Origin of the sequence: Proteus sp. G2675 (genome assembly GCF_963886535.1) — a bacterium.
GTDB lineage: Bacteria > Pseudomonadota > Gammaproteobacteria > Enterobacterales > Enterobacteriaceae > Proteus > Proteus mirabilis.
On the sequence record NZ_CAWPCB010000037.1, the window covers coordinates 173015 to 230685 of the forward strand.

Sequence of the window (57671 nt, forward strand, 5' to 3'; positions counted from 1 at the left end):
CTTTAAGCTTCTGAGCGAATGCTTTTTTATCAAATAGATCACCAACACGTAAACCACGGCGTGCGACTTTATCTTCATAAGCAGGACCAATACCACGACCCGTAGTACCAATCGCTTTCTCACCACGCGCCTTTTCACGGGCGTTATCTAATGCAATGTGATAAGGCAGAATTAATGGGCAAGCTTCTGACAGCAGTAGACGTGAACGAACAGGAATACCACGCTCTTCGAGCTGTGTCATTTCTTTCATCAGTGCTTCTGGCGATAATACGACACCGTTTGCGATGATGCTGACAACATTTTCACGAAGAATGCCTGATGGGATTAAGTGGAGAACGGTTTTTTCACCGTCAATGACTAGGGTGTGACCTGCGTTATGTCCGCCTTGGTAACGAACAACATACTTAGCGCGTTCTGTCAGCAAGTCGACGATCTTGCCTTTGCCTTCGTCACCCCATTGGGTGCCTAATACGACAACGTTATTACTCATTTCAAAATACACTCGGTTGCTTAAAAAAGGATTCTACCATCTCAATTCAAGAGTTACAGTAGATTTTATCTAATTATGCCATCCCCGCTTTTAAGCAATAGATTATCTTGCCATTGTCAATATTTTTGCCCGAAAAAACCACATCACAAGATATTTGTGATTTTTATCAACAGTTTTGATCGCAAAAACAGGAAGCAGAGTGACATAAAAGTGAAAATGGCTAAGAAGACGCCTCGGGATTGCCGAAGGTTTATCTTGAAATGCAATTTTCACTTTATACTATCTCAGCTAAAGGCAATTTGGAAATGGTTGCGAGCGATTTTTCGTTTCATTCAATAATAAAAAATGATTTTCTTTATTCGTTTTAATTCTATCTGCTTGATTAAAAGCTAAAAAAATCCCCTAAGTTTTATCTTAGGGGATGATTATTTATTTTCTTGAACGATGACGATTACTCTTCAATCGCTCTCGCTTTAGTTGGTGCTTTCATATAGCGTAAGAAATCGCTATCTGGACTTAACACCATGACGTCATTACCGTCTTTATTAAAGCTATTCTCATAAGCACGTAAGCTACGGATAAACGCATAGAAGTCAGGATCTTGACTGAATGCATCAGCAAATAGTTTAGTTGCTTGCGCATCCCCTTCACCTCGAATACGTAACGATTCACGCTCCGATTCAGCTAAGGTTTCTGTCACTGTTTTATCTGCTGCAGCACGGATTTTCACCGCTTCTTCTTGACCTTGTGAACGGTGACGACGAGCAACCGCTTCACGCTCTGCACGCATACGTTGATAAATGGCTTCAGAAACTTCCATTGGTAAGTTGATTTGTTTGATACGAACATCAATCACTTCAATACCTAATGCCGCCATACTGTTCATATTGATAGCAGGGGCTTTACCTTTGGTCTCTTCTGCCACTTTCTTCGCAGCAATAGCAATAGCATCATCTGCATCACTTTTATCGCGAGAAGGTGTACCTTCATTCAACGCATTACGTACATCAATGGTTAAACGACCACGTGAATCAGTGATAATTTGGTTTACACTCATACGACCAATTTCAGAGCGTAAACGGTCACTAAATTTACGACGCAATAAGGTTTCTGCTTGCATCGTATTACCACCACCAGTAGCTAGGTAGTAAGTACTAAAATCACTGATACGCCATTTCAGATAAGAGTCAACTAACAAGTCTTTGTTCTCACCTGATAAGAAGCGATCTTGCTGGATATTCATCGTTTGGATACGCGCATCCAGTTTTTTCACATTCTCAATAAATGGAATTTTAAAGTGAATACCCGGTTCATAAACGACCGGTTTATTTTCACCATCACGTACCACTTTCGAGAAACGTAAAATAATACCGCGTTCATATTGTTGCACGACAAATACTGAGGAGTACAACAACGCTAAAATAATAACTGCAACAACAGCGATAACTTTACGCATGATTATTGTCCTCCTTGATTAGAGCCATAAGGCTGACCATAACCACCACTATTATTGCTACCATATCCACCGTTACCATAAGTTGTTGCTGGTTTCTGAGTAGGTGTTGTGTTGGTACTTGGCGTAGGGGTTGAAATACGCGCAGGTGCCTCTGTGACACTATTAAATGACGTTGGCGCTTTTGGTTGCTGGCGTAACATTTGCTCTAAAGGCAGAACCAACATACTGTTACCTTTGTCATTGGCAATGACTTTACGTGTTTTCGACAACACTTTTTCCATTGTTTCAATATACAGACGCTCACGAGTAATTTCCGGTGCTGCGCGATATTCAGGTAAGATTTTGGCGAAACTCGCCACCTCACCTTCTGCTTTCATCACCACACTCGTTTTATAAGCGGTTGCTTCTTCAATCATACGTTGTGCGTTACCTTTCGCTAATGGTAACACTTCGTTTTTATAAGCCTCAGCCTGACGAATGGTTTTCTGCTCTTCTTCTCGTGCCGCAATTACGTCATCGAATGCCGCTTTTACCGCTTCTGGTGGGCGAGCAACTTGGAAGTTGACGTCCACAATGGAGATCCCCATTTTATAAGGGCGGATCGTCTCTTCTAATTCTTGACGGGTTTGATCACGAATTTCTGAACGGTTCGATGTCAGGATCTTTTCCATTTCTGAACGACCAATTACACCACGGACGGCACTGTCTGTCGCTTGTCCTAGGCTATTCATTGGCGTTGTGACATTAAAGAGAAATGCTTCTGGATCTGAGACAACATATTGAACGTTTATCTCAACTTGAACCATGTTTTCATCTGATGTCAACATCATGCCACCCGTAGTTAAATCACGGATGGTTTTTACGTTGACAGGCTGAACTTCATCAATGAAAGTCGGTTTCCAGTTTAAACCAGGCTCGACGATTTGGTAAAATTTACCGAAACGAGTCACAACACCTTGTTCGGCTTCTTTAATGGTATAAAAACCACTGGCAGCCCAAACGACAACCACTGCACCTAATGCAAGAGAAACTAATACGTTTCCAGCATTACCACGAGGTCCGCCATTTTGCCCAGAAGAGGAGTTTCCTCCTTTTTTACCACCGAAACCGCCAAGTTTTGCACTCAGTTTCCGGAACAAATCATCGAGATCTGATGCTTTACGATCCCGACCTCCTTGATTACCGTTAGAGTTCCCGTCGCCGTTATTATTACCGCCGTTTCGGTTCCCCCACGGGTCGCGGTCTTGTCCGTTGTTACCGGGCTGATTCCACGCCATGTTCTAGCTCCATTATTATGATTAGATTTATCAGGCTTAAGAGCCGATTTCATCGCCAGCTCTCAGTTAATGTTCTTTAGTATGGCCAATTATCAGACCACGTAATCCAATAAAGTAGGCTCCTGCTTGCAAAGTCGATGCCAGTCTACCATAGGCATTCGGGTGATTAGCCCAACTTTACCGTCTTTTTCAATCCATTCACGCTCAATAGCCTGTAATTGATAAAAACGGCTACGTAATCGCCCTGCTTCTTCTGGCGGTAAACGCAATTCAACGTGTGCGATCTCACCTGAAAGGCGCTCTGTCAACGCCTGATATAACAGAGGAATACCTTCACCTGTTTGTGCAGAAACCCAAACCCTAACAGGTAAATTATCTTCATTTCGATCAATTCTTGGGGTGAAGTCCTCAAGAAGATCAATTTTATTCATCACATACAGTGTCGGTATCTCGTGAGCATCAATCTCTTCTAATACATTTTCAACTGCATGAATGTTCTCTTCAAAACGGCTATCAGCGGCATCAATAACATGAAGAAGCAATGTCGCTTCACGTGTTTCTTGTAGCGTTGCCTTAAATGCCGCCACCAGATCATGAGGTAGATGTCGGATAAAACCAACCGTATCAGCTAACACCACGGTACCAACATCATCGACCTGAATTCGTCTTAAGGTAGGATCCAGTGTCGCAAACAACTGATCAGCAGCATACACATCAGCACAGGTTATACGATTGAATAAACTCGACTTACCCGCATTGGTGTAACCCACCAGAGATAACGTTGGAATATCAGCTTTACTTCGCGCTTGTCGTCCTTGTTCACGCTGACGTTCAACTTTGCCTAGACGCATTAGAATTTGACTAATTTTGCCTCTGAGCAAACGTCGGTCCGTTTCAAGCTGTGTTTCGCCAGGGCCACGTAATCCAATCCCCCCTTTTTGTCGTTCTAAGTGTGTCCACCCTCGAACTAAACGGGTTGATAAATGACGTAACTGAGCGAGTTCTACCTGTAGCTTTCCTTCGTGAGTTCTTGCTCGTTGAGCAAAAATATCGAGGATAACTCCCGTGCGATCAACTACACGACATTCACAAAGTCTTTCCAGATTTCGTTCTTGTGCCGGTGAGAGTGCGTGATTAAATAACACCACATCTGCACCACTCGCTTTTACTGCTTCTGCGATTTCTTCCGCTTTACCTTCTCCCACATAATATTTGGAGTGAGGCGCTCTACGGCTCCCTGTAATAATTTGAACTGGTTTTACACCGGCAGATGTCACCAAAGATTCAAACTCTTGCAAGTCATCAATATCCTTTTCTTGCGAAAAGAAAACGTGCACTAAAACGGCTAATTCGCCACCTTCATAACGATCAAACAAAGGCGAAACCTCATGGACTTTATAAAAACAGGAAAAACATAGGTAAAGTCTCCCTACCTATGTTTTTATTATATTAAGAATAATATTTGATAATTATTCTGCAACATCATCCTGCTGAGTCGCGTTACCGCCACTGTAGTTTGTACCCGCTTGGTTGGTACCTGTATTGCTATGATGAGAAACAGGACGAGAAGGTACTACGGTAGAGATAGCATGTTTGTATACCATCTGACTAACAGTGTTTTTCAGCAGAATAACAAATTGGTCAAAAGATTCGATCTGACCCTGTAATTTAATGCCGTTTACCAAATAGATTGAAACAGGGACCCTTTCACGACGTAATGCGTTCAGAAAAGGATCTTGCAAAGATTGCCCCTTAGCCATTCTATGTTTTCCTTATTTTGTTGTTTTATACTAGAACCTAATGGTTCGAAAAAATGAACTACTCAAAAATTGCACTTTAGCAACTATCAATTTTACACAAACCTACCATCTATGCACTAACTACCTGCAAAACAGTGTTAAGAGACTGTTCAAAATCTTCACTATCTAACCAATGAACATCATGCCAACCTCTTAACCAAGTGATTTGTCGCTTCGCTAATTGCCGGGTAGCGCAGATCCCTCGATAAACCATCTCATCATAGTCGATTTCGCCGGATAAATATGACCACATCTGGCGATAGCCGACACAACGTATAGAAGGTAAATCTTCATGCAGATCGCCCCGTTGGTATAATGATTTTACTTCATCTTCAAAGCCACACGTTAACATCTGTTTAAAACGTGCTTCAATGCGTTGATGAAGTACATTTCTATCTTTCGGAGCAATCGCAAACTGATAAACATCATAAGGCAATGCTTCGCCTGATATTTGAGTTAATTCTGTCATCGATTTACCTGAAATCAGGTAAACTTCCAGTGCACGAGAAAGGCGTTGAGGATCATTAGGATGGATCCGTTTGGCCGCAACGGGATCGACGGATGCTAGCTCTTGATGAATTGCCTCCCACCCTTGTTCGGCTGCTTTTTTTTCGATTTCAGCACGAATTTCTGGATTAGCACTGGGCAAAGGCGATAAGCCTTCTAATAACGCTTTAAAATATAGCATAGTCCCGCCCACTAATAGTGGAATTCGTCCTGCAGCCGTAATTTCTTCCATTGCTTTTAACGCATCTTTACGAAAGTCTGCGGCAGAATAAGGTAATGCGGGATCTAGAATATCAATTAAACGATGTGGTGCAAGCGACTGCTCTGTCTCATCCGGTTTCGCAGTACCAATATCCATACCACGATAAATAAGAGCAGAATCAACACTAATAAGATCAACGGGCAGTTTTTGTCTTAGCGCAATGGCTAATGCGGTTTTACCAGAGGCTGTTGGCCCCATCAGAAAGATTGCTTTAGGTTTTATTTGCGTTTTTACTTCGCTCATTATTCAGTGCCGCTACCACAGGTTGTAATTCTATTAATTGTAATAAGTTTTTGGACGGCTGTCTGACATATTGTGGACATAATCGTTCAATATCAGCCAATAATCCTACTGCCTGAGCCTGTGACCAAACACCCGACTCATGACTTAACTGTTTTGCTAACCAATGCCCAATTTGTTGTTTAGAGCATAATTTTTCTGTTGCCAAATAAGCTAATAGCTTTGTCAGTAATACAGGTAAATTTTGCTGTCGCAAAGGCAACGAGACCGCGTGGATCGTCGCTTTACCATGAGAGATGTCGATAACAATCCCAAAATCACTGATTAACGCCTGAAACTGCTTAAATGTATTAATTTCATCTTTACTGAGTGTGACTTTTAAAGGCACTAGCAAAGGTTGGGGTTTCAGATTTTCATTTTCTGGCAATAACTGGGCACATTTTAACAGAAAATCAGCTTCTTCCAATGCTAACAGCCCTAGACCTTGCGAAGATTCAATTAACGCATATTTCTGCTGATAAATCGCCAATACCCGGCCAAAAGTATAATCTGTTTGCGCTGCGCTGGCATTAACAGAACGAGGCACCACTGAAATTACATTTGTTTCATTGTTATTAGTTGTATGACCAACATCAACCAAATTCAATGGGGGACGAGGGGGAAATAGAGGTATTTTTTCTTTATTTTCAACATCGCTCGCACTTTCTTGCATCATTTTTTGATAAAGCATGCCTTGCGTACGTTGATAACTCTCACCAAACTGACGTGTATCTAGCGTTTTTTGGGGACTCTTTTGCGTATCTGTTAACCCTTTTCCTGCACTTCCTTGGTAAGCTCCCGTGCTCTTTTTTTGCGTAGATGAGGTTACTGGTGCTTGATAAGGCTGCGAAAAAACATTTTCTCCCGCAACTTGGCGATTTTCAGGAAATGTTGTGGCAGTTAAAGCCCCATTATCCTCTTCATCTAAAGATAACGTATCTTCTGTAACCTGCCTTAACACACTCAGGACAGCTTGATAGATAAAATCGTGTACTAAGCGCGATTCGTGAAAACGCACTTCATGTTTGGCAGGATGCACATTGACATCCACTTGATGAGGGTCGACGGTTAAATAAAGCACATAAGAGGGTTGCTGTTCACCTTGCAAATAACCTTCATATGCTTGACGAATAGCATGGTTAATCAATCTATCGCGCATCATGCGCCCATTGACATAACAGTACTGTATTTCACTGCTTTGCACTGGAGCTAAAGGATGCTCTACCCAGCCTTTTATTGCCAGATCACCATGCTCCCACGTCAGTTGCATTGCTTGATCAACAAAATGATTACCACAGATAGCACTTAAACGACGATGATGCTGATGAGTTTCTTTCGCAGCGCGATATTGACGCACCCGCTTACCGTTGTGGGTTAAATTAATTGACACATCAAAGCGGGATAAGGCTATACGACGTACTACTTCATCTATATGACCAAACTCTGTTTTTTCGGTACGTAAAAATTTACGTCTTGCAGGAGTGTTATAAAAAAGATCGAGCACTTCAACTGTGCTCCCCACCGGATGTGCTGCTGGCTTGACTGCCACTGTCATATCACGCCCTTCGGCGTAGGCTTGCCAAGCCTCCTCTTGAGATGCGGTACGAGATGTTAAGGTTAAACGTGATACAGAGCTGATACTGGCTAAGGCTTCACCACGAAACCCCATGCTCATAATGGCTTCAAGGTCATCCAGTGTCGATATTTTGCTTGTTGCATGGCGAGCAAGTGCTAACTTCAAATCATCACGAGAAATGCCGCATCCATTATCGCGGATACGAATTAGCTTAGCGCCACCTTTATCGATATCGATATCAATTGTTGTCGCACCCGCATCTAAGCTGTTTTCAAGTAACTCTTTAACAACAGAAGCGGGTCTTTCAACGACTTCCCCTGCTGCAATCTGATTTGCTAACTGAGGAGGTAATAAATTAATCGCCATTACCTTATCCCACGTTTATCTTTATTTTGGCCCATTCTGTAAGGGATGAGCGAGAAAGTAATTTTTTAATCCGGCATAGATTGAAGCGGCTAATTTCTCTTGGTAAGCATCTGAAATCAGCAATTGTTCCTCAGCGGCATGACTAATAAAACCTGTTTCGACCAAAATAGACGGAATATCAGGTGAACGTAAAACCCCTAAGCTGGCGTGCTCTGGTGTTTTTTTATGTAATGATCCTACTTTTCTAAGTTCAGATAACACCGCTACCGCAACGTCATAGCCTACACGCTGTGAATTACCAAATTGTAAATCTAATACTGCTTGGCTTAAATAGGGATCAACCCCTTCTGCGAGTGCATCACCAGCGCCACCGAGAAGCTCTGATTGTTTTTCGCTTTGTTCAAGCCATTTACCTAATTCACTATTCGCGCGACGATTTGACAATACCCAAACAGATGCCCCGCGCGCACTACGATTAGGTGCAGAGTCGGCATGAATAGACACTAACATATTGGCACCTTGCTTACGGGCCACTTCAGAGCGTCCAGCAACAGAAATAAAATAGTCGCCATTGCGGGTTAAAACGGGTTTGAACATAGGATCATTACGCAAAATCGCTTCTAATTTTTTTGCCACTCTTAAGGTAACATCTTTTTCACGATTACCTTTTTGCCCAATAGCGCCGGGATCTTGACCCCCATGCCCTGCGTCAATCGCAATAATTATTTGCCGATCGCTCGATGCGGGCTTATTCGAGGTTGTGCGAGGCTTTACTGGTACTACAGGTGCAACGGGTTGCTTAGGTGTACTCACTAAAGGCGCCATCTGTTGATTAGCCACCGTATTTGTGGCTTTGTTTGCTGATAACGCCACTACACTGACCGTCGTTGATGTATTGTTATTTTGTCGAGCATTAATAGGTTTGATAGTAAGTACTAACTTATATTCACCATTGCTATTTAACAAGCGCTCCGTCACCACCACTGGTTTGGCAAGCTCTACCACCATACTTTGATATTGGCTATCTTTTGATTGTGTCGTGCGAATTTTCTGTGCTAATTGCTGACGATTTAATGTCACAGGTAAACCCGTTATTTGGCTACCTTGCTTAAAATCCATCACTAACCTATCTGGATTTTTCAGTGAGTAATATCTATAGCTTGGTTTCCCACCACTAAACGAAAATGTAAGTGTTGTAGCCACATCCCCATTTTCGGCCTTCACTTCTGTTACCGTAGCGGCTTGTGCTATTTGCACCACAAAAAGTGACAGAACAACCAACAAAAAGGTGGCAATATAACGCTGACATTGGCTCACAATAGTGATGAGACTCGACATAATCAATATTCCTTTATGCAGACTGAATACGGGATAAAACAGCATTCCCTCTCTGTGAAAGGGCAATAAAATGGGCTTTACGACCTTCATTTTCATAGCTTAAATGAAGCTCTAAATCCGCATTAGGTATAAACCCTTCCCCTTGAGAAGGCCATTCAATGAGACACAGTGGATCTTGTGCAAAATAGTCACGTATCCCCATAAATTCTAACTCTTCCGCTGAAGCTAAGCGATAAAGATCGAAATGATAGACTGGGCGTGGTGTCAGCATATAAGGCTCTACCAAGGTATATGTTGGACTTTTAACATGACCTTGATGACCTAAAGCTTGTAAAAATCCGCGGCTAAAGGTGGTTTTCCCGGCCCCTAGATCACCAAATAAATAAATAATAAGCCCTTGGTTATTTGTCGCCATTGCGACTGAATGCCCTAGTTTTACTGTTGCAGCTTCATCTTCTAATGTAACAACCCATTCTTTCATATTCATACAATCTATTGTTAGGTAATAACGACTTAGTTAATAGCATGTTAGAGCACATGCAAACAGACCATTTTTATATTCACTTAAAGTAAATTATTATCAGAATCAATTTCAAATAACCATACCATAAATCTATTTCTTACGAGGATTTTTCCTATCGTTGCACTATGATACACTGCGCACTCTTAGGACTCACCTATTAGCTATTATTTCGGTTGCTCATGTCATCACTCGATCTTCATCACCTTGCTCAAAATATAAAACGTTGGGGAACTGAACTAGGATTCCAACAAACAGGAATTTGCGATACTGATTTATCGCTCGAAGAGCCTCGTTTACAAGCTTGGTTAGATAAACAGTATCATGGTGAAATGGCATGGATGGCTAAATATGGCATGACTCGAGCAAGACCCCATGAATTGGTGCCGGGCACATTGCGTGTGATCAGCGTCAGAATGAACTATTTGCCAACAGATGCCGCTTTTGCTCGTACCCTTAATAATCCAGAGCAAGGCTATATTAGCCGTTATGCATTAGGTAGAGATTATCACAAAGTATTAAGACAACGCCTTAAAAAATTAGGTGAAAAAATTACGCAATATTGCCAACAGTTTGAATATCAAGGTATTGTTAATTTTCGCCCTTTTGTTGATTCAGCGCCGATAATGGAACGACCATTGGCCGTGAAAGCTGGTCTTGGGTGGGTTGGTAAACACTCACTTGTTATCAATAATCAGGCCGGCTCTTGGTTTTTTCTCGGTGAATTATTAATTAATTTACCTTTGCCTATTGATTTTCCCGTTGAAGAGCAATGCGGTAAATGTGTAGCTTGCATGACCACTTGCCCAACAGGCGCCATCGTAGAGCCTTACACCATTGATGCTCGTCGCTGTATTTCTTACCTAACGATTGAACTTGAAGGCGCTATTCCTGAAGAATTTCGCCCTTTGATGGGCAATCGTATCTATGGTTGTGATGATTGCCAATTAATTTGCCCATGGAATCGTTTTTCTTCGCTCACAGAGGAAGATGATTTTTCTCCGCGCCGTGCCTTACATACACCAGAATTGCTGGATCTATTCCAATGGAGTGAAGAAAAATTTCTGCGTATTACAGAAGGTTCACCGATCCGACGAATTGGCTATTTACGTTGGCTAAGAAATATTAGTGTTGCGTTAGGCAATGCCCCTTATCAGGACAAAATTGTACTGGCCTTGCAAGAGCGCTTTGGTTTAGGGGAGGTTTTAGATGAACATTTGCACTGGGCTATCGCCCAACAGAAAGCCAAAAGAGAAGAAAAAACACTAAAAATACAGACTTCACAACAAAAACGTCTAGTAAGGGCAATAACTAAGGGCCTACCTCGTGATGCTTAGTTTTTAACATGATACGCATACTCATAAGATGAGATAATTTCACCTGTGAATAAAATAAAAACTCTTTGTCTATCAATATGAAGAAAAAATTCAAGCGAAGTGTGGCACAAATTAAAAAAAATAAAAATAAACTTACTTATCAATTGGATAGATAAAAGCAATATTTAACTCACTAGCATAATATGCTAATGACTCAATGATAGCAGCCTGTGGATAACTCTGTGCAGTAAAAAAATAAATTAGTGCTAGATGCAAGGATTATGAGCATCTTATTGTGGATAATTTATTTCGATAAGAATATTAAGATAAGTGGAACTCGGGCTCTTTTTTCCAAAGAAAAGTCATAAAAATACTTTTCTTCATAAAAAATACTCTTCAAAGTATATTTAACAGAATAAAAACCTAAACAACAAAAATTGATCTGAGGTTTAGCTCCCCCCTAAACGAGGAAAGGCGCACATTCTAGTGCTGGCTAAATAGAAATGCAAGCAAAGATCAAAGATAGATCACAAAAAAATAGCTTGATCTTTCTTGCTGTTATCGATTTCCCTTTTTCTGCACTGCAATGGGTCACTCGCTTTAAGTGTATTAGCTACAATCGCTGATCTGCACCTACCACAGTGTAGACTCATTTTTAAAAAGTGAGAGAGAAAATAAAGATTTTTTGGTTATATTTTATACAAGCATTGCTATTTCCTGTCCATAGTTATGTCCTTGTGACTTTTAGAATGCAATAGCTTTATTTGGGTGTTATTAAACAAAATAACGCTTTGTATTGTTGCTTATGCGTGACTGCTCCCCGCCCTGTTGAAGTGACCTCATAGAGTTGGACTGTTCATTAAGCGGTTTTCGCTAAAGGTTTTCTATATTGCATTTTAGCTTTTATCTCTTCACACTCAGATTAGACTTTTTTTAGACTTAATTTAGTCTTATTGATTAAGGTAGATATGCGTTACTCAGAACAAATCAAACCAATTAGTTATTTAAAAGCTAATGCCGCCGAAGTGATGACTAAACTCACTGAATCTGGTGCACCGATGATTATTACTCAAAATGGCGAAGCAAAAGCGGTTATTCAGGATATTACCTTTTATGAAGAGACACAGGAAACATTAGCCTTACTTAAAATATTGGCGTTAGGTCAGCAACAAGTTGAAGCAGGTGAAGTAAAAGATATAAAAAGCGTTGTTCAGCGTTTAAAAAGTAAAAGGAAATAATCGTAATGGCGTCCTATAAAGTGGTAATGACGAAAGATGCCGAAACAGACTTAGAGGACATCAATAACTATATTGCCGACCACGACAGCATAGATAATGCAGATTATGTATTAGATGAGCTGCTTAAGGTCACTAATACACAGGCTAACTTTCCTATGAAAGGCAGTATTCCAAAGGAATTACAAAGTTTAGGTATTCGTGAATATCAGCAAATCTTTTTTAAACCTTATCGTGTCATCTATCACACAATAGCAAAACAAGTGGTTATCTTTATTATTGCGGATGGCAGACGAGACATGCAAGCCCTGCTTACTCGGCGACTTTTAGGGTAAAAATATCTTACTGTATATTCTTATCATAGAGAGACAGGCCGACTTCTAAAAACAGCTTAGCTAATGCTATTACGAAAAACGCTTTGATTTATAAGAATTTACTGAGTTTATTGAAGTCTTTGGAAGAAGATTTGGAGCGGGAAACGAGACTCGAACTCGCGACCCCAACCTTGGCAAGGTTGTGCTCTACCAACTGAGCTATTCCCGCATTTGGTAAGTTTTGTGCTGATAATTATCGAAGAAAGATTTGGAGCGGGAAACGAGACTCGAACTCGCGACCCCAACCTTGGCAAGGTTGTGCTCTACCAACTGAGCTATTCCCGCGTCGCTAATACTGATAACTATCGAAGAAAGATTGGAGCGGGAAACGAGACTCGAACTCGCGACCCCAACCTTGGCAAGGTTGTGCTCTACCAACTGAGCTATTCCCGCGTCTTTCTTACACCCGTACAAACGAAATTCTTCATCGGTACGGGAAGCGCATTATACGAGAAAAATGCTTAACCGCAAGCCCTTATCAGTAAAAAAATGCGTTTTTTTGATTGCATGACGATAAAATCGTCACAATGATGCAATATCAGCCATCAATCCGCTAATTTCTACTCTTTAATAAAGGTTTGGCGATAATAGGCTAATTCAGCAATAGATTCTCGAATATCATCCAACGCTTGATGAGTATTTTTTTTCTTAAATCCTTCAAGGATTTCAGGTTTCCAACGACGAGCTAACTCTTTTAGTGTACTGACATCGAGATAACGATAATGAAAATATTTTTCTAATTCAGGCATATAGCGAAATAGAAAACGTCTATCTTGCCCCACACTATTACCACAGATCGGTGATGCACCCTGTGGCACCCATTTTTCAAGGAATTCGATAGTGGCTTGTTGTGCAGCCGCATCATCATACTGACTCTCTTTAACCCGCTGAACTAAACCACTTGCCGTATGTGTTGTAGTATTCCATTCATCCATCGAGGCGAGTAATTTATCCGATTGATGTACAGCAATAACGGGACCTTCAGCTAAAATATTAAGTTGGGGATCGGTGACGATAGTGGCAATTTCAATAATACGATCGCGTTCAGGATCAAGGCCGGTCATTTCCAGATCTATCCAGATAAGATTGTTCTCGCTTTTTGACATAATATATCCTAGCTGTTTCTTAGAGTGAGACATGATATTTTAACCTTTATCATAGCGCGTTTACTCAATAAGCACGACAAAAGAACATCTAACCGAATAACACAAGTGAGGATCGGTGACAAAACGTAAATTATCTAAAGGCCAGCAACGCCGAGTACAAGAAAATCATAAAAAGCGTTTGCAAAGCAAAGAGAAAAAAAATCACGTTGAATTAGACGATACACAATTAGGCGAAGCGACCGAAGGCCTCGTTATCAGTCGCTTTGGGCAACATGCAGATATTGAAGCTGCAGATGGCTCTATTACTCGTTGTAATATTCGCCGTACTATTTCATCCCTAGTCACAGGCGATAGAGTGGTGTGGCGCCCTGCATTACAAACCCAAGAAAATGTGCGCGTCAATGGCATTGTAGAAGCTGTTCATGAGCGTACTTCTGTACTCACTCGCCCAGATTATTATGATGGTATTAAACCTATTGCCGCTAATATCGATCAAATTATTATTGTTTCAGCCATTTTACCTGAGCTTTCACTTAATATTATCGACCGCTACTTAGTGGCTTGTGAAACCTTAAATATCGAACCCCTTATTGTATTGAATAAAGTCGATATGTTAGATGCAGAAAGCCGAGCGATGGTAAGTGAGTGGATGCAAATTTATAAAGATATTGGTTATCGAGTGCTTGAAGTCTCAAGCTATACCAAAGAGGGATTAGAAGCATTAACTCAAGCATTAATTGGCCGCATCTCTATTTTTGCTGGCCAGTCAGGTGTGGGTAAATCGAGCCTTCTCAATACTCTCTTACCACCAATGGAAGAAAGTATTCTGGTCAATCAAGTCTCTGACAACTCAGGGCTTGGACAACATACCACCACCGCATCGCGCCTTTATCATTTCCCTCTAGGAGGCGATGTTATTGATTCACCGGGGGTACGTGAATTTGGTTTGTGGCATTTAACACCTGAGCAAGTGACCAAAGGTTTTATTGAGTTTCGACCTTTCTTAGGAGGCTGTAAATTCCGTGATTGTAAGCATAATGACGATCCGGGTTGCTTGATCACCGAAGCCGTAGATAAAGGTGAAATCGCACCAACCCGATTTGAAAACTATCATCGTATTTTAGAAAGTATGAGTCAGGTGAAAGTGCGTAAAAATATTAATTTAGACTCTTAAGCATAGATTCACTGACAACCCTATTAAGGGTGGGTACAATAGACCCCTTTTGTCGATTTTTTATCGTTCGATCCCAGAGGTTGCCATTTTGGACAAGCTAAAAATTAAACTACAGTATCTATTGCCTAAATTATGGCTAACACAGCTAGCTGGTTGGTTTGCCAATAAAAAAGCAGGTAGCGTTACTCAATTTGCTATCAAAATGTTTGCTCGCGCATATAAAGTTGATATGAATGAAGCGAAAGAGAGCCAATTTCAGGCTTATGCAACATTTAATGAGTTTTTTATTCGTGCATTAAAAGATGGCGCTCGCCCTATTGTTGAAGGAGATAACCAACTGGCTCTCCCCGCAGATGGCGCTGTCAGTCAGCTTGGTCAGATCCAAGACGATCAAATTTTACAAGCCAAAGGGCACTCTTACACCCTTGAAGCGTTGCTAGCAGGTAATTTTACCTTGGCCGACCAGTTCCGCCATGGACAATTTATTACAACCTATCTTTCACCACGGGATTACCACCGTGTTCATATGCCTTGCGATGGGTTATTAAAAGAGATGATTTATGTCCCCGGCGATCTCTTTTCTGTTAATCCTTTAACTGCGGCAAATGTTCCTAACTTATTTGCTCGTAATGAACGTATTATTTGCCTTTTTGACACCCAATTTGGTCCCATGATACAAATTCTTGTTGGAGCGACCATTGTAGGGAGTATTGAAACGGTCTGGTGTGGCATGGTAACACCACCACGTGAAGGTATTATTAAACGTTGGACTTATCCTCAAGCGGATAAAGTTGGCGCTATATTTCTGAAAAAAGGTGAAGAGATGGGACGCTTTAAATTAGGCTCGACCGTTATTAACCTCTTCCCTGAAAATAGTGTTCAATTAAATAAAGATCTGATGAACGGCTCTGTAACATTAATGGGAGAACTACTAGGCTCTATCATTAATGCCACAGGCACTGATCATAAGGCCTGCGATAATAATACCATTAATGAATAATTCGTAATTCGGAGTAAACCTTGTGCGCCTGATAATCAGTCTACTTTTTAGCTTTTTTCTGACTATCTCATTCAATACTTCGGTGTTTGCTGCGGATGTTGATAAATTACGTCAAGATATCAAACAACTTGAAGGCAGTACTAATCCTCAAGATATTGAAACTGTTCAGGCGCTACAAGGCACCATCAATTGGATAAATGATGGTGAAAAAGCTCAAGTTAATGCGGATAATTATCAAAAGACTATTGATGAATATCCGCAGATCACTCAAGAGCTAAGGGCTAAATTACTCGAAGAGAGTCACTCAGTTCCAACAATTCCAGAAAAAATTACCATTCCTGAGCTTGAGCAAAAAATTATTCAAGTGAGTAGCCAACTGATGGAACAAGCTCGGCTACAACAACAAGAGCAAGATAAAAGCCGTGAAATCAGCGAATCACTCAATTTACTCCCTCAGCAACTTTCAGAAGCTCGTCGTTTACTAAGTGATGCAACGGCGCGTTTAGCGGCAATAGGGGCATCAAACACCCCACTAGCAGAAGCACAAAATAAATTAACCCAAGCTGAAGTCACAGCACGAAAAGCGATGGTTAATGAGCTGGAAATGGCGCAACTTTCTGCTAATAATCGTCAAGAAATTACTCGACTGCGCTTGGAGCTATTTAAAAAACGTTATCAACGACTTGATGTACAACTGCAACAATTGCGTAGTTTACTAAATATCAAGCGCCAAGAAGTGGCAGATCTCGCTTTAGAAAAGACAGAAATGCTCGCCGAGCAAGGGGGCGAACTCCCCGAGTTTCTGACTAAGCAAATCGAGACTAACCGTCAACTTTCTCAGATCCTCAATAAACAGACGCAAGAAATGAGTGAGTTAACCGAAAAACAGCGTCTAACAACACAACAAACCCAACAAGTAAGACAGACACTCACAACCATTCGAGAGCAAGCCCAATGGTTAAGTGGCTCTACGGCATTAGGTGAAGCATTAAGAACACAATTGGCTCGCTTACCTGAAATGCCCCGCTCTCAAGAGCTGGATAGAGATATCGTTCAGTTACGTGTTGAGCGATTAGGCTATGAAGAGATGCTAGAAAACCTAGGCAAAATCCAGCCTCCTGAAACTGCCGATGGCTCAAAGCTACCAGAAGCTCAGCAATATATTTTTGACTCTCTCATTCAAGCGCGCCAAGAGTTACTCAATTCTCTTTTATCCGGTTATGACTCCCAAATCTTAGAGTTAACCAAACTCAAAGTAGCCACAACACAACTTGCGGATGCCTTAAAAGAGACAAAAGATGCCACAAACCGCTATATGTTCTGGGTGGCCGATATCAGCCCAATAAAACTCAATTATCCGGTTTTATTAATTAAAGATATTACTCGCCTACTCTCATTAGATACTTTCTCACAATTAGGGCATGCTGCGGTTAACATGCTCAAAAACCAAGATACCTTTATCTATCTACTGGTCACCCTATCTATTGTCGGTTTTAGTCTTCGTACCCGTAAGCATTACAATGCGTTTCTTGAAAGAGTCAGTAATCGCATTGGTAAAGTCACTCAAGATCATTTCTCATTAACGGTGCGTACCGTATTTTGGTCAATATTAATCGCCTTACCACTACCGCTATTATGGTCTGCCGTAGGATATGGTTTACAAAGTGTCGAATGGCGTTATCCCATGGCGGGAGCGATTGGTTATGGTGTGACTGCCGCAGCCCCTGTGCTATGGCTATTTATGATAAGTGCTACCTTTGCTCGCCCTAATGGGTTATTTATCGCGCAATTTAAATGGAAAGAGAGTCGTGTGAAAAAAGCGATGCGCTTTTATCAACTGTCGATTTTCGTCATTGTGCCGTTAATGATGTCGCTTATCACCTTTGAATACTATAGTGACAGAGAATTTGCGCCAACGGTTGGGCGTTTTTGCTTTTTATTATTGTGCATTGCTTTAAGTTTTATTACCTCAAGCCTAAAAAAGGCACATGTGCCGCTTTACTTAGATAAACATGGCTCTGGTGATAATGTGATAAATACCATTTTATGGTGGTTCTTACTTGTTGCCCCTGTTCTTGCTGCCCTCGCGGCTATCTTAGGCTATCTCTCAACCTCCATCGTATTACTGGGTCGCTTAGAGATGTCTGTGGCGATTTGGTTTGCCTTGCTGATTATTTATCATATTATTCAACGATGGATGCTGATCCAACGTCGTAAGCTTGCCTTTGAACGAGCCAAACAAAAACGGGCAGAAATTTTAGCTCAACGAGCCAAAGGGGAAGATGAGAATACCATTGTTGGCAGCAGTGGTGAGAGTACCGCTAACTTAGAGTTGGAAGATCAAGCCATTGACCTTGATGCGATTAGTGCACAATCTATTGGTCTAGTTCGTTCTATTCTGACCATGATTGCACTTGTGTCCATGATTTTACTCTGGTCAGAGCTCAATACAGCCTTCTCTTTTGTCGATAATATCCGACTATGGGATGTGACTTCCTCCGTTAATGGCGTCAATACTATCCAGCCCATTACCATGGGGTCTATCTTAGTCGCTATATTAGTGATTATTATCACGGCACAATTGGTAAGAAACCTGCCAGCACTGCTTGAACTGGCAATTTTACAACACTTAGATCTAACACCTGGTACAGGTTATGCCATTACCACTTTAACGAAATACAGCATCACCCTAATAGGCAGTATTGTTGGTTTCTCATTATTAGGTATTGAGTGGTCAAAACTACAATGGTTAATTGCCGCTATGGGGGTAGGTCTTGGTTTTGGCTTACAAGAAATTTTTGCCAACATTATCTCAGGGTTAATGATCTTGTTTGAAAAGCCAATTCGTATTGGTGATACCGTTACTATCCGTAACTTGACTGGGAATATTTCTAAAATCAATACGCGAGCCACCACGCTCACCGATTGGGATAGAAAAGAGATCATTGTGCCTAATAAAGCATTTATTACAGAGCAATTTATTAACTGGTCATTATCAGACTCTATTACACGTATCGTGATGACCATCCCTGCGCCAGCTGATTGCAATAGTGAACAAGTGACCAATGTTTTATTAGAAGCCTCTAAACGCTCTACCATGATTTTAGACAACCCTGCTCCTGAGGTTTACTTGGTTGACCTACAACAAGGGATCCAAATCTTCGAGTTACGTGTTTATGCCGCAGAAATGGGACATAGAATGCCAGCCAGACATGAGATCCATCAAAATATTCTGCTAGCCTTTGCAGAGCATGGCATTCCATTACCGTTCCCGCCGTTCCAAGCACGGGTAGATATGGTAGGTAATACCATTAGTACTTCAATGCGTGCAACACCGAGAGAAGTAGGCGGATTGTAGTCAATTACATCTATTACTTTGAATAAAAATGCCACTAATTTAAATGAAAAAACCAAAATAGTGGCATTTTTGCTTGTTGTTACCTCTTTTTTTACCACTGTTATGCGCCTAGCATTCAATACAAACAGTCAGTTATAAACAGCTATTCTATTGGTATGACGCATGTCACACCACAATAGGTATGCACACTCCTTTTACCTATCACTATTAATAACTTTTTTTTCATTTTTTTGTTTAATAAAATTGATGATTAATAACATAATGAAACTATTTTATCGATATATAATTATACAATATTGGAATATGAACATCATAAAATGTTACTTAGTTTTCTATTTACTTATAGAGATCTCTTTTATTACCAAAGATCCTTCTTACTAAGTAAAGAATTAAGAAATAATAGCGACCATCTTAGTTGCTTACTGTTTTCTCTTATTTTAATGTTTATCAATTTTTGCAATATAAAAAGCCATATTTGTTCTGTATTCTTCAAAAATTTGTGCAAACACGCCTATCTTTTTTTATTGCTAAAGATCACAAAAATACGTTTTTATACTTAAATTTACTCAATAAATGAGTATTAAAATACTATTTTCGATATTTTATTTTACTTATTTTTATCATATTTAATTTTTGTTTAACTTAAGTCAAATAATTTTAGTTTATTTTTTAACCTATCATTATCCTCTCCTTTTCCTTGCTGCATCAGCGTGACGTAGCAAAAATCATTCAAATTGCTATATGAAACACCAACAAGTAGTCTAAAAAAGATAAGTGTATTAATTTATTATATACGCAGGTTTGTTTTCTCTTCACACGAGGTGAACACTAACTTGGCCAATTTCTTTTTTATCTTTATTTTTAAATATAATAGATAAACATATTTATTAAAAAATAAGCAATTAAGAAATTAATTAATATTTATATTTAATAAAAACAAAATAAAAAAACAAAATGAAAAAAAGAAAAATAAAAAACACAAATAAGAAATATAAAACATCAATTAACAATTTATATTAAAAAAATACTAAAACTTAAGTGGACTATTAATGAAAATAAAAACAATAGTTATAAAAATTACATATAAAAAAATAAAAATTTAAGTGTTATATTCAAAGATAACAATAAAAAATAACTATAAATATTCTTCTCTAATTAAAAAGTAGCATTACAACTTATAATGTTAATATTTTTTTAACTCACAAAAAAAATGCGTATTATTACCTATTAACAATGCTAAGATATATTGCTAGCTTCGTTTAAAATGCATTATTAATAAACAATAATAAGAAGGACTCCATTATGGAAAAATCCCGCACAACATTAGACCAATGGATCACCTTACAAGCTGTTGTTGATTACGGTGGCTTTGCTCAAGCCGCTGATGTGTTACATAGGACTCAATCATCAATTAGCTATACTATCAATAAGTTAGAACAAACCTTGGGTATAGAAATACTTTCTTTAGAAAAAAGACGCGCAGTATTAACTACTGAGGGAGAACTACTGCTAACACTTTCTCGAGAAGTGACAGAAAAAGCATTATCTCTAGAAAAAAAGGCAAAAAACATCAAGATTAACAATAAGTTAAAAATTAACGTACTGATCGACCCAATGTATGTCGCTGATCTTTTTTTAAATAAAATCTCACAATTTATTAAGCAGAATAAACAGTATGATATTAATATTTATAGGAATTCTCTCAGCAAATCAGAAATTTTAGCGCAAAAAGAATATGATTTAATTGTGTCACCTTATTATATTAAATCACTGCAACCTATTGTTTTAGAAAGCATTACAACTACCTTAGTATCACATCCAGATAGCCCATTACAGAAACTACAAGATGAGGAATTATTACAGGAATTACAAAGGCATAGCTGTATTTCTCTTTCTCCTGATTCACCCGATACTGATAATCAGGCCCAAGTCATTCAAGTTGGCTCTGTAGAGACAGCAATTAGCTTAATTCAGCATGGTTTAGGTTATGCACGTCTCCCCCTTATTTTTATTCAAGATGAATTGAATAAAAAAACAATAAAACAATTAATAACGCATAAAAAAGAGAAGGAATATAAATTCTATTTATATTTGAATAAAAATTCATTTATTAATGAAAACTTGCAAAGTTTATTATCAACAATTAGCTATTCAACAAATATCTAAAAACTTTTAATAAAAAATCATTTTAATTAAATTACGACATATTAAATAATTTGATGCAAGAACAAAAAAACTCATGTAAATGTTTATTAACTTAAAAAATTAGCAGTGTTATATTTTATCGGCATACTGTCTATGCAAATAAATTTATACACATATATACTTATAAATAGATTAAAAAGTAAGTTCGCTTACTTTTTATATAGGACCGATCATGAGCAAATTAAATAAATCACTCTGTGCATTAGGAGTGACTCTTTCTATATTCTCAGCACCTGCTGCTTTAGCATCAGGCACAATTAACTTTACGGGAGAAATAACCGATCAAGCATGTACTGTTGATGGCTCTTCTAAAAACTTAACCGTCGACTTAGGCAAAGTTTCTTCTAAAAGCTTAGCAACCAAAGGGGAAGTTGCTGGCCTGAAAGATTTTACCATTAAATTAATCGACTGCCCTGTTGATACCACGGTAGCCGTACGTTTTGGCGGTACTCGTGATGCAAGCGACAGAGATATCTTAGCTATAGAGCAAGTTTCTGGTGGCGCAACTAACGTAGGTATCGCGTTATTTGAGAAAGATGCTGTTTCCCAAATCAAACTGTATGACGATTCACAAGATGTACAGATCACAGGTACGGAAATTAACCTAGACTACGTTGCTCGTTATAAAGCAACTGATGCGGCAACACCAGGCCCTGCCAATGGCTCTGCTGTATATAGCATCCAATATAAATAATAAATGATAAATATGAGGGTAATCACCATTACCCTCTCACCTCTCCTCAAACTTATGGCCACTTATGAAAAAGAATATTTCCCTAATATTATTTTTACTATTTTCCCTCATAACGGCTAGCCAAGCTGCTGGAATAAGTGTGGGAGGAACACGTTTTGTCTATGACGATGATCTACGTGAAATCAGTATTCCAATTATGAATACAGATAAGGAAAAACCCTATTTAATTCAAAGTTGGGTTTCAGCTTATCAAGGTGATGAAAAAACACCTTTTATTGCAACACCTCCACTATTTCGTATTGAGCCAGATAGTTCAGGCACGGCGCGAATTTCATATACCGGAGCACCTTTGGCATCAAACCAAGAAGTGGTTTATTGGCTCAATATCAAATCCATTCCACCGATGGAAAAAAGTCCAGAGAATCAACTCCAATTAGTGATTAACTCTCAATTTAAATTGTTTCTCCGTGCCCATGATATTGAACCACTTGATTTTGATAAGGTGAAATTATCTAAACAAAATAAAGAGTTAGTAATAAATAACGATACGCCGTATCACCTGACAATTAAACATATCTTAGTGGGTGATAAACGCTACCCATTTAATGATTTTGTTAATCCTCACCAAGAAGTGGTCTTGCTAAAAGAAAATCATATTCCGCAGAAAGTTACCGTTCAATTTATCAATGATTACGGTGCGACTGTAGATAAAGTATTAAATTAAGAGTATACGGCGATGACTTTTTCTATGATAGCAGTATCTACAAAACGATTACCCATCAACATGGCAGATAATCTTTATCGTCGTGGAGTGTTAGCTATTGCTATCACGACTGTTTTATTCCCTTATACTGTTCTTGCTGAAGATATTTTTAATCCTGAAGCACTTAATTTAGGTATCGAAAATCACGTTGCAGATATTAACAGTCTGAATTACCTGTCCTATGCAGGAGGACAACTTCCTGGTGTCTATTCTGTCGATATTTATCTTAACGATAAACTTATCGATAATCGTCAAATTCGTTTTATTTTTGATGACGATAAAAAAGTGCTGGCGCCTGAAATCAGTAAACAGGATTTACTCAATTGGGGAGTCAAAGGGTCCGTTACAGACGCGTTTAGCCAACAACCTGATAGTAGTAAAATAACGGATATTGCTCGTGTTATTCCTAATGCTACATATAAATATGATTTTTCACGTGCGCGATTATCATTTTCGATCCCACAAATTGCATTATATAACTATGGGCAAGGTTATATATCCCCCACAGAATGGAATGATGGGATTAATGCAGCCTTTATTAATTACACCTATCGTCAGAATAAATATTGGTATCGAGACCAAAAAGACAGTGACAATATCTTTTTAGGATTACGCAGTGGTATTAATCTAGGCGCTTGGCGTGTACGTAATCACAGCACTTACAACAAAAATAGTGATAACGCCGCAGAATGGAACAGTCTACAAACTTACGTTGAACGCGATATCCGCCGTTTAAAAAGTCGATTAACACTAGGTGAAACCGCATCAAGTAATGATGTGTTAGAAAGTGTTCCTTATCGTGGTATTAAATTAGCCTCAGATGAAAGCATGTTGCCACAAAGTCAGCGTGGCTTTGCTCCTGTTGTAAGAGGAATTGCACAAAGCAACGCAATGGTGACTATTCGCCAAAATAATAGTGTTATTTATCAAACCTCTGTTCCTCCCGGTGAATTTGAAATATCAGATCTCTATCCCACCTCTTATAGTGGTGATTTACAAGTGACTGTTGAAGAAGCTGATGGGAGCAAACGTACATTTTCCCAACCCTTCTCTGCAGTCCCCATGATGCAACGAGCTGGGAACTTAAAATATAGTCTCGACTTGGGGAAATATAATGCTGATAGCGCAGAGCGAAAACCGACCTTTTTACAAGCTTCTGCCATTTACGGCTTACCTTATAATTTTTCCCTTTATGGAGGTACGCTACTTTCAGCAGATTATCAAGCTTATGCGATAGGTGCCGGCGTAAATATGGGTTATTTAGGGGCGATTTCAGCCGATATAACTCATGCAAATACCACGCTTATCGATAACCATAAAGCACAAGGGCAATCTTATCGTGTCCAGTATTCAAAATATTTACCGGATACCAAAACAGGATTTTCATTAGCGTCTTATCGCTACTCAACTAAAGATTATTATGATTTTTCAACCACGAATGAACGCTTTTCACAGCTTTATCGTAAGAAAAAACAGTTTCAGATCTCAGTATCGCAAGCATTAGGAGAGCTTGGTTACCTCTCTTTAAATGGTTATCAGCAATACTATTGGTATCAAGATAGAGTCGATCGCAATATCAACCTAAGCTTTAACTCTAATTATCGCTCACTCAGTTATAGTATTTCTTATGCCTATAATAAACGGCAAGAAAGTGAATTAACCGATCAAATTTTATCGATTAACTTTAACCTGCCGTTCAATATGACCAGCAATAACAATTGGTTAAGTTATCGTTATAACACCAGTAAACAAGGTGATTCGATAAGTTCTGTGAGTTTAAGTGGTACTCGTCTCGAAGATAACAATCTTCAGTATGATATTTCGCAAAACTATAACCATACTCGCCAAGAATATAGCGGTGCTATCAATGGTAGTTATAGTGCTTCAGGTGGCGAAATCAGTGCTGGTTATAACTATGATAAACGTTTCCAGTCAGTGAATTGGGGAGCAACTGGCGCGTTATTAATCCATCAAGATGGAATAACCCCATCTCGCACTATCTATGACTCCGCTATTTTAATCAAAGCGGAAGATATTGATCATTTGAAAATTAGCAGTGCGCAAAGTTTATATACCAATGCTCAAGGCTATGCCGTTATCCCTAACGTTTCCCGTTATGAACGCAATAGAGTAACGGTTGATCCCGCTTCCTTAAAGGGAAACAACGATGTGGAACTCACTTCAACAACAGTGATCCCAACGAAAGGCGCGATTGTTTTAGCCGATTTTAAAGCTCGCAAGGGTGCAAGAGTATTAGTGAACCTCTCTTATAACGGTAAACCTTTACCATTTGGTAGCCAAGTTGAAATTAGCCAAGATGGACAAGTGATTTCCAGTGGGATTGTGGCTAATGATGGTGAGGTTTTCCTAAATGGTGTACCTGCAAGTAGTCAACTACAAGCCAAATGGGGGAATAGTGCTACGGAACAGTGCCAAGCAACATTAAACGCCGATCTATCGCTCGAGAAAATTCAATTTTTACAACTGGACTGCAGATAGGTGATAAATATGAATAAATATATAACTTTGGGTTGTCTGTCTGCACTTTTGTATACATCAACCGCTTTTGCTGAATATCGTGCCGATACAACCACTAGAACGGTGAGTTATAACAATCCAATTTATGTTTCAAGAACCGCGCCTATTTTAACAGAGCTGGCAACGATTGACTTAGGCACTATGTATGGCTGGACTTGGTGGAATATCACAGGCCCAGTACAGGCGGGGATCTACTTGCCCGGCTATATTTCAGCTTCCAGCCCTAAAGTAGGCAGTGCCTATGTGCGTGAATTAGGGACTAGTGGTATCGGTTATACCCTACACGGGACTATTACTGTCGGTTGCACCGGTTCTGCTTATGTCGATGGACTATATAATGTTGATGGCAACTACAGTAATCGCCTTATTTGCACAAGTAACTTAAACCGTAGTAGTTATACCGCTTCTTTAAAAATGACGTTATATAAACTGCGTAACAATATCAAATCACAAACCATTCCAAGCACATGGGTTGCTATGCTGATTTTGTATCACAATGGGGGATTTATCACCAGTGACAATACTGGCCGTACTGAACCAAAGGTTTACCTTAATCCCCTTAATATTGTTTCCAGTGGCTGTGAAGTTATCAATAATAATATTAATGTTCCTTTAGGCTCTGTGGCAAAATCGAGCTTTAATGGTGTTGGCTCTGTTAGCCCTGATAGTCTACAAGATGTGAATATCGATTTAGATTGTGATCCCGTTTCACCCATTAAGATAAAATTCGATGGCACCCCTGATGCTAGCCAAACCGCCGGCACGATTAGCCTTAATAATGCTAATGATAGCAATACAGCCAAAGGCTATGGCATTCAGGTGAAATACCAAAACCAACCCATTGAGTTAGGAAAATTGATAACGGTGAGCGAAAAGAATAACAGTGGTAATTTTTCTATTCCTTTAGAAGCGGGTTATATACAAACTTCTGAGACTACCACCGCAGGCAAAGCTGATGGAACACTGCAATTTACCCTGCAATATCATTAAGTAAATTGCGCTCTTAAACTAAAAGGCGGAAGTATATCCGCCTTTTAATTTATCCCATTGTTTGTGATTAAACCTGATACAACTTACGTAAATAGTGTGCAACAGCATCATCAACATTTGAGCCAATCACTTCCATATCCGGTAATAGATCTTTTAGTAGCTGGTGGGCATTTTGCATAATGCAGCCTTTACCCGCCATCTGTAGCATCTCTTTATCATTCATACCATCACCAAATGCAATGGCGTCTTTTACTGAATGTTGCATCAACTTAGCGACTTTTTGTAGTGCCTCTCCTTTTGATACCCCACCCGCCATAATTTCTAGGCAATTACGCAATGAAAAACTTGCGTTAATTTTATTGCCCCAACGTTGATTAATTTTCTTTTCTAACTCAACTAACAATTCATGATCTTCTGAGGTAAAAAAGACTTTGCACACCTGCGTTGTTGGAAAGCCTGTTTTCTCAAATAGACGGTAATTAAATACCGATTCTTTAAAAAATTCTTTTAATTCAGGCGTTTCTTTATTGATATACCAGTCATCACTGCTATAAATATTCGTTGCAATATCTGGGTGATCAAACACCATTAGGGCTAAGTCATAAACGATTTCAGGTTCAAGATCTTGACTGAAAATAAGAGTGCCTTGCGTATTGTGTACTCGAGCCCCATTTGAAGTGATCATATACGCGTCAATACCAAGCCCATCACGAATTTGTGCCACATCGATATGATGACGTCCTGTGGCAAACACAAAATGGATCCCTTTTTCAATAAGCAGATGTAACGTTTCTTTAGTATAGGGAGTTAATAAGTGGTTAGGTGATAACAAGGTGCCATCAAGATCAGAAGCAACTATCGAATACATACACATTCCTGATTAAAATAAATGCTTATCATAAAACTCACAGATTTCAATTAATGCTTGTGAGCGTAGCTTATCTATTTCGAACAAGATTTCATGGTGCGCACCTTCAATCACAAGTGGCAATTTTTGCTTTTCTTCTCTTGTTCTGGACTGACTATAACCATCACAGAAAGCCCTTACTCCCCGATTATCCACCACTTTATCTAGCTCAGCTTCAAGTACTAGCAAAGGGGTGTTAATCTCTTTTGCATGTTCAATCAGCCAATCCCCCGTTTCTAGGCTCTCTTTCATCCAATGATAGGTCGGCCCACCTAAACGTAATTGAGGGAAATCGGCATAGTAACGTAAGTATCGACGATACCTTTCATGGCTATGAGTCAATACATTCAAGATAAATGGCAAAGGAAACCATTTGCCCGTTGATACCGCGTAATTATTTCGTTCTGAAACACTTTGTTCTGCACGGTTAACTAAAAAATTAGCCACCCAGCGTGGTATTGGTAAATTAATCCCAAACATCGGCGCACACAGTGCGGCGGCTTGGAAAATATCAGGTTTACGTAATAGGTAGCTGGCTAAAATAGCGCCGCCCATCGAATGGGCTAACGCAAAATAGTGCTGATAGTGATAAGGCAAAACGATAGTATCAATAAATGTCGATAAATCATCGACATAATCACTGAATTTTTCTACGTGGCCTTTTTGCGGATCATCTAATAAGCGCCCTGATAATCCTTGCCCCCGATGATCGAGAAGAAAAATATCATAACCAAGATGATAAAAATCGAAGGCCACTTCAGGATATTTTACATAACTTTCACTACGACCAGAGCAGATCACCAACGCTTTTTTGTGTGATGAAGAGCGCCAATGAACATAGCGAATGCTCACGCCATCGACTCCGGTAAATTCGCCTTCCTGTCGTTGGTTCCAAAAGTCCAATAAGATACCATTCGTAAAAGCAGAGAATTGCTTTTCACGAGATAACCACATGTGCTGAAAAAGTGTGGTTGTCATTCGGCTCCTCCTCGTTGGCGCTATTCGAACCCCTCAATATGATCACGGATAAGTGTCATAAATGCTGGCCCAAATCGTTCTAGTTTTCGTTGTCCTACCCCATTGATCAACAACAATTCATCAGGGCAGACAGGGCATTGTTCCGCCATTTCAATCAGTGTGACATCATTAAATACCACAAAGGGTGGAATATTTTCTTCATCAGCAATAGATTTACGTAATTTGCGTAGTTTCGCAAATAATTTCCTATCGTACTGTCGATGACTATTTTTTGTTTGCTGATAACGGCTTTTTGTTGGGCTTAATAGTCGTGGTACTGCCAAGGGTAATGACACCTCACCACGCAATATCGGTCGAGCTATCTCAGTCAATTGTAATGCAGAACGATGAACGATATTTTGCGCAACCATACCTAAATGGATCAATTGGCGGATCACACTCATCCAATATTCATGGCTATGGGCTTTACCAATACCATAAACTGGCAATTTATCATGACCATTATCGCGAATGCGTTGATTATTGGCACCGCGTAAAATTTCAACAATATAACCAATACCAAAACGTTGTCCGGTACGATAGATGCAAGATAACGCTTTTTGTGCATCCACTAACCCATCATATTGTTTAGGTGGATCAAGGCAAATATCGCAGTTACCACAAGCTTGTTGGCGGTGTTCACCAAAGTAATTAAGTAACACTAAACGTCGACAAGTTTGTGCTTCGGCAAAAGCCCCCATGGCATTTAATTTATGGGATTCAATCGCTTTTTGTTCACTTTCTGGCTTCTCATCTAAACAACGACGTAGCCAAGCCATATCCGCGGGATCATAAAACAGTACCGCTTGTGCAGGTAAACCATCGCGTCCTGCGCGTCCCGTTTCTTGATAGTAAGATTCAATATTACGCGGAATATCAAAATGAACCACAAAACGTACATTGGGTTTATTAATTCCCATACCGAAAGCGACCGTTGCGACCACAATCTGCAAATCATCGCGTTGAAAAGCATCTTGCACTTTTGCTCGTGTGGCAATATCCATACCCGCATGATAAGCCGCGATACTTAATCCTCGCTTACCTAGTCGTTCAGCGGTCTCTTCTACTTTGCTGCGACTATTACAATAGATAATGCCTGATTTTCCTTTCTGCCCACGAATAAACAGCCAAAGTTGATCGAGCGGTTTATATTTTTCAACTAAAGTATAACGAATATTTGGGCGGTCAAAACTGCTAATATGAACTAAAGGAGTGCGTAACGCGAGCTGATTAATAATGTCATGACGTGTTGTATTATCAGCTGTCGCCGTTAACGCAATAATAGGGACATCAGGAAGATACTGTCTTAATAAGCCAATTCCTCGGTATTCAGGGCGAAAATCATGACCCCATTGAGAAATACAGTGTGCTTCATCCACCGCTAATAAAGCAGGCTGCCATTGCACTAAATGGTGAAGAAAACTCTCCATCATTAGGCGTTCAGGTGCAATATATAACAGTTTTATTTCACCCCGTTGACAACGCATTTGTACTTGCAGTTGTTCATCTCGGCTTTGAGTTGAGTTAAGAAATGCCGCGTCAATACCATGTAAGCAGAGTTGATCAACTTGATCTTTCATTAGGGAAATCAACGGAGAAACAACTACGGTTAAGCCATCAAGCAAAAGCGCAGGTATTTGATAGCAAAGCGATTTTCCCCCTCCCGTCGGCATGACGACTAAACAGTCGCGCCCGGTGATAATGGTATCAATAATCTCTTGCTGGCCTGGTCGAAATTGCTGATAACCAAAGGTTTCGCGCAAAATAACCTGAGCTGATGGCATTGAATTAAGAACTTCTGCTGTGGACACGCCATTCCTCTGAAAAGCTGGTAAGAACGATAATGAGGAGTAAAAGAAAAGGCACCAGTATAAAGGTGCCATCACCACTTGTCGTGTTATGCTACCCTAGAATGAGGAAAATTACAGCATATCATTGAGCATAACGCCGACACCGATACGAGTTTGACGGAAATTATAATCAATCATCGACTCCCCATACCCACTAAATAGTTGGGTATAAAAGCGTACATGCTTGGTAATAGGATAGCTCCAGCCTAGCTCAGCAGCACCGTATCCGCTACTCCAGTTATAACGCCCTGTTAAAGTAAACGTACTTTCGCCTAAACGATAACCCGCTTTTAAGCGGTAATATCCCATATAGCGATTAATATCGGGATTATCATCATTTTTAGCACTTTCATTAAAACGGTACCAAGGTTTCAGATCGAGTTGGAAATTACCTTTTTGCGCCATAAAACGTGCATAAACACGATTCCAACTTCGTGAAGTAGGCTCTGCGCGGCCATTCGATTCATGGTTAAATCCCGTTTCAATTTCTCTTAATGTCCAACCGGCAAATTGATAATCCGTCGCCCAACCTAAAAACAGTTGTGGTTCATAGTTGGTTTCACGAAACGGCGCAGACTCTTTTTTATTACTTAGCTGCCACCAAGAGCGTTGCGTATAGGAAGCCGCTAATACAGAATTTTCCCCGGCAATGCCACGCCACAGCGGGAATGCAAGACTTATCTGAAATTTAACTTCATCTTTTTTAGCCTTATGACCCCAATCATAACTGGCAATCGCCTCTTTATTCATATCGGAGGTTTTTGTGTAAATAATATAATTAGATTCATAAGGGTAAAGTACAAAGGGTGAATCATACTCTTGTAATAGACCGGAAATAATACTGCCCTGAACCAACGGTGTTGGAGATGATACAGGTGATATCTCCGCCGCCACTCCCCATACAGGGTAGGTTAAAATCACCGTGAGTAAAGAACGGATGTAACGCATAGTTAATTATCCTGTATTATTAGTGAACAATATAAAAGATAGCACTTAATATTTGTCGTGAGCGCTTATAAATCAGCTTTATTCGCGTTAGGCGTCCATATTTTACACGTTATTTCCATTAAATCTCATATATTTTCTCGCCACTCTATTAATCGGATGAATGGGAAATTACCTTTTTGTCATCTATTATTAACAAAACATTAACCTAATAATAAAATGTCGAGGAACTTTAAAATGGAGAAAATATTAACACTGGAAGAAGCACAAGCGTTGATTGGACATGTTTTTGTCTATCAAATGCCTTTTAATCAACTGATAGGTTTAGAATTAATTCGCTTCGAACAAGATTATGCTGAGATCCAATTTCGCTACCAAGACAAACTGGTTGGCAATATCGCACAACGCATTTTACATGGTGGCATGATAGCCTCTGTGTTAGACGTAAGTGCAGGTTTAGTCTGTGTAGGTAATGCCCTAACACGTCTAGCCCCTATATCCCAAGAGCAACTCGAACAAAAACTGGCAAAAATGGGCACTATCGATCTACGTGTTGATTATTTACGCCCAGGGCGAGGGGAGTGTTTTACCGCAAGTAGTCATATACTACGTAGTGGTAATAAAGTTTCTGTGGCAAGGGTTGAATTACACAATGAAAAACAAGTTCATATCGCCAGCGGCACAGCAACTTATATTGTTGGCTGATGCGACTTATCCATTATCTTGGGTAGATTAATATTAATTACTTGTAAAAAAACATGCCTAATGACACATTAGATAATGTCATTGGGTATGATAACCCCGTCACATATTTCATTTCCATCAATACCAGAGATAGCATGAGCCAGAAAAACACTTTAAAAGGCGTTTTATGTGCCCTAGGCGCCTATTTGATCTGGGGTATTGCCCCTGTCTATTTTAAAAGCATTCAAGAAGTGCCCGCAGAAGAGATCTTAACACACCGTATTTTATGGTCATTCTTCTTTATGTTGCTTTTAATGTCGATCACTCGCCATTGGCCCTATTTACGCCAACTTGTTCGTCAGCCCAAAAAAGTACTAATGTTAGCACTTACTGCGGTGATTATTGCCAGTAACTGGCTTATCTATATATGGGCGGTTAACCACGGATTTATGTTAGAAGCCAGCCTTGGTTACTTTATTAATCCATTAGTTAATGTGTTATTCGGTATGATTTTTTTAGGCGAGCGCTTTCGCCGTATGCAATGGTTCGCCGTAAGTTTAGCCTTTACTGGCGTCTTTATCCAATTATGGCAATTCGGCTCTGTACCTGTTATCGGCCTTAGTTTAGCAGTCACATTCGGCCTATATGGACTATTACGTAAAAAACTTGGGGTAGATGCACAAACGGGTATGACAATAGAAACACTGTGGCTGTTTCCTGTTGCTTTAGTTTATATCCTCTTTTTTACCCATTCACCCACCAGCAATATGTTAGAAAATAGCTGGTCGCTAAATACATTACTGATTGCTGCAGGGGTTATCACCACCGTACCCTTACTGCTCTTTACCGAAGCAGCTCAACATTTGCGTCTATCTACCCTAGGATTTTTCCAGTATATAGGACCCACATTGATGTTTATTCTCGCCACTATGGTGTATGGAGAACAAATCGATGCGGAGCGTTTAGTGACCTTTGGGTTTATTTGGGTCGCCCTTATCTTATTTACTTTAGATGCACTCTACACTCAGCAACGTTTAAGACGAAGTTAGCACATACTTACTATTGAGCTAAATTATCAATACTAATGAAAGCGCCAGAAAGATACCCCTTTCTGGCAGGGCTTGAGTGCTCTTCTTTTGTATTACAACCCATTGCTATCGCTTCTATACGGCGTTGTGAGCGTCTAAAGAATGTTGATGTAGAATTAGTTGCAATACGGATAGCACCGATCACCCCACTTAAATAGAGATTCATGCGTGGCACAAAATCACGTTGATGTCGTAATAATCGACAATAGAGATCTTCTTCAAACGGGTTGGCAGGAGCACTAGGATGGTAAGTATCAAAACGCTGCTCATAAATAGGCTCCACGGGAGGCATTTTATCAACAGAGAAATCCTCAGCGATTTTTGTCACAGGCTTAATTGAATAATAAGTATCAAATAATACAGAAGTAATTTTCATCAGCTAACTCCGTTAAAATAATCTGTAACGGAATTATTAATTCGGTTAATTATATGTTCATTAAAAAAAACACCCTTAACTATCTTCTAGATTAGTAAGGGTGTTTTTTTATATTGCTCTCTTTTAAAAAATTAACAGTGTCAATAAATAGCCAATCACTCTAATCGTGCAAAAGCAGCAACCAACCACTTAATACCTTCACCATTAAAGGCTATTTGTAATCGGCAGTGTTCACCGCTACCTTCGATATTAATAATAGTACCTTCACCAAATTTAGGGTGCTTAACCCGTTGACCAAGGGAGTAACCTGTATCATTACTAACAATCGGTGTACCTAAACGATGATGATTCACGGGACGTGAAACCGTCGCCCGTAACCGTACTTCTTCAACACACTCTTTTGGTAACTCGCCAATAAAGCGCGAAGGTCGATGGCTCACTTCTTTACCATATAAACGGCGGTTTTCAGCGTAAGTAAGTGTTAACTTTTTCATGGCACGCGTCACGCCAACATAAGCTAGCCGACGCTCTTCTTCTAAGCGCCCACCTTCATCCAAGGACATCTGGCTTGGGAACATGCCTTCTTCAACCCCGACAATAAACACTTGTGAGAACTCTAGCCCTTTCGCCGAGTGTAGTGTCATCAATTGAACAGCATCTTGATACGCATCAGCCTGTCCTTCTCCTGATTCTAATGCCGCATGAGAGAGAAAAGCTTGCAATGGCATTAAATCTTCGTCTTCATCTTGATAGCTAAATTGACGAGTCGCCGTCACCAGCTCTTCCAAGTTTTCAATCCGCGCTTGTGCTTTTTCACCCTTTTCCTGCTCATACATCGCTTTTAAGCCAGAATCGCGAATAATACGGTCTGTTTGCACATGCAACGGCATATCCGCTGTTTCATTTGCTAACGTCTCAATTAATTCTAAAAAGCGCGCAATTGCCGCAATAGCCCGGCCTGCTAGCATTTTATGCTCAATAACCTGTAATGCACTTTCCCATAATGTGATTTGGTTATCTCTAGCTACTTGGCGAACCACATCTAAGGTTCTATCACCAATTCCACGCGTTGGCGTATTCACAACACGTTCAAAAGAAGCATCATCGTGACGATTCGCTGTTAAACGCATATAAGAGAGGGCATCTTTGATCTCTTGACGCTCAAAGAAACGCTGTCCACCATAAATACGATAAGGCATATTCGCTTGTAATAGCGCTTCTTCCATGATGCGCGATTGGGCATTACTACGATAAAGAATGGCACAATCTGCAAGGGCGCCTCCCTCTTCATGCCAACGCTTAATACGCCCTACTACATAACGCGCTTCATCTAGGTCGTTAAATGCACAATAGAGTGAAATCGGCTCGCCTTCAGCCCCTTCTGTCCATAGGTTTTTACCTAAACGATCGCTATTATTAGCAATTAAGGCATTAGCGGCTTTTAGAATATTACTGGTGGAGCGATAATTTTGCTCTAAGCGGATGGTTTCAGCGCCGGGAAATTCATTTAAAAAGTTTTGAATATTTTCAACTTGAGCCCCACGCCAACCGTAAATAGATTGATCATCATCACCGACTATCATCACCTTACCAGTCTGTCCTGCCAACATCCTGATCCAAGCATATTGAATACGGTTAGTATCTTGGAATTCATCCACTAAGATATTGGTAAAACGGTGTTGATAGTGTTCTAGAATTTGTGGTTTATTCAGCCACAATTCATGGGCACGCAATAACAACTCCGCAAAGTCCACTAAGCCTGCACGATCACAAGCTTCTTGATAAGCTTGATAGACTTTTAACCATGTGGTTTCCACGGGGTTACCATAGGTCTGAATATGTTGTGGGCGGAGTCCTTCATCTTTCTTTCCATTGATATACCACATACCTTGACGAGGAGGCCATTGCTTATCATCAAGAGCCATGGATTTTACGATACGACGAATTAAACGGTATTGATCATCACTATCAATGATTTGGAAGTCTTGAGGTAAACCAGCATCAAGATAATGCGCCCGTAATAAACGATGGGCGAGACTATGGAAAGTACCTATCCACATTCCCCCTTGACTAGTACCAATCAAGTCCTCAATACGATGACGCATTTCTGCTGCAGCTTTATTAGTAAATGTTACCGCCATAATGGAAAAAGGAGAGGCTTGTTCAACAGATAATAACCAAGCAATGCGATGTACTAATACGCGTGTTTTACCACTACCAGCACCTGCAAGTACCAGCATATTTACACGCGGTGCTGCAACGGCTTCGCGCTGTTTATCGTTAAGGCCTTCGAGCAGATATGAGACGTCCATAATTACCAATCATTGAGTGAAGAGAAATACTGTGGATATATACAGAAGTTAGTTTATTAAGCAACAAACTAACAGGATTTTACGCCCGATGCAAAACTATGCCCACTGAAAAGTGGATAAAGACCTGCACAGAGCGCGTCTATGACTAAATTAATTCAACCAGTTTAGCTAATTCAGTGATCTCAATATGAGGCATAACACGCGTTTCACCTTCGGTAAACAAACTGCGATTATCTAAATTAATCCAACACGCCTGTAATCCACTTTTAACCGCGCCTTCTACATCCGTCACTAGATGATCGCCTACATGCAAAATATTCTGATGAGGGAGTTTAAGTAACGAAGCCGCCTTATCAAACATATCAGGATAAGGCTTAGAGCGCCCATCAGGCCCTGCCTTTAAAATATGTGTAAAGTATTGCCCCAACCCACAGCTTAATGGATTAGCATTACCATTAGTAATAGCGATTAATGGGATTTTTTCCGCCAGTTGTGTCAACACTTGATGGGTATTATTAGGGACATTAATACGGCTACGCCAATAAGCAAAATGAGCCATAATTTCATCAGCACCTTGCTGTGCTTTAGTTTCACTATAACCATAGTCTAACAACATATTTTTAGCCGCTAACCAACGCCACTGAGTGATATCGTGAAAAATATCAGGATTATTTTCTAATAGTGGCTGTTTGTAAGCATCTACATCATGTTCAGTAAAATGGTGAAAACGCTCATCATACTGACGGATAAACGCTAAGGTCTCTTCTTCTGTTTTATCCATCACAGGAACATTGTCATACAGCGTATCGTCTAAATCAAAAGTCATCGCTGCAATCGGCATCAGAGTGCGATAAAAGTGCATTATGATTTTTCTCTCTTAGCTCTTGGATGAGCAGCATCATAGACTTTCGCTAAATGCTGAAAATCTAAGTGAGTATAAACTTGTGTGGTTGATAAATTAGCGTGGCCTAATAGCTCTTGTACTGCTCGCAAATCACCACTTGATTCAAGTAAATGAGTGGCAAAAGAGTGGCGCAGTTTATGAGGATTGACATGGCTACTGAGTCCTTGTTTCACCCCCCAAAGTTCAAAACGTTTTTGCACACTGCGAACAGATAATCGTTTACCGCTTTTCGTTGAGATAAAAACCGCAGTATCCTCAGGAGAATACAGCTCCCGCATGGCAAACCAATGCTGTAACCACTCTACAGCTTTTCTTCCCAAGGGAACTTTACGCTCTTTACTGCCTTTACCTAATACTCGGACTTCGCCTTCTTGGAGATCAATATCATTGATATTTAAGTTAGTCAGTTCAGATAAACGTAATCCAGCGCCATACATCACTTCCAGCATCGTTCTATCCCTTACAGAGAGGGGATCTTTTAAGTCGATATTCATCAACTGACTGACTTCATCAACATCCATATTTTTAGGCAAGTGACGACCTGATTTGGGTGTTCGAACCCCTTTGGCGGGGTTTACTGCTAACATTCCTTGAGAAACTTGCCAATCAAGGAAGCTACGCAATGCTGAAAAGCGCAATGCTAAACTTGCAGGTTGTAATCCACTGCGATGGCTTTTAGCCAATAACATACGCACATGTTGGCTTTCTAGTAACGACCATTGGTTGATTTTTATTGCAACCATCATTTGTGCAATGGTCATTAATTGTCGCTGGTAATTTTCTACCGTTACCGGACTTAATCGCCGTTCAACTTCGATATAACTTAAGAAGCTATCAATGGCTAATGAGAGTGTTTCAGGGACGTCAATAATTTGGCTCATTGTCTTGCGATCCAGCGAGTTAATAACTCAGGTAATATCTGCGCGAGTTTATCCAACATTGCCGTTCCCATACCTTCTTGAAAATGTTGGCTATCTCGACTATTAAAAATGATCACCCCTAAATCGCCATAATGCCCTAATAATGAGAGTGCCACAGAGCCAGAACGACGAACATTAGGCATTAATAACATCATTTCTTGGCCATTTAATGGCCCCAAATAGTGATTATTATCGCCCATACGCTGAATACGGAAATGCTCAAATGTTTGACGAGATAGTGCGAGTGTTTGAGCATCTAAAGGAGGTTGTAATTGCCAACGATCGGTGAAAAGACGCAGTTGTACTGAGTAAAGCCCTAACTCCTTCGCCCAAAGATTTAACCGTTCCAGCATTTCCTTTAATGAATTACAGCGGGATAACTCAGAGATAAGCCTTAGTAATTGGCTAAATAGAGATTCATTTTCTGCAGCTTGCTCAATCAACAAACGCATATCCTCTTCAAGATAATGGATACGTGTTCGCTGACGTGACATTATCCACTCAACTAATGAGATACTCCCTCTTACTGGGTGAGGAACTTGCATTTGCTCAATATAGCTGGCATTACGGATAAAGAAACCAGGATGCTCCTTGAGATAATCAATGATGGTTTGATCGTTGAGTTCGTTTTTCTCAGGGTAACAAAACTGCTCATTCTTATCCGTCATACCAAGCACCTCTCAAAAATAATATTATAGCTGGATTGTTCCATCATAAATATGCACAGCAGGTCCTGTCATATAAAGTGGGTTTCCTGTACCTTTCCATTCAATTGATAATGATCCACCCGGTAAATTAACTTTCACTTTTCTATCTAATAAACCTTGGGAGATCCCCACCGCGACAGCGGCACAGGCACCACTTCCACAAGCTTGAGTTTCTCCAGCACCACGTTCAAATACCCGTAAATGCAATGTATTTCTATCAACCACCTGCATAAAACCAATATTGGCGCGCTCTGGAAAGCGTTCGTGTTGTTCCAATACTGAGCCCAATGACTCAACTTCCGCAGTTTTGATATCTTCCACTTGGATCACACAGTGCGGATTTCCCATTGACACCACACCACATAGAACCGTTCGTTCCATCGCTCTGATAATATAGGTTTTTTCTACTTTTTGAGCACGAAACGGTACTTTTTGTGGTTCAAACTCTGGCTCTCCCATATTGACACAAACATCTTCATTATCCATAACATGTAAGGTCATTCTGCCAGACTGGGTACTGACTTTTATTTCTCTTTTATTTGTAAGCCCTTTTAGTCTTACAAATCGAGCAAAACAGCGAGCACCATTGCCACATTGTGCGACTTCACTCCCATCAGCATTAAAAATGCGGTAATGAAAGTCCAATTCAGGATCATAAGGTGCTTCAACTACTAACAGTTGATCAAACCCAACACCAGTATGTCGATTGGCTAACCGGCAAATTAATTCTGGTGAAAAATAAACATTTTGGGTAACAGCATCAACAACCATAAAGTCATTGCCTAACCCATGCATTTTTGAAAATTGCATCTTAACCCTGCCTGAAACGGGTGTCCCGTTTCTAATATTGACTAATTGTTTTGTGTTGAGGAAGTCTCAACTTGCTGGGTTGGCTGGGATGACTGAGTCATATTTGCCTGAGTATCTTCAGGCGGGAAATAGAGAGGGCCTTTCAAGCCACAACCAGAAAGAGAAATCAGTGTTATTATAGCAAGGGTGCAACGTAAATACGTTTTCATTCGAAATCTGCCTATCATTAATTTGGTTAATATCCTCTATAATCGCAGTTAGATCTCGAAAAGCAAATAGGAAAATGAAGATGAACGATAGTGAATTTCACCAATTAGCTGACGAATTGATGTCAGAAATAGAACAAACCATTGATAATTATGAAGGTGATGCGGATATTGATTGTGAAATCAATGGTGGCGTAATGACATTAACCTTTGAAAATCATAGTAAAATTATCATTAATCGTCAGGAAGCCTTTCATCAAGTATGGTTAGCAACGCGTTCTGGCGGTTATCATTTTGATTGGAAAGGTACACAGTGGGTTTGCGATCGTAGTGGCGGGGAATTTTTAACCATGTTGGCTCAAGCAATCAGCGAACAAAGTGGTGAAGCATTTTCTTTTTAACACAAACAACTAAGTGATGGGTGCTGGAAAGTCCCCATCACTTCTCTATCGGTTTTGCCGTGTCGATGATCAGTGATGATGTACAGCCTGATAGTCATTAAATCCTTGAATAGGCTTAGTACTCATCTCTTCTTTTGGCGCTGTTTTACCTAGATCACTTAGCTTACCAAACGATCCCCCAGCAAAAGGCAGTACTTGCGTTGCTCCATCCACTTTCACGATTTGATAAAACTGTGGCAAATTGAAGTTGATAAAGCTTGAGCCATAAGTAAAGCGATCATGAGATGAAGAGTAAAAACGGCTGACATCTTTTACTAGCTCTTCTTTACTACCTTCGCAGTGAGAATAAATCTCCACTCGATTAGCTTCATCTAAGATATAGATATTAAAGACATTATTATCCTCTGTTGTTTCAAAGAAGAACTGAATAATCCCTTCACAAGCAAAACCATCAATCACAGCGGGCAGATAACGGGCATCTTTGCCTAATTTAACGGGTAATCCATGCAATTTGTTGTATGAAATAGCACCATAAAATTCAATGGCATTCTCCAACTTTTGTACAGAAACATTAAGACGTTCAAAGAACAATCCCCATGTTTGCCCTGCAATACGTAATGCTTTAAAACGCCCTGGCTCTAATCTATTGGTTGATAAACGCAATTCAATACATTCTGAGACTAACTGTTGAACACGGGTACGAATTAAACCACGTAGATGCTGGCTATAACAAAAAACTTCAACCGATGCAGGTGGGGCCGCATCTTGGTGCATTTTACCTAAAATAGTTTTTAACGATTCCAACATCGATTGCGTACCATTAAAATGCAGCGTTCTCACTTCATTCCAAGAGTTACGATAGAGTAAATCGATACTACCAATTAAGCATTGCTCTTCCTCGCCAAAGCTAAATACATCCAACTTTCTAAAATCAAAATGCACTACTTGATCAGAAAAACGCTCTGTTGGGTCGACTTCTAAATTGACAATAATGGCTAAATGCCTAATTTCACAAGGGCTATACAGTGCTTTAGGCGTCGGGGCAGGTAAACGAATAGGAAAATGACTCGAGATATCCCGCACTAATTCATGAAGTTTAATTTCATCACAAGAGGAGTCACCTTGATGAATATAAACCTGTGAATCTTTAGTAAGTAAGCCATTAAAATAAGACCAAGCCACTAATTTATTTAAGTAACGGTTATATTCTAACGGTTGATGACCAACAATATGTGCAAAATCAGGAGCCCGATTATAAAGATACCAACCACTACGATTAGCGCGTCCCGGTGGCACATAGATAAAGGTTAAATGAGGCTCGGATAAATCAGGAGAAATCTGTGGATTAACCAGGGTTACTTTACCCGGTAGCGCTTCAAAAGCGGCATAAAGCTTACGTGTTAATACACCAATATCTTGTGGACTAGCACTGACACTTAAGTTATTACGGCGCGCAAAACGAATAAGATTACGATAGCTTTGCATCATCGTATCTAATAATTCATTATGTGCGTTACGAACGCGCTCTATTTTCCAGCTATCACGATTATCTAATATCGCCAAACGTTCGTGATCCCACTGCCACTGCGTGACTAACTGAGATAATACTTGGCGTCGCCAACCTGCAGGTTCATTCTCATTTTTTTCATTAGATAGTTTTTCACAAACTTTCAGGTAGAAACAGCGACGGATTAAATCAAGGCGGGTTAAATCATTAATCGAAACTAAATAGCGGGTTACACGCTCAAGCATCATACAATATGCATCTAAACCGTAATTTACGATTTCACCACGATGAAGATGCTGTTTCATTTCTAATGCCAACAATTTGCCATTAGGGTAATCCGCGGAATAGGCTTCCAATAAAATACTTTTTAATACGGCTTTATAAGGTGAATCAACACTCTTATAGAGTTGCCACAGGCTTGCACCAAAATACTCTTCGGCAGAAAGCTCACCCAGTCCACCTAAATCAAGCCATTCATTGGGCGTTAATACACCTTGGGCATAGAGTGAATTAACATATTCATCGTAATGGTACTCTTCTTCTACTGGTACCATCGTCCATAACAAACGTTTACCTGCAAGGCGAACCGCTGTACGGTAGAACTCATCAAGTAACAGGATATGCTGAGTTGAGCCGCAATCTTCCCCACCTAAGCTACCACTTGCATGATGACGGAAGCGGTTCTCATCAATTAAGAAAAAAGTAACATCAATACCTAATTCTCCCGCCCATTGTTCGATCAGTAAACATTTACGTTGTAAACGTGCACGCTCATCTTGGTCCAGCCAAGATTGGTGACAGACCCAAATATCAATATCGGAGCAGTGACTTTGCCCAATCGAGGAAGTACTTCCCATCGAATAGATACCCGTAATAGGTAACTCTCCGCTGGTGTATCCATTCATTGGCTCATCACATGATGCATTAGTCAGCTTATTGACCCATTGACGTTGCACGTCATCAGGTTCAAAGAAACATGTACCATGAGGGACATTTCCTTGAATATAGCCTGGCAACTGAGGGTGGTGGTAATGCAGTAAAACAGGAATTAAACCATACACCTGTTTAAACACATCACTCATCGATGCAAATGCACGTTCCAGCCTGAGTTGATTAATCGCATCCAGCCGTTGCTTCAGTGTTTCAATATAAAGATACAAGAGTTTCGCCTGAACAATACTAAGAAAATAGTAGAATCTGAGTTTATAAATTACCGAGCTTTAATTATTCAATTATTAATAGATAAAACTTTACTAACAAAATCTCGGAAACGTGATCAATTTAACACCTTGCAAGCAAGGCGTAAAGAGGATCTCAAAATATAGCACCAAGATCTAAATTGCTTTTTTAGTCGCTTAATCGTATAAAGCAGAGCAAATAATGACTTTTATATCATAGAGATAGTCTATTTTACTTATAGAGAAAACATATAGAAAAAAGTGTTGATCGGCCATAAAACAGCTAAAATCGACGAGTTACCTTGTGATAACAAGTTGAAAAAAATACTTACCTTTACCTAAAAAAGAGTAAAAAAATAATAATAAACATAACCCATTGATATATAATAACTATATATAGTATTGCTTCTTTTTATGAATTATCTATAAAAATAAGTAAATAATAACAATATAAACAATAAAATTAATTAAAGACATATTCAAACTTCATCATTGTCTATTTAAATAAAATTTAAATTTTCATTATTTATTTAATTATTTTATTTCTTTTTTATTAATTAATATTTTTGTTAATTTTTTGGGTGGTTTTATATTATAGAAAAAATAGATAGAAAAGGGTCACCTTAAAATAATGGTTGTTTTATCAATGTGTTCAGAAAATTCTGTAAGTCTCTCCTTTCTCTCCTCTCACTATTGTTAAATAAATTAATTTAATGTTTAAATGTTGTAAATAACCACACTTTTTATATAGATATAAAACAGTAAAAAGATAAAAATAACGATTTTTACTATTTGTAATTCCCTTTTTTTATTTTTTACCTCACTAATATTGATTTAAAACCTCTTTATGTTTCATTGTTTCCTTACCACACCACGCCTTAACTGGAAAAATGAACCTTAAAGTGTTAAAACAAAGCCTTATTTATAAACAGAAATTATGCTAACTCGCTCGGAAGAGATAATAATATTATGTCAAAAAGTACCATCCGTATTGCTACACGCCAAAGCCCTCTTGCTATGTGGCAAGCGCTTTATGTTAAAGAACAACTACAAATCGCTCATCCGAGCTTAGTCGTTGAATTAGTACCGATGGTCACGAAAGGCGACATCATCTTAGATACCCCATTAGCGAAAGTGGGTGGTAAAGGGTTATTTGTCAAAGAGCTAGAACTAGCACTACTCAGCTCTCGTGCAGATATTGCCGTACATTCAATGAAAGATGTCCCCATTGATTTTCCTGAAGGTCTGGGATTGGTGACGATTTGTGAGCGAGAAGATCCCCGTGATGCCTTTGTCTCTAATCATTATGATTCATTAGAACAACTGCCAGCCGGAAGTGTCGTTGGTACCTCAAGCCTACGCCGCCAATGCCAATTAAAAGCACTGCGCCCCGATTTAATTATTCGTGATTTACGCGGTAATGTAGGAACCCGTTTAAGTAAACTCGATAATGGCGACTATGATGCTATTATTCTTGCTGTCGCGGGCTTAAAACGTCTTAAATTAACTGAGCGTATTCGTTCTTCTTTGTCTGCGGAACAATCTCTTCCTGCGGTAGGACAAGGTGCCGTTGGCATTGAGTGTCGCTTAGATGATCATGATACTCAAGCCTTATTAGCCGCCCTTAACCACGCAGATACTGCAACTTGTGTAAAAGCAGAACGCGCGATGAACACTCGCCTTGAGGGGGGTTGCCAAGTACCTATTGGTAGTTATGCAATTTGGCAAAACGGCAAAATTTGGCTACGAGCATTAGTTGGCTCCCCTGATGGGGAAACTATTTTACGTGGCGAACGCTTAGTATCACCTGAAGATGCAGAGCAAGCTGGTATTTCTCTTGCCGAAGAGCTACTAGATAAAGGAGCTAGAGAGATTTTAACCGCTGTATATCAAGGTAATACAGCGATATGAGTATTTTAATCACTCGTCCTAGCCCAGCAGGAGAACAACTTACGCAACGCTTAATTGATGCGGGAAAGCATGCTTTTCATGCACCTTTAATAGAAATAGCCGCGGGTAAAGAGCTTTCCATATTAGAAAACAAATTAAATAAGCTAAGTACGGGTGATTACCTTTTTTTACTTTCTAAAAATGCGGTGTGGTACGCAAACTGGCAACTAAATCAATTACAACAATCATGGCCAGATACGCTATTCTATTATGGAATAGGTCAAAGCACCGCAGAAGAGTTTCAGCAATTAACAGGACATTCTATACGTTATCCAGAATTTGGAGAAACCAGTGAAGACCTACTGGCCTTGTCTTCACTTCAACAAATAGAAAACAAGCGAGTACTACTACTAAGAGGCAATGGTGGTCGCGAACTACTTGCCACAACATTACGTCAACGCGGTGCAATTGTTGATGAATGTGAATGTTATCAGCGTCTATTTATTGATTATGTATCTGAAGAGTTTGCGCTAAAGTGGAAAAATGCCCAAGTGGATACCTTTGTGGTCACCAGTGGCGAAATGTTGCAACAACTCTTTTATCTAGTCGCTGGATCTGAAAAAGCATGGCTGTTAGACAGTCATTTAGTGGTGGTCAGTAAACGATTAGCAACAATAGCTAGCACATTAGGCTTTAAAAAAATAACCGTTGCTGAAAGTGCCAATAATGATGCTTTATTTCATGCATTAATATAGAACTTAAATGAGACGCCGATATGACGGAACAGAAAAATACGAATGAAAATGACTTGCAGAATGGTACATCAAAGGCTGATGACGATATCCGCTATCAAGAAGTAAAACCTGTAAACAATAAGCGTTCAGGTTTGATAGGGAGTGCCGTTGCGATCCTCGTTATTCTGGCAATCGGTGGTGGTCTTTATTATTACACCACTCAACAAGCGACTAAACTAAGTACAGAAAACCAATCGCTAAAATCACAATTGGCACAATTACAACAATTGCAAGATACTTATCAACAACGTTTTGACAATATTGACAGTCAGTTTAACTCACAAAAACTCACTATTGATAAACTGCAAAATGAACGCCAAGTTACTGAGCGTCAAATCCAAAATTTACAAACGCAATTTGCTGCTATCTCAAGTGCAGATGTAAAGAGCTGGCTATTAGCGCAAGCTGATTTTATGGTAAAAATGGCGGGCCGCAAATTATGGAATGACCAAGATGTCGTCACAGCGGTAAGTTTATTAAAAGGTGCAGATAGTAGCTTAGCAGAAATGAATGACCCAAGCTTATTGGCCATCCGCCGTGCCATTAATGAAGATATTGGCAACTTAGCCGCACTGAGCAAAATTGATAATGATGGTACTATTTTACAATTAAATCAGTTAGCTAATCAGGTTGATAACCTACGCTTATCTGGGTTTGAGCGTGATGGCTCACCGATGGATAAAAATGATGAAGCCATTTCAGGCTCGCTTTCTGACTGGAAGCAAAACCTCAGTAAAAGCTGGAAAAGCTTTATGGATGACTTTATTACTATCCGTCGTCGAGACAGTACCGCTATTCCACTATTAGCCCCAAACCAAGATATTTATCTGCGAGAAAATATCCGCTCTCGTTTATTAATTGCTTCTCAAGCGGTACCTCGCCATCAAACAGAGATTTATCAACAATCATTAGAAGCGGTATCTACTTGGGTACGCGCCTATTTTGATACCACCGATCCGAATACAACGGCTTTCTTAGACAGTATTAATGAGCTTGAAAAGCAGCCTATTACTCTCGCAATGCCAGCAGAATTAAAAAGCCTCTCTCTGTTAGAAAAACGAGTAGAAAAGCAGATCCGTAATTTGCTGACCCAAAACGAGACATCACAGCCAGAAGCGGTTGAAGCCAAAGATGCCGAAGCTACACAAGCCCCTTATGCGGTTGATGCAGCACAAGATAGTGCAACATCAGGAACAACGACATCAACAACCGTAGCACCACAAGGAGAATAAATTTATGTTCAAGATCTTACTCCTGTTTGTGGTATTGATTGCTGGGATAATCTTCGGCCCTGTATTAGCGGGTCATCAAGGTTATGTCTTTATACAAACCGATAATTGGGATATTGAAACTAGCGTTACCAGTCTTGTGATCATGTTTGTCCTACTGCAACTGATATTGCTCTTGCTTGGCTGGTGTTATCGTCGTTTTATTGGTACAGGCTCTAAAGCCTATAGTTGGTTCTCTTTGCGCAAACGCAGCCGAGCACGTAAACAAACACGGTTAGCATTAATGAAACTTGCGGAAGGTGATTTCAAACAAGTAGAAAAACTGATGAGCCGCAATGCCGATTATGCGGAACAACCTGTAGTAAACTATTTACTAGCAGCAGAAGCAGCACAACAACGGGGTGATGAGTTTAGAGTACAGCAACATCTGGAGCGTGCTTCTGAACTTGCTGATACCAATCAGTTACCCGTTGATATTACCCGAGTGCGCATTTTACTGGCGCAAAATGAAAACCATGCTGCTCGTACTGGGGTCGATGAATTACTCAATCAAGTACCTCGTCATCCGGAAGTATTACGCTTAGCAGAAACTGCGTATATACGTACAGAAGCTTGGCAAGCACTACTTGATATCATCCCTTCAATGCAGAAAATAGCCCTACATACAGATGATGAATTAGAGCAATTACGTCAACAAGCCTATATTGGGCTGATGGGACAGAAGATGTCCGAAAATGGTTGTGATGGACTGAAAAATTGGTGGAAGGCACAGCCTCGTAAGATCCAACATGATAATGGACTACGATTTGTATTAGCAGAACACCTTATTGAGTGCAACGATCCGCAAACTGCGCAGACGATCATTTTAGATGGGATCAAACGTCACTATGATGAACGCCTGATCTTATTATTACCGCGCTTAAAAAACAGCGATCCAGACTCAATTTTAAAAGTGCTTAACTCACTAATTAAACAACATGGTCCGACACCATTACTCAATAGCACCGTCGGTCAAATTGCCATGCAACAAGGGCAATGGGCACAAGCAGAAACAGCATTTCGCAATGCATTAAAACAGCGTCCAGATGTTCATGATTTTGCGTGGTTGGCTGATGTGCTAGATAAACAGAATAAATCAGTTGAGTCAGCCAAAGTACGCAAAGATGCGCTATTAATGACGTTAAAAAAAGACTCTGTTATTTTTGACGAGCCTAAAACAAATAAAGCACTGCAATAAATACATCATTTCATTTATTGACCAAAACCCTCAAACACAAAATTGAGGGTTTTTTATTACTTTTAAAAAGCGTGTTGAACCAGTAGTACTACTTCAAGACACAAAATTAAAAATAAATAGACCCAAGCGATACGATAAAAACGATAAGGTATCCCTTTATTATTTTGGTGTGTAAATGACAAATAATATTTTCTTGCTTGGTAAAACACCACGATATAAATCAGTGCGATCCCCTGACACAGAAAAGCGACATACTTCGCCCATGATTTTCCACCGATAATCAGCATGATCAGCGGGATCAAAAAAAACAATAATGGGCCAAACTTATCTATCAAAAAGAGCCTTTCTTGCGCAAGATACGCTTTTTGGTTATTTATCATCGTGATGCTACCCCCTATTTACCCTTGCGCTGGATAATAGCGTGATAGTGTTATCAATTCAAAAGGGATGAGATAAAAAACAGACAAAAAAACACCCGTATTAAAAAATACAGGTGCATAAAATATACAATCAGGTCTACAGACGGATGGTGCCTCACTCAACGTTTCGTCCTGTTGGTGATGAATGGTGTTTCATCGATAACGTGGACGTAGGCACCGATAATCGGCTCTGCATCATTCCTAGGTTTATGAAGACATATGCTGTCATAAGGAGTGGAATGAGCATCTACAGGATAAGTAATGCATTTAGCGTGCCAACTTTTATTTTCCGCCAATAAAAAATTAATTCTCAAACAGTATAAAACTAACTAATTGAATTTTTTAGGCGCCTTCGCCTGTATGGCGTATTTAAAATATAAAAGATCAGAGAGCGTATTTTTATCAGGCTATTGTTAAATAAAAAAGAAAAAATAAATTTGCCAACTCGTCTCTGTTTCACGACAGTTAAGCTAACACCAGTATATAATATATAAAAATCATTGAGTTATATGTCACCTTTTAGCGACATCAAATTTGCCATGTGTTGTTTTTTACCGACAATAAAAAATATTTCATTTAAATTCATACGGTTACATAAATCATTTAACTTTCTCATGATGCTCTTTTTATGTAGTATAAAATCAGGCGGTAATACAAATTATTAATAATCTTTAACTAATATACTTACACTGCCCTGTAAACAAATAGCCTAATGATCTCCCTTTTTAAACTAAAAGAGCCAACAACCTGCTTTAATCATGAATCATAGATAAACGGTCTATTGTGTTTAGGACAGTAGCAAAAGGACAAAAGAGAAAGGACAGAAGGAAGATACAACAATATAAATGAAATAAGACAATATTGCTGTCAATAGCTTGATAATAAATGCAAAAAAGCCTCGATATATATCGAGGCTTTTTCTTATTGGTCGGCGAGAGAGGATTCGAACCTCCGACCCACTGGTCCCAAACCAGTTGCGCTACCAGGCTGCGCTACTCGCCGTCTGAATGACTGCTCTTATCTTGTTTATGGTGCGAAGGGGGGGACTTGAACCCCCACGTCCGTTAGGACACTAACACCTGAAGCTAGCGCGTCTACCAATTCCGCCACCCTCGCATAAACAAAAACTAAGATAAGATGGGGTGGCTAATGGGACTCGAACCCACGACAACTGGAATCACAATCCAGGGCTCTACCAACTGAGCTATAGCCACCATAACAGCTATCTTACTACTTCTACAACAACGCTCTTCACCGTAACTCTTAGCACGCTTTAATGGCGCGCCCGACAGGATTCGAACCTGAGACCTCTGCCTCCGGAGGGCAGCGCTCTATCCAGCTGAGCTACGGGCGCTTCACGCCGTTGCGGGAGAGGATAGTACGGATTTACGCACTGTCTGTCTAGTGCTTTTTGAAAAAAAAAGTTTGTTTGACGATAGTTTGTGCATTTCGTCGATAAATGGAGCGTTTTTACCCACTCAACGCCCCATTAGTATAATAATCAAACAATCAAGATACCAGTAAAGATTGCGATTTTTGCTATTTAACACTTATTGCCGACAAAAAATACTCACGCAACTTACAATTTATTGGAATAGTAATAACCAACAAATTTTAATAACTTAAATTGGCGCTTGATCCGGCTAGGTTGTGACAGTAAACGATATAACCACTCTAGGCCTAAATTTTGCCACGCTTTTGGCGCACGCTTAACATGCCCTGTAAAAACATCGTAAGTGCCACCTACGCCCATATATAACGCGTCTGGGTGTACTTGCCGACAAGCACGAATAAATAGCTCTTGCTTAGGTGAGCCCATGGCAATGGTCACAATCTTTGCCCCAGAAGCTTTGATACGTTCAAAAAGTGCATCTCTATCTTGTGGCGTAAAGTAACCATCTTGGCTACCGACAATATTCACATTCCATTGTGCCTTTAATTTACTTTCCGTCTGCGCCAATACCTGAGGTTTGCCACCAACCAAAAAGACCGGTGTGCCTTCTTTCCCGGCACGCTCCATTAAAGCTTCCCATAAATCGGCTCCCGCAATACGAGACACTTGTGCATCAGGATATTTACGTCGAATGCCGCGAACAACACTAATGCCATCGGCGTACAAATAATCCGCTTCATCTAATAACTGATTTAGGCCTTTATCTGTTTCTGCGGTTAAGATTTTTTCTGCATTAATCGCAATTAAAGAGCCACTTTTAATTTGCGCACCTTGATAAAGATAATCCAAAAAATGCGCCATATCTTTAAATCCCCAGATATTGTGCCCACGGATGGAATACTTCGGAATTGAATTTGTATCCATTACTTTTCCTTTTGTTCTAAACGAGGTTTATTGCGCACTTGATTAATAACATAGTGACGAACTAATCCTGCACTTTCAAATAACCAATACAGGAGTTTGGCTGCAATTAAACAGGCACCAAATACTAAACAGAAAAAGACCACGCGAGACACAAACGAATCAACGCCCTCACGCGCTAAAACAATCATGTTAAAAATAGCACCAAAGCAAAATGCTTGAAGAATGGCAGATTTGTAGCGATTGTGTTCATTTAACCCCTGCTGATAGAGCCAATCAAACCACTTAATAATAAGCCCAACAACCACCGCGCCTAAGGGGATAAATACAACGCCCCCCATCACCACCAAGGAGCCAATTAACGTTGGTGAAATGGCAAGTCCTGCATGATAATTAAGCACTTCCCAAGTAAAATAGTTTGCTGAATTTAGTACGACATCTGGTCTTTGTGGCCAAACCCATGAAGGGATAAACACATAAAAATCGCGAATAATAGGTGCGAGTCCTTGAAACTCGATTTTGTCGTAATTATTCAACAATAATGCAAGATTTTCCCAAGGAGAGAAGGTATCGCGAGTCAGATATAAAAAGGTATAAAAAGCTTCGGCACCACTGACATCAAGCCCGTAACGTTTTAGTGCTAACCAAAACATACCGACAATGCTCATCACACCTGCAGCAATTAACATCCATAAGGTTATCCAACCACGTACGATGCCAATAAATAAAAATAGTGCAAACGCAATAATGATATTTGCGCGTGTTCCCCCGACGATAACATAGGTCAAAATACCAAAGCCGACCGTCGCACAAAGGAAAAAAAGCCAACGTTGTTGTGTGGGCTTTAAGAAATAGACCACCAGCATTGCAGGAATAAAAAAATAGAAAAAGCGTTTTAGCGCCACACCTGATACTTGGCTTGAAAAAATTTGGCTATATGTTTTCAACTTAAAGAGTAAGAAGCCATTTTGTAAGAAAAATATGCCCACAGTGACGATAGCAATTAACGCTAACAGTATCCAAGTTAGGTTGGTCTCTACCCGATTCATCGTAAATAACGGCCTAGAAGGCTCGCTAGAGGCTTTTCTTAGTCTTACCTTATAAGTGACATAATAAATCGCATAAAAGCTAGTAGCGGCTAATAGAGCGTGTAATAAGGCATCGACAGGAACAACTGCCACATCAAACTGAAAGACTAATAAACAAGTTAATGGAAAGCCAAAATAGAATGTCAGCAAATAAAGCATGGAAAAGAAGACATTAAAATTAAAGCGTACCCGACGAAACTCTTGGTAGGTCAGTAATAAAATAAACCCCAACGAGATAAAGTAGACAAGGGTTAACCCCCCCAATTGCGCCAATGTCATTGGGTGTCTCCTGTGCTCATCTCAATCAATTGCTTCCAACCTTGGATAAAGTTAGGTGCAAAGAAGGTGATATTCTTCCTATCCAGTAGCAATAATTGACGTTGCGCTTCTTCAATTAACGCCACATCAAGTTTATCACCAGAGAAGAAAACGGGAACACTTTGCTCTGTTAAGTCTTGCCAAAATGGATTTTGACGGCTAATCACAAAAGGGATCCCAAATTGGATCAACAGGCATAACGTACCAATACCCTGCTGACGTTGGAAAATAAAATAACCTAAATCACAGGTTTTTAAGAGTGCGAGATAATCATCAAAGGCAAGATTATGTCGTAATATCTCAACGTGTTCTGTTGGAAATAAGTTTGTCGCTGCATCAGATACTTGCTGAATATAATCCTCGTTATTAGCGGGATATCCCATAGGAATGATCACTTTTGCTTTATGACCAAATTGTTCAGCAATCGCATTTAAAGCATCGATATGGCGGTTAGATTTATCGCCTGAGTTACCTAATACAATGGTAATATGCTGAGGATCAACGGCCTTCTTTTCTGTAAGCGTCAGCGCCGGATCCATTCTTGTTGGGAAATAGAGCAAATTCGCGGGGATATTAACATTTGATTGAGCAAAATAATTTAGATCACCCCGTGTACCAAACACACGTCCAACCCTTTTTTGCGCAAGTTTACGTAACAGATAAAACAGTCTAAATTTTAATTGCTTAGCATCCTGATAAAGATCAGCACCCCAAATATGCCACCAGAATTGATGACGTTTAATTTTGCCCATCAATAAAGCAAGCCAAATAGGCGCATTAAATTGCCCCAGAAATAGAAAACGTTGTTTTCTATCTGCTTTAGCTAATGCTACCACTCTCTGCGCGACTTGTTTTTTATCCGCTAAACACTCAATCTCTAAATGAGGATAAAGTGATGATAACGAGTTATCTTTACTGGCAACGATAAAACGAGGTTTATACGTTAATGCCGCCTCAGTCACGAGGTGGTCGTTAAAAAAGCGTAACATTGTGTTGTTATGATGCACAATGTCTGAACCTAGTACGTAAATCAAAGTTGTCATTTGCGCCTGCAATAAATCACGAAAACAGAACTACAGAGAAGGAAGTAAATAATATAGGTTGCCATATAGGCTTGAGCTGCACCTAAGGCACCATGTTCAGGAATAAGCCAGCGTGAAAAAAGCGTTAATAAGGCAAATTGGCTCACTTCTGTCAGAATATAAAAACGCAAAGCAGCCTTTGCAATCACCAGATAGCCAAAAACATAAGCCCCTACTTTCAACACATCACCAACCAGTTGCCAAGCAAATAACTCTCGCATAGCGATAAATTTTTCAGAAAATAGTAACCAAATGGCAAAATCTCGCAATAACCAAACCATAAAACTAGCCACTGCCACCGCTGGCAAGACGAATTTCAGTGACTTGGTTATCTCTTTGGCTATCTCACTTTTTTGCGTTAATCGTGAAAGTGTGGGTAATAAGTAAACAGAAAATGATGCTGTAATAAATTGTAGATAAGCATCCGATATACTGCTAACCCCTTGCCAAATGCCAACATCATCCCAGCTATAATGTTCTGCTAACAAATTACGCATCATGATATAAGCGACGGGTAAAGTGATAGAAGTCAGTAGCGCCATAATGGTAAATTTGCCAAGATGACTGGCGATAGCCTTATCCCAACTTGGTTTTAATTCACTCAGAGCAAAACGCTTACGTTTTATTAAGATAACCATCGCTGGCAATAAAATCAGTGCAGGTACTAAAGCTAAGCCAATTAATGCACCATGATAACCGGCAACGAGATAACAGAGATAATAGGCAATAACACCAATTAAACTTCCCGCAATAATCGCTAAAGCGTTTCCAGATGCATCTCGATAACCTTTTAATATCGCCAGAAAATAGTTGGCATAGGCAATCCCCATCTGAATAAAGGCAACCATTCTGACAATATCTAGATATTGCAGATAGTCATCACCAAATAAAACGCGACTAATTGGTGTGGTAAAAATAAGAAATAAAATGGCAAGTAGTGTAGAAAACAGCAATATCATTGATGATGATGTACCCAACACATTTTTGCGTTGTACTGCATCATCTTGATATTGCGCAATCAATTTTGTTACACCATTAAAAATACCCGCCCCTGACAGTACACCAAGAACGGTAATTAATTGGCGGAAGTTACCCGCAAGTCCCACTCCGGAGGGACCAAAGGAGACCGCCAATAACTTTACGACCAACAGGCCAGCCCCGATTTTTATCAAGGTTGACCCAGCTGTCCAAATTGAAGCTTTAGCTAACGACATATCAAGCAAAGAAATGACGAATATGATGAATAACGGTTTGCTGCTCTTCTTCAGTCATGTTGTAGAACATCGGTAAGCGCACCAAGCGTTCACTCTCTTGTGTAGTGAAAATATCTTTACCATCAAAACGACCAAACTTCATTCCGGCAGGACTCGTATGCAGTGATACATAGTGGAATACCGTTAAGACGCCCTGTGCTTTCATATACTCATTAAAAGCCGTACGCTGCTCTATATCATTAAGTTTAATATAGAACATATGGGCATTATGCTCTAAACCGTCTGGTACAACAGGCAATGTTAACAAACCTTGTTCGGCTAACGGCGTTAATGCATCGTAATAGATTTGCCAGAATGCTAAACGACGTTCATTAATTTTATCGGCTTGTTCGAGTTGCGCCCAAAGATAAGCGGCTTGCAAATCAGACAGCAAATAGCTAGAGCCAATATCACGCCAAGTGTATTTATCAACTTGCCCACGGAAAAATTGACTACGATTGGTGCCTTTTTCACGGATCACTTCCGCACGATTAATTAAAGCCGGATCGTTAATCAGTGTTGCCCCACCTTCACCACCTGATGAATAGTTTTTCGTCTCATGAAAGCTATAGCAACCAATATGACCGATAGTTCCTAAGGCTTTGCCTTTATAAGTCGACATTACCCCTTGCGCAGCATCTTCAACGACAAACAGGTTATGCTTTTTGGCGATTGCCATAATGGTATCCATTTCACAGGCAACACCTGCGTAATGAACGGGCACTATCGCACGCGTTTTCTCCGTAATCGCCGCTTCAATTTTTGTTTCATCAAGGTTCATGGTGTCTGGACGAATATCGACAAACACAATAGTTGCACCACGTAAAACAAAGGCGTTCGAAGTCGAAACAAAAGTGAAACTCGGCATAATCACTTCATCGCCGGGTTTGATATCCAGAAGGATAGCCGCCATTTCTAACGATGCTGTACAAGAAGGTGTTAACAGCGTCTTATGACAATGAAATTGTTCTTCTAACCACTTTTCACATTTTTTTGTGAAGTTGCCATCACCACAGAGCTTGCCACTTTCCATCGCCTGTTTCATATACTCTAATTCTGTGCCAACAACGGGTGGTTTATTAAACGGAATCATATTATCCCCTGTATAACCAATAAGTAGTGCTATCAATTAAAGCACCGCTTTGTGTATATAAACGCGAAGCTGCAATATTGCTAATTTGTGTTGCAACATAGAGGGTTGATAGACCTTGCTGTTGACACCAATACTTCGCCACCGACATCAGTTGCTTACCAATGCCTTGTCCTGTTCTATTGGGCATTACAGCAAGTAATCCCACTCTTGCTTCACTCTCAGAAATCCGACGTAATGTTACAAACCCTGTAACCTTATTTTCGCGATCCATCGTCAATAAACAGCTATCATCGAAAGTGCCTAAAACCGCTTTTTTTACCCATAATGCATAAAAACGGCTGCTATCACCTTCTTGATACCATGGCGCTCGAAAGCGACTTTGTACAAAAGCCGCAGAAGCCGTTGTCATTAATAATGGGATATCAGTTTCATTGGCAGTGCGAAAATGTATTTCAGCAATATTTCCACAAGCATTTTCTGTGCCAATTGGCAATTTGAAATCTATTTCACCTTCAGCGAATTGAAATCCTAATTGCGTTAAGTTATCAATCAGTAGAAGATCATAGGAAGCAACTTTGGCATGAACAACCGTAAATTGCTCAAGCCTATCTTGTGTTAAAACAGGCGCTTGAGCACTAAACTCAAGACGGCCTGTATTGAGGGAGAAAAAATCGCTCTCCCACTCAAGATAATTAATATTGGCGAGGACGGACATGTAATAAATCCAATAGATAGCGGCCATAACCTGTTTTGGCGAGTGATTTTGCGCTTTCTCTAACTTGTTCGTCAGTTAACCAACCATTACGCCAAGCGATCTCTTCCAGACACGCCACTTTAAAACCTTGACGTTTTTCAACGGTTTGTACAAAAGTACTGGCTTCAATTAAACTATCGTGAGTCCCCGTATCTAACCAAGCAAAACCGCGTCCCAATAGCTCCACATTAAGCTCACCACACTCAAGATACATCTGATTAATCGAGGTTATCTCAAGCTCACCACGAACAGAAGGTTTCACCTTTTTCGCAAAATCAACCACGCGGTTATCATAGAAATAAAGCCCAGTGACCGCCCAATTCGATTTAGGCTGTTGAGGTTTTTCTTCTATTGACAGCACTTTGAAATCATCATCAAATTCAACAACACCGAAGCGCTCCGGATCCATCACTTGATAACCAAATACTGTTGCGCCCCGCTGACGTTGAGCAACTTGTTTTAGTTTGGGGCTAAACCCTTGACCAAAATAGATATTATCGCCTAAGACTAAACAACAGTGCTCATCACCAATAAACTCATCCCCTAAAATAAAGGCTTGAGCTAAGCCATCAGGAGATGGCTGAACTTTATATTGCAGATGGACACCAAATGCAGAGCCATCACCCAATAAACGTTGAAATGAGGTGAGATCATCAGGAGTGGTGATAATCAAAATATCACGAATTCCCGCTAACATAAGTACTGAGAGCGGATAATAGATCATGGGTTTATCATAGATAGGTAACAGCTGTTTCGATACCCCTTTCGTTATCGGATGTAAGCGTGTACCAGAGCCACCCGCTAAAATAATACCTTTCATCATTTATCCTTCACGTAATCAATCACCCAGTCCTAAACGCTCTCCTGCATAAGAGCCATCTAGTACTCGTTGCCACCAAGTTTGGTTATTTAAATACCACAATACCGTCTTACGAATACCTGACTCAAAGGTCTCTTGTGGTTTCCAACCTAACTCTGCTGCAATTTTAGCGGCATCAATAGCATAGCGTAGATCGTGACCCGGTCTGTCTTTTACATGGGTAATTAAATCAACATATTTCGCCACACCAGCAGGTTTATTAGGATGCAACTCTTCGAGCAATTCACAAATAGTTGTCACTACATCAATATTACGGCGTTCATTATGACCACCAATATTATATGTTTTACCCGGTTGAGCCGTTGTTGCCACTAAATACAATGCACGGGCATGATCTTCAACATAGAGCCAATCGCGAATTTGTTCACCTTTGCCATAAACAGGCAGTGGTTTTCCTGAAATTGCATTCAAAATAATCAGCGGGATTAATTTCTCAGGAAAATGATAAGGGCCATAGTTATTTGAACAATTAGTGATCAATGTTGGCAAGCCATAGGTACGCAACCATGCTCGTACAAGGTGGTCACTGGATGCTTTAGAAGCTGAATAAGGGCTACTTGGTGCATAAGGTGTCGTTTCAGTAAAGAAATCATCCGTTCCTTCTAAATCGCCATACACTTCATCAGTTGAAATATGGTGGAAACGAAATGCCGCTTTTTTATCTTCAGGTAATACTGACCAGAAATGACGTGCAGCTTCTAATAAGGTGTAAGTACCAACAATATTAGTTTCAATAAACGCTGCAGGCCCATCAATAGAGCGGTCAACATGGCTTTCCGCGGCTAAATGCATCACGATATCTGGTTGATATTGCGCAAATAAACTATCAAGTGTAGCGCGATCGCAAATATCAACCTGTTCAAACGCGTAACGTTCACTGTTTGC

49 protein-coding genes and 7 tRNA genes (2 of these 56 running past the window's edge) are annotated in these 57671 nt (G+C 39.9%); 18 read left to right on the forward strand and 38 right to left on the reverse strand.

Translation table 11 applies throughout. From position 1 onward, the window contains the following. From AACQ49_RS12945 to tsaE, 9 genes are all read right to left on the reverse strand, one after another. Positions 1-490, reverse strand: partial view of an adenylosuccinate synthase gene (locus tag AACQ49_RS12945; protein WP_004249629.1) — the 5' end (the start) only. It extends 809 nt beyond the left edge of the window; the window shows 490 of its 1299 coding nt (coding positions 1-490); the start codon lies at positions 488-490; the stop codon falls past the left edge of the window. Positions 491-941: 451 nt separating this feature from the next. After that, positions 942-1946, reverse strand: coding sequence for a protease modulator HflC (gene hflC / locus AACQ49_RS12950; RefSeq protein WP_004246288.1), 1005 nt, complete (start codon positions 1944-1946; stop codon positions 942-944). A 2-nt stretch (positions 1947-1948) separates the two neighbouring features. Further along, positions 1949-3223 carry an FtsH protease activity modulator HflK gene (gene hflK / locus AACQ49_RS12955; RefSeq protein WP_004246289.1) on the reverse strand — a complete coding sequence of 425 codons (1275 nt, stop codon included), beginning with the start codon at positions 3221-3223 and terminating at the stop codon, positions 1949-1951. 92 nt (positions 3224-3315) lie between these two features. Next, on the reverse strand, positions 3316-4599 hold the full coding sequence (gene hflX / locus AACQ49_RS12960; RefSeq protein ID WP_004246290.1) for a ribosome rescue GTPase HflX: 1284 nt from the start codon (positions 4597-4599) through the stop codon (positions 3316-3318). A gap of 93 nt (positions 4600-4692) precedes the next feature. Then, positions 4693-4983, reverse strand: coding sequence for an RNA chaperone Hfq (gene hfq / locus AACQ49_RS12965; RefSeq protein ID WP_004246291.1), 291 nt, complete (start codon positions 4981-4983; stop codon positions 4693-4695). 109 nt (positions 4984-5092) lie between these two features. Continuing rightward, positions 5093-6034, reverse strand: coding sequence for a tRNA (adenosine(37)-N6)-dimethylallyltransferase MiaA (gene miaA, locus AACQ49_RS12970; RefSeq protein ID WP_004246293.1), 942 nt, complete (start codon positions 6032-6034; stop codon positions 5093-5095). After that, the gene (gene mutL / locus AACQ49_RS12975; protein ID WP_004253034.1) at positions 6003-8012 is read right to left on the reverse strand and encodes a DNA mismatch repair endonuclease MutL; all 2010 of its coding nucleotides are present in this window, start codon (positions 8010-8012) and stop codon (positions 6003-6005) included. The genes miaA and mutL overlap by 32 nt, the downstream gene beginning before the upstream one ends. A 21-nt stretch (positions 8013-8033) precedes the next feature. Next, positions 8034-9350 (reverse strand): N-acetylmuramoyl-L-alanine amidase, encoded by a 1317-nt coding sequence (locus AACQ49_RS12980; protein ID WP_004253037.1) that lies wholly within the window; start codon positions 9348-9350, stop codon positions 8034-8036. A 13-nt stretch (positions 9351-9363) separates the two neighbouring features. Continuing rightward, complete coding sequence (gene tsaE, locus AACQ49_RS12985) at positions 9364-9831, reverse strand: tRNA (adenosine(37)-N6)-threonylcarbamoyltransferase complex ATPase subunit type 1 TsaE (RefSeq protein ID WP_004249636.1); 468 nt, start codon at positions 9829-9831, stop codon at positions 9364-9366. Positions 9832-10052: 221 nt separating this feature from the next. Here tsaE and queG point away from each other — a divergent pair, with 221 nt between their 5' ends. The 3 genes from queG to AACQ49_RS13000 all read left to right on the forward strand — a co-directional run bounded on the left by queG (position 10053) and on the right by AACQ49_RS13000 (position 12756). Then, positions 10053-11207 (forward strand): tRNA epoxyqueuosine(34) reductase QueG, encoded by a 1155-nt coding sequence (gene queG, locus AACQ49_RS12990; RefSeq protein WP_049201563.1) that lies wholly within the window; start codon positions 10053-10055, stop codon positions 11205-11207. A 947-nt stretch (positions 11208-12154) separates the two neighbouring features. Then, the gene (locus AACQ49_RS12995; RefSeq protein ID WP_017628768.1) at positions 12155-12424 is read left to right on the forward strand and encodes a type II toxin-antitoxin system Phd/YefM family antitoxin; all 270 of its coding nucleotides are present in this window, start codon (positions 12155-12157) and stop codon (positions 12422-12424) included. 5 nt (positions 12425-12429) lie between these two features. Next, positions 12430-12756, forward strand: a complete 327-nt coding sequence (locus AACQ49_RS13000; protein ID WP_004246306.1) for a type II toxin-antitoxin system RelE/ParE family toxin — start codon at positions 12430-12432, stop codon at positions 12754-12756. 132 nt (positions 12757-12888) lie between these two features. On the opposite strand, the gene AACQ49_RS13005 is transcribed toward AACQ49_RS13000, so the two are convergent. From AACQ49_RS13005 to orn, 4 genes are all read right to left on the reverse strand, one after another. Then, a tRNA-Gly gene (locus AACQ49_RS13005) sits at positions 12889-12964 on the reverse strand. Between the two features lie 40 nt (positions 12965-13004). Beyond that, positions 13005-13080 (reverse strand) — tRNA-Gly (locus AACQ49_RS13010). Positions 13081-13112: 32 nt separating this feature from the next. Beyond that, positions 13113-13188 (reverse strand) — tRNA-Gly (locus AACQ49_RS13015). A 167-nt stretch (positions 13189-13355) separates the two neighbouring features. Continuing rightward, complete coding sequence (gene orn, locus AACQ49_RS13020) at positions 13356-13901, reverse strand: oligoribonuclease (protein WP_004253041.1); 546 nt, start codon at positions 13899-13901, stop codon at positions 13356-13358. Between the two features lie 115 nt (positions 13902-14016). Here orn and rsgA point away from each other — a divergent pair, with 115 nt between their 5' ends. The 8 genes from rsgA (at position 14017) to AACQ49_RS13060 (ending at position 26623) form a co-directional block, all read left to right on the forward strand. Continuing rightward, a complete protein-coding gene (rsgA, locus tag AACQ49_RS13025) occupies positions 14017-15075 on the forward strand; it encodes a small ribosomal subunit biogenesis GTPase RsgA (RefSeq protein WP_004246308.1) in 1059 nt (352 codons plus the stop codon). Positions 15076-15163: 88 nt separating this feature from the next. After that, a complete protein-coding gene (asd, locus tag AACQ49_RS13030) occupies positions 15164-16075 on the forward strand; it encodes an archaetidylserine decarboxylase (RefSeq protein ID WP_004246309.1) in 912 nt (303 codons plus the stop codon). 22 nt (positions 16076-16097) lie between these two features. Next, the gene (mscM, locus tag AACQ49_RS13035; protein WP_004249643.1) at positions 16098-19433 is read left to right on the forward strand and encodes a miniconductance mechanosensitive channel MscM; all 3336 of its coding nucleotides are present in this window, start codon (positions 16098-16100) and stop codon (positions 19431-19433) included. 1302 nt (positions 19434-20735) lie between these two features. Then, the gene (locus AACQ49_RS13040; protein WP_004249644.1) at positions 20736-21599 is read left to right on the forward strand and encodes a LysR family transcriptional regulator; all 864 of its coding nucleotides are present in this window, start codon (positions 20736-20738) and stop codon (positions 21597-21599) included. 211 nt (positions 21600-21810) lie between these two features. Next, on the forward strand, positions 21811-22332 hold the full coding sequence (locus tag AACQ49_RS13045) for a fimbrial protein (RefSeq protein ID WP_017827027.1): 522 nt from the start codon (positions 21811-21813) through the stop codon (positions 22330-22332). A 64-nt stretch (positions 22333-22396) separates the two neighbouring features. Further along, the gene (locus tag AACQ49_RS13050) at positions 22397-23056 is read left to right on the forward strand and encodes a fimbrial biogenesis chaperone (protein ID WP_161779084.1); all 660 of its coding nucleotides are present in this window, start codon (positions 22397-22399) and stop codon (positions 23054-23056) included. Positions 23057-23068: 12 nt separating this feature from the next. Beyond that, positions 23069-25594: a fimbria/pilus outer membrane usher protein gene (locus AACQ49_RS13055; protein WP_004249646.1), complete on the forward strand. Its 2526-nt coding sequence runs from the start codon at positions 23069-23071 to the stop codon at positions 25592-25594. Positions 25595-25603: 9 nt separating this feature from the next. Next, positions 25604-26623: a fimbrial protein gene (locus tag AACQ49_RS13060; protein ID WP_004249648.1), complete on the forward strand. Its 1020-nt coding sequence runs from the start codon at positions 25604-25606 to the stop codon at positions 26621-26623. A 67-nt stretch (positions 26624-26690) separates the two neighbouring features. Here AACQ49_RS13060 and yigL read toward each other — a convergent pair whose 3' ends face one another. The 4 genes from yigL to pldA form a co-directional block, all read right to left on the reverse strand. Then, on the reverse strand, positions 26691-27491 hold the full coding sequence (gene yigL / locus AACQ49_RS13065) for a sugar/pyridoxal phosphate phosphatase YigL (protein WP_004246316.1): 801 nt from the start codon (positions 27489-27491) through the stop codon (positions 26691-26693). A 12-nt stretch (positions 27492-27503) separates the two neighbouring features. Then, positions 27504-28508: a lysophospholipase L2 gene (gene pldB, locus AACQ49_RS13070; protein ID WP_036919582.1), complete on the reverse strand. Its 1005-nt coding sequence runs from the start codon at positions 28506-28508 to the stop codon at positions 27504-27506. A 20-nt stretch (positions 28509-28528) separates the two neighbouring features. Continuing rightward, a complete protein-coding gene (gene recQ, locus AACQ49_RS13075; protein ID WP_004246318.1) occupies positions 28529-30358 on the reverse strand; it encodes an ATP-dependent DNA helicase RecQ in 1830 nt (609 codons plus the stop codon). Positions 30359-30469: 111 nt separating this feature from the next. Continuing rightward, on the reverse strand, positions 30470-31345 hold the full coding sequence (gene pldA / locus AACQ49_RS13080) for a phospholipase A (protein WP_004246319.1): 876 nt from the start codon (positions 31343-31345) through the stop codon (positions 30470-30472). 234 nt (positions 31346-31579) lie between these two features. On the opposite strand from pldA, the gene AACQ49_RS13085 reads away from it, so the two are divergent. Both AACQ49_RS13085 and rarD read left to right on the forward strand, forming a co-directional pair. Next, complete coding sequence (locus AACQ49_RS13085) at positions 31580-32047, forward strand: thioesterase family protein (RefSeq protein ID WP_004249652.1); 468 nt, start codon at positions 31580-31582, stop codon at positions 32045-32047. A gap of 134 nt (positions 32048-32181) precedes the next feature. After that, entirely contained in the window at positions 32182-33075 is an 894-nt protein-coding gene (rarD, locus tag AACQ49_RS13090) for an EamA family transporter RarD (RefSeq protein ID WP_004249653.1), read from the forward strand. Positions 33076-33085: 10 nt separating this feature from the next. Here the strand turns inward: rarD and AACQ49_RS13095 are convergent, their stop codons facing one another. The 7 genes from AACQ49_RS13095 to lptM all read right to left on the reverse strand — a co-directional run bounded on the left by AACQ49_RS13095 (position 33086) and on the right by lptM (position 39352). Continuing rightward, positions 33086-33490: a hypothetical protein gene (locus AACQ49_RS13095; RefSeq protein WP_046335065.1), complete on the reverse strand. Its 405-nt coding sequence runs from the start codon at positions 33488-33490 to the stop codon at positions 33086-33088. Positions 33491-33645: 155 nt separating this feature from the next. Next, positions 33646-35802, reverse strand: a complete 2157-nt coding sequence (uvrD, locus tag AACQ49_RS13100; protein ID WP_004246323.1) for a DNA helicase II — start codon at positions 35800-35802, stop codon at positions 33646-33648. Positions 35803-35947: 145 nt separating this feature from the next. Then, positions 35948-36664 carry a 5-amino-6-(5-phospho-D-ribitylamino)uracil phosphatase YigB gene (yigB, locus tag AACQ49_RS13105; protein WP_004249656.1) on the reverse strand — a complete coding sequence of 239 codons (717 nt, stop codon included), beginning with the start codon at positions 36662-36664 and terminating at the stop codon, positions 35948-35950. Beyond that, positions 36664-37587, reverse strand: coding sequence for a tyrosine recombinase XerC (xerC, locus tag AACQ49_RS13110; RefSeq protein WP_004246325.1), 924 nt, complete (start codon positions 37585-37587; stop codon positions 36664-36666). Before xerC ends, yigB begins: the two co-directional genes overlap by 1 nt. Further along, a complete protein-coding gene (locus tag AACQ49_RS13115; protein WP_049201233.1) occupies positions 37584-38294 on the reverse strand; it encodes a DUF484 domain-containing protein in 711 nt (236 codons plus the stop codon). The genes xerC and AACQ49_RS13115 overlap by 4 nt, the downstream gene beginning before the upstream one ends. Before the next feature lie 24 nt (positions 38295-38318). Further along, positions 38319-39143: a diaminopimelate epimerase gene (gene dapF / locus AACQ49_RS13120; RefSeq protein WP_004246327.1), complete on the reverse strand. Its 825-nt coding sequence runs from the start codon at positions 39141-39143 to the stop codon at positions 38319-38321. Positions 39144-39184: 41 nt separating this feature from the next. Then, complete coding sequence (lptM, locus tag AACQ49_RS13125) at positions 39185-39352, reverse strand: LPS translocon maturation chaperone LptM (RefSeq protein ID WP_004246328.1); 168 nt, start codon at positions 39350-39352, stop codon at positions 39185-39187. Positions 39353-39432: 80 nt separating this feature from the next. Between lptM and cyaY the strand changes: the two genes are divergently transcribed. Beyond that, the gene (gene cyaY, locus AACQ49_RS13130; RefSeq protein WP_004249659.1) at positions 39433-39750 is read left to right on the forward strand and encodes an iron donor protein CyaY; all 318 of its coding nucleotides are present in this window, start codon (positions 39433-39435) and stop codon (positions 39748-39750) included. Between the two features lie 69 nt (positions 39751-39819). Here cyaY and AACQ49_RS13135 read toward each other — a convergent pair whose 3' ends face one another. Then, complete coding sequence (locus AACQ49_RS13135; protein ID WP_004246330.1) at positions 39820-42417, reverse strand: class I adenylate cyclase; 2598 nt, start codon at positions 42415-42417, stop codon at positions 39820-39822. Between the two features lie 987 nt (positions 42418-43404). Between AACQ49_RS13135 and hemC the strand changes: the two genes are divergently transcribed. Genes hemC through hemY form a run of 4 tightly spaced genes read left to right on the forward strand, consistent with a single transcriptional unit; the run spans position 43405 to position 47585 of the window. Beyond that, positions 43405-44346, forward strand: coding sequence for a hydroxymethylbilane synthase (gene hemC / locus AACQ49_RS13140; protein WP_012368705.1), 942 nt, complete (start codon positions 43405-43407; stop codon positions 44344-44346). Continuing rightward, complete coding sequence (gene hemD, locus AACQ49_RS13145) at positions 44343-45080, forward strand: uroporphyrinogen-III synthase (protein WP_004246332.1); 738 nt, start codon at positions 44343-44345, stop codon at positions 45078-45080. Before hemC ends, hemD begins: the two co-directional genes overlap by 4 nt. A 20-nt stretch (positions 45081-45100) precedes the next feature. Beyond that, positions 45101-46351 (forward strand): uroporphyrinogen-III C-methyltransferase, encoded by a 1251-nt coding sequence (gene hemX / locus AACQ49_RS13150; protein WP_004249662.1) that lies wholly within the window; start codon positions 45101-45103, stop codon positions 46349-46351. Between the two features lie 4 nt (positions 46352-46355). Then, positions 46356-47585, forward strand: a complete 1230-nt coding sequence (gene hemY / locus AACQ49_RS13155; protein ID WP_004246334.1) for a protoheme IX biogenesis protein HemY — start codon at positions 46356-46358, stop codon at positions 47583-47585. A 62-nt stretch (positions 47586-47647) separates the two neighbouring features. On the opposite strand, the gene AACQ49_RS13160 is transcribed toward hemY, so the two are convergent. From AACQ49_RS13160 to rffG, 13 genes are all read right to left on the reverse strand, one after another. Beyond that, on the reverse strand, positions 47648-47965 hold the full coding sequence (locus tag AACQ49_RS13160; RefSeq protein ID WP_004246335.1) for a hypothetical protein: 318 nt from the start codon (positions 47963-47965) through the stop codon (positions 47648-47650). A gap of 964 nt (positions 47966-48929) precedes the next feature. Next, positions 48930-49006: transfer RNA gene (locus AACQ49_RS13165), tRNA-Pro, on the reverse strand. A 27-nt stretch (positions 49007-49033) separates the two neighbouring features. Further along, a tRNA-Leu gene (locus tag AACQ49_RS13170) sits at positions 49034-49120 on the reverse strand. Positions 49121-49142: 22 nt separating this feature from the next. Beyond that, a tRNA-His gene (locus tag AACQ49_RS13175) sits at positions 49143-49218 on the reverse strand. A 63-nt stretch (positions 49219-49281) separates the two neighbouring features. Next, positions 49282-49358, reverse strand: a tRNA-Arg gene (locus AACQ49_RS13180). 225 nt (positions 49359-49583) lie between these two features. Next, positions 49584-50321 carry a lipopolysaccharide N-acetylmannosaminouronosyltransferase gene (gene wecG / locus AACQ49_RS13185; protein WP_004246339.1) on the reverse strand — a complete coding sequence of 246 codons (738 nt, stop codon included), beginning with the start codon at positions 50319-50321 and terminating at the stop codon, positions 49584-49586. Beyond that, complete coding sequence (wzyE, locus tag AACQ49_RS13190) at positions 50321-51685, reverse strand: ECA oligosaccharide polymerase (RefSeq protein ID WP_004246340.1); 1365 nt, start codon at positions 51683-51685, stop codon at positions 50321-50323. The genes wecG and wzyE overlap by 1 nt, the downstream gene beginning before the upstream one ends. Then, positions 51682-52767 (reverse strand): TDP-N-acetylfucosamine:lipid II N-acetylfucosaminyltransferase, encoded by a 1086-nt coding sequence (locus tag AACQ49_RS13195; protein ID WP_004249664.1) that lies wholly within the window; start codon positions 52765-52767, stop codon positions 51682-51684. The genes wzyE and AACQ49_RS13195 overlap by 4 nt, the downstream gene beginning before the upstream one ends. Further along, positions 52764-54020 carry a lipid III flippase WzxE gene (gene wzxE / locus AACQ49_RS13200; RefSeq protein ID WP_004246342.1) on the reverse strand — a complete coding sequence of 419 codons (1257 nt, stop codon included), beginning with the start codon at positions 54018-54020 and terminating at the stop codon, positions 52764-52766. Before wzxE ends, AACQ49_RS13195 begins: the two co-directional genes overlap by 4 nt. Before the next feature lies 1 nt (position 54021). Further along, positions 54022-55152: a dTDP-4-amino-4,6-dideoxygalactose transaminase gene (gene rffA, locus AACQ49_RS13205; RefSeq protein WP_004246343.1), complete on the reverse strand. Its 1131-nt coding sequence runs from the start codon at positions 55150-55152 to the stop codon at positions 54022-54024. A gap of 1 nt (position 55153) precedes the next feature. After that, positions 55154-55867, reverse strand: a complete 714-nt coding sequence (gene rffC, locus AACQ49_RS13210) for a dTDP-4-amino-4,6-dideoxy-D-galactose acyltransferase (RefSeq protein WP_004246344.1) — start codon at positions 55865-55867, stop codon at positions 55154-55156. Then, a complete protein-coding gene (gene rfbA / locus AACQ49_RS13215) occupies positions 55845-56726 on the reverse strand; it encodes a glucose-1-phosphate thymidylyltransferase RfbA (RefSeq protein ID WP_004249667.1) in 882 nt (293 codons plus the stop codon). The genes rffC and rfbA overlap by 23 nt, the downstream gene beginning before the upstream one ends. Before the next feature lie 18 nt (positions 56727-56744). Further along, positions 56745-57671 carry the 3' portion of a dTDP-glucose 4,6-dehydratase gene (gene rffG, locus AACQ49_RS13220; protein ID WP_017628776.1) on the reverse strand. It continues 147 nt past the right edge of the window, so 927 of the gene's 1074 nt are visible here — the last part of the coding sequence; the start codon falls outside the window, past its right edge; it ends in the stop codon at positions 56745-56747.

What these genes read in the sequence shown, in the direction of transcription:
- hflC (WP_004246288.1), bottom strand. Translation starts at nt 1,946, where the DNA reads ATGCGTAAAGTTATCGCTGTTGTTGCAGTTATTATTTTAGCGTTGTTG.
- hflK (WP_004246289.1), bottom strand. Translation starts at nt 3,223, where the DNA reads ATGGCGTGGAATCAGCCCGGTAACAACGGACAAGACCGCGACCCGTGG.
- hfq (WP_004246291.1), bottom strand. Translation starts at nt 4,983, where the DNA reads ATGGCTAAGGGGCAATCTTTGCAAGATCCTTTTCTGAACGCATTACGT.
- miaA (WP_004246293.1), bottom strand. Translation starts at nt 6,034, where the DNA reads ATGAGCGAAGTAAAAACGCAAATAAAACCTAAAGCAATCTTTCTGATG.
- mutL (WP_004253034.1), bottom strand. Translation starts at nt 8,012, where the DNA reads ATGGCGATTAATTTATTACCTCCTCAGTTAGCAAATCAGATTGCAGCA.
- AACQ49_RS12980 (WP_004253037.1), bottom strand. Translation starts at nt 9,350, where the DNA reads ATGTCGAGTCTCATCACTATTGTGAGCCAATGTCAGCGTTATATTGCC.
- tsaE (WP_004249636.1), bottom strand. Translation starts at nt 9,831, where the DNA reads ATGAAAGAATGGGTTGTTACATTAGAAGATGAAGCTGCAACAGTAAAA.
- queG (WP_049201563.1), top strand. Translation starts at nt 10,053, where the DNA reads ATGTCATCACTCGATCTTCATCACCTTGCTCAAAATATAAAACGTTGG.
- AACQ49_RS12995 (WP_017628768.1), top strand. Translation starts at nt 12,155, where the DNA reads ATGCGTTACTCAGAACAAATCAAACCAATTAGTTATTTAAAAGCTAAT.
- AACQ49_RS13000 (WP_004246306.1), top strand. Translation starts at nt 12,430, where the DNA reads ATGGCGTCCTATAAAGTGGTAATGACGAAAGATGCCGAAACAGACTTA.
- orn (WP_004253041.1), bottom strand. Translation starts at nt 13,901, where the DNA reads ATGTCAAAAAGCGAGAACAATCTTATCTGGATAGATCTGGAAATGACC.
- AACQ49_RS13040 (WP_004249644.1), top strand. Translation starts at nt 20,736, where the DNA reads ATGGAAAAATCCCGCACAACATTAGACCAATGGATCACCTTACAAGCT.
- AACQ49_RS13045 (WP_017827027.1), top strand. Translation starts at nt 21,811, where the DNA reads ATGAGCAAATTAAATAAATCACTCTGTGCATTAGGAGTGACTCTTTCT.
- AACQ49_RS13050 (WP_161779084.1), top strand. Translation starts at nt 22,397, where the DNA reads ATGAAAAAGAATATTTCCCTAATATTATTTTTACTATTTTCCCTCATA.
- AACQ49_RS13055 (WP_004249646.1), top strand. Translation starts at nt 23,069, where the DNA reads ATGACTTTTTCTATGATAGCAGTATCTACAAAACGATTACCCATCAAC.
- AACQ49_RS13060 (WP_004249648.1), top strand. Translation starts at nt 25,604, where the DNA reads ATGAATAAATATATAACTTTGGGTTGTCTGTCTGCACTTTTGTATACA.
- yigL (WP_004246316.1), bottom strand. Translation starts at nt 27,491, where the DNA reads ATGTATTCGATAGTTGCTTCTGATCTTGATGGCACCTTGTTATCACCT.
- pldB (WP_036919582.1), bottom strand. Translation starts at nt 28,508, where the DNA reads ATGACAACCACACTTTTTCAGCACATGTGGTTATCTCGTGAAAAGCAA.
- pldA (WP_004246319.1), bottom strand. Translation starts at nt 31,345, where the DNA reads ATGCGTTACATCCGTTCTTTACTCACGGTGATTTTAACCTACCCTGTA.
- AACQ49_RS13085 (WP_004249652.1), top strand. Translation starts at nt 31,580, where the DNA reads ATGGAGAAAATATTAACACTGGAAGAAGCACAAGCGTTGATTGGACAT.
- rarD (WP_004249653.1), top strand. Translation starts at nt 32,182, where the DNA reads ATGAGCCAGAAAAACACTTTAAAAGGCGTTTTATGTGCCCTAGGCGCC.
- AACQ49_RS13095 (WP_046335065.1), bottom strand. Translation starts at nt 33,490, where the DNA reads ATGAAAATTACTTCTGTATTATTTGATACTTATTATTCAATTAAGCCT.
- uvrD (WP_004246323.1), bottom strand. Translation starts at nt 35,802, where the DNA reads ATGGACGTCTCATATCTGCTCGAAGGCCTTAACGATAAACAGCGCGAA.
- yigB (WP_004249656.1), bottom strand. Translation starts at nt 36,664, where the DNA reads ATGCACTTTTATCGCACTCTGATGCCGATTGCAGCGATGACTTTTGAT.
- xerC (WP_004246325.1), bottom strand. Translation starts at nt 37,587, where the DNA reads ATGAGCCAAATTATTGACGTCCCTGAAACACTCTCATTAGCCATTGAT.
- AACQ49_RS13115 (WP_049201233.1), bottom strand. Translation starts at nt 38,294, where the DNA reads ATGACGGATAAGAATGAGCAGTTTTGTTACCCTGAGAAAAACGAACTC.
- dapF (WP_004246327.1), bottom strand. Translation starts at nt 39,143, where the DNA reads ATGCAATTTTCAAAAATGCATGGGTTAGGCAATGACTTTATGGTTGTT.
- lptM (WP_004246328.1), bottom strand. Translation starts at nt 39,352, where the DNA reads ATGAAAACGTATTTACGTTGCACCCTTGCTATAATAACACTGATTTCT.
- cyaY (WP_004249659.1), top strand. Translation starts at nt 39,433, where the DNA reads ATGAACGATAGTGAATTTCACCAATTAGCTGACGAATTGATGTCAGAA.
- hemC (WP_012368705.1), top strand. Translation starts at nt 43,405, where the DNA reads ATGTCAAAAAGTACCATCCGTATTGCTACACGCCAAAGCCCTCTTGCT.
- hemD (WP_004246332.1), top strand. Translation starts at nt 44,343, where the DNA reads ATGAGTATTTTAATCACTCGTCCTAGCCCAGCAGGAGAACAACTTACG.
- hemX (WP_004249662.1), top strand. Translation starts at nt 45,101, where the DNA reads ATGACGGAACAGAAAAATACGAATGAAAATGACTTGCAGAATGGTACA.
- hemY (WP_004246334.1), top strand. Translation starts at nt 46,356, where the DNA reads ATGTTCAAGATCTTACTCCTGTTTGTGGTATTGATTGCTGGGATAATC.
- AACQ49_RS13160 (WP_004246335.1), bottom strand. Translation starts at nt 47,965, where the DNA reads ATGATAAATAACCAAAAAGCGTATCTTGCGCAAGAAAGGCTCTTTTTG.
- wecG (WP_004246339.1), bottom strand. Translation starts at nt 50,321, where the DNA reads ATGGATACAAATTCAATTCCGAAGTATTCCATCCGTGGGCACAATATC.
- wzyE (WP_004246340.1), bottom strand. Translation starts at nt 51,685, where the DNA reads ATGACATTGGCGCAATTGGGGGGGTTAACCCTTGTCTACTTTATCTCG.
- AACQ49_RS13195 (WP_004249664.1), bottom strand. Translation starts at nt 52,767, where the DNA reads ATGACAACTTTGATTTACGTACTAGGTTCAGACATTGTGCATCATAAC.
- wzxE (WP_004246342.1), bottom strand. Translation starts at nt 54,020, where the DNA reads ATGTCGTTAGCTAAAGCTTCAATTTGGACAGCTGGGTCAACCTTGATA.
- rffA (WP_004246343.1), bottom strand. Translation starts at nt 55,152, where the DNA reads ATGATTCCGTTTAATAAACCACCCGTTGTTGGCACAGAATTAGAGTAT.
- rffC (WP_004246344.1), bottom strand. Translation starts at nt 55,867, where the DNA reads ATGTCCGTCCTCGCCAATATTAATTATCTTGAGTGGGAGAGCGATTTT.
- rfbA (WP_004249667.1), bottom strand. Translation starts at nt 56,726, where the DNA reads ATGAAAGGTATTATTTTAGCGGGTGGCTCTGGTACACGCTTACATCCG.